This window comes from Eubacterium sp. AF17-7 (assembly GCF_003461285.1).
GTDB lineage: Bacteria > Bacillota > Clostridia > Lachnospirales > Lachnospiraceae > Eubacterium_U > Eubacterium_U album.
The window spans coordinates 1-57,671 of sequence record NZ_QTWU01000017.1; the positions used below are offsets into that span (position 1 = coordinate 1).

The following is a 57,671-nucleotide window of genomic DNA, read 5'->3' on the forward strand; positions in this document are numbered from 1 at the left end:
ATTGGTGGAGCAAGAGCCGGAGTTCTTGAAACAACATTCAGAACAGAAACAGAGACAGACTTATTCGGAGAACAGGCAGTACTTTGCGGTGGTGTTTGTGCATTAATGCAGGCAGGATTTGAAACATTATGCGAAGCAGGATATGATCCAAGAAACGCATACTTTGAATGTATCCATGAAATGAAGCTTATCGTAGACTTAATTTACCAGTCAGGATTTGCAGGAATGAGATATTCAATATCAAATACAGCAGAATATGGTGATTATGTAACAGGACCAAAGATTGTTACAGCAGAAACAAAGAAAGCAATGAAGAAAGTACTTAGCGACATTCAGGACGGAACATTCGCAAAAGAATTCTTACTTGATATGTCACCGGCAGGACGTCAGGTACACTTCAAGGCTATGAGAAAGTTAGCTTCAGAACATCCATCAGAAAAAGTTGGACAGGAAATCAGAAAACTTTACAGCTGGAATAATGAAGAAGACAAGTTAATCAATAACTAAGATTGATTTAGAATGTCGGACTGAATTGAGATTATATAATTACATAGAATTTGCTCGGGGCAGACAGCTGTCCCCTGACAGAGTCGCAATGACTCCATGATATATGTAACTGAGCGATGATTGTAAATTTTAAAATTTACGGTTGTCGCTCTTTTGTTATGCACAATGAGCCAAGTTTTTTCAGTTTTTTGCTGGCAAAAAAAACTGAAAAAATTTGGCGAATGTATAATCACTGAGAAGAAGCGAAGCGGATTCGAAGTGTTATACAAGGCGAAGCCGTGTGCATAACAAAAATACAAAAATCAAGCGGTATAGTTTCAGTTTTTTGCTGGCAAAAAAAACTGAAAAAATTTGGCGAATGTATAATCACTGAGAAGAAGCGAAGCGGATTCGAAGTGTTATACAAGGCGAAGCCGTGTGCATAACAAAAATACAAAAATCAAGCGGTATAGTTTCAGTTTTTTGCTGGCAAAAAAAACTGAAAAAATTTGGCGAATGTATAATCACTGAGAAGAAGCGAAGCGGATTCGAAGTGTTATACAAGGCGAAGCCGTGTGCATAACAAAAATACAAAAATCAAGCGGTATAGTTTCAGTTTTTTGCTGGCAAAAAAAACTGAAAAAATTTGGCGAATGTATAATCACTGAGAAGAAGCAAAGCGGATTCGAAGTGTTATACAAGGCGAAGCCGTGTGCATAACAAAAATACAAAAATCAAGCGGTATAGTTTCAGTTTTTTGCATGATTTTGTAATGATTAATTGCACAAAAAATGCGAAATTGTGATATAATTTATATATCAAATGAACGAGGAGGACGTGGCTTATGAAAAAGAATATTATTACAATTAGTAGAGAATTTGGTAGCGGCGGAAGAACAGTTGGAAGAAAACTTGCAGAGAGACTTAATATTCCTTTTTATGATGGGGAAATAATTGAAAAAGTACATGAAGAAACAGGATTTTCTCAGGATTTTATTAAGGAGCAGGGTGAACACTCACCAACTAAAAGTATTTTCTCATATGCATTTGTAGGAAGAGATGTGAACGGAATATCTATAAATGATTATGTATGGAATGCACAGAGAAAGATAATTTTGGACTTGGCAGAAAAAGGACCTTGTGTTATTGTCGGAAGATGTGCTGACTTTATTTTGAGGGACAGAGATGATTGCTTCAACGTATTTATTCATGCAGATGAAAAATTTAAAGCAGAACGTATTGTTAAGGAATATGGTGAGACAGATAAATCACCTGAGAAACGTTTAAGAGAAAAAGATAAAAAGCGTAAAATAAATTACAAATATTACACAGACCAGGATTGGGGCGTATGTGATAATTACGACATTTCTTTAAATACAGGAACACTCGGAATTGATAAGTGCGTAGATATTATCGAAGAACTTGTAAAATAATACTAAAAACTATTGACATTTGGCTCTAGTTAGTATAAACTAACTTGCAGTTAGGTAGAACTAACAAGCCATTATGTATAATTAGAACTGAGAAAGGCTTAATTTTCCCGATTAAGCCTTTTTCGTTAGTATTATTTAAAGGAAGTGATTAGAATGCCGTTTATAGTAGAAAATATCGGAACAATTGTTGTAGCTGTTATTTTAATAGCAATAGTAGCTCTTATAGTATGGTCGATGAGAAAAGACAAGAAAAATGGTAAAACCTGTAGCGGATGCAGTGGTTGTAGCGGATGTAGCGGTTGTAGCCATGGTGGACAGTAAAAAATATATTTCCTTATAAGAATAAAAAAACTCTCTTTTAAAAGCGAATAGGCGAAAATTAATCCTATGCTTAAAGGAGAGTTTTTGTTGTGTACTGTAATATTATAAGAACTTGTTTATGAAACTGATTTCCCAACCAGTTCTAAAAGGTATGGAATTTCTGCTTCAAAATTAACTCCGTATGTTACAGCATTTTTATCGTTATAAGTGTTTTCAATACATTTACAGGTGTAATCGGCGGCAATTTTTAATGAGTCTTCAATAGAAAAATCATTCATCAATGCACCGGTAACTGTGCTAGCAAAAACATCTCCGGTCCCATGGGATTTAATCGCAATTTCCTTGGTAGAATAACTGAAAAAAGTTTGACTTTCAGTATTGTATCCAATATATCCGAAACGATTAGGTTCAATATGTACACCTGTTATAACTGCAATTTTCGGACCTAGATTAGCAAGTTTAAGTAACATAGCTTTAATTTCATCTACAGAGGCGTCTTCCCCGGGATATGGAGTGTTAGTAATAAATGCGGCTTCTGATATATTCGGAAGAATAATATCTGCATCAGAGCAAAGAGTAGTCATTTTTTTAGCAAATGCCATGTCAAAGCCTGTGTATAACTTCCCATTATCAGCCATTGCCGGGTCTACAATGATATAACCATGCGGATTATTAAATGTTTTAAAATAATCAGAAACAATGTCAATTTGTTCAAGCGTTCCGATATATCCTGTGTAAATGGCATCAAATTTAAAACCTTCTTTAACCCATACATCTTTAATCGAAGGCATATCTTCAGTCAAATCCCTAAATGTGAAATTTGAAAAATTAGTATGCGTGGATAAGACCGCAGTAGGAACAATGGCAGTTTCCACGCCCATAGCAGAAATTATGGGTAAGGCAACAGTCAGAGAGCATTTCCCAATGCAAGAGATATCCTGTATAGTCATAATTCTTTTCATAGAATATTTTCCTCCGTTTACAAAAGCAATTTTCTACATTATAATCCACTTATGGTATTATTGAAAAGACCTAAATTTGTATTATTTAAAACACCAGATAGGGGAAAAGATGCTGACATATAATTTAAATGAAAGAGGAACGCTCACATTGTACGAATATTTGTACAAATGTATAAAGGATGACATAGTATCGGGAAAAATAAAAACAGATGAGAAGCTACCTTCAAAAAGAAATATGGCAAAAAATCATGATATAAGCGTAATAACCGTAGAAAATGCCTATGCACAGCTTTTAGTAGAAGGGTATATTCGCGCAGTTGAGAAAAAAGGATATTTTGCAAATGAGATTACAAATCAGATATCTGAAAATCAGGAAGTAACAGAAAATGTTAGTGAATACAAAATTAATAAGCCTGAGAAAGTAAAGTGGATAGTTGATTTTAATTCAAATCATGTAAGGTATGACAGTTTTCCGTTTGCTACATGGTCAAAAATAATGAGGCAGAAACTTTTAGATGAGGAAAACTCATTTCTTATGACACCATCAAGGAATGGAATATGGGAATTAAGAAGTGCGATAGCAAAGCATTTACGTGAGTTCAGAGGACTGACTGTATTGGCGAATCAGATAATTGTTGGTGCCGGAACAGAATATTTGTATGGACTTATAGTTCAGCTTTTAGGAAGAGATTCAGTAATTGCCACTGAAAATCCCGGATATCGAAAGATAAGCATGGTATATGAAAGCAATGGTGTAAGAACTATACATTTGCCTATGGATAATCAGGGAATAAGTATAGATGAATTAGAAAAAAGCGATGCAAATATAGTTCATATTTCACCAAACCATCATTTCCCTACAGGAAAGGTAATGCCTGCGGCAAGAAGACATCAGCTTTTAGAGTGGGCAAATATGGGAGAAAGATATATTATAGAAGATGACTATGACAGTGAGTTTCGATTTTCAGGAAAACCAATACCTACAATGGCAAGTATAGATAAAAATCAAAAAGTAATTTATATGAATACTTTTTCAAAGACACTTGCACCATCAATTAGAATCGCATATATGGTGTTGCCATTTGAATTAATGGATAAATATACAAAAAAATTAGATTTTTATTCGAGTACGGTTTCAAGCTTTGAACAATATACTCTGGCAGAATTTATAAAAGGTGGTTACTATGAGAGACATATTAACCGAATGAGAAATTATTATAAAGACAGCAGAAATAAAATTATTACGGCAATAAGAAATTCTTCGATATATCCACAGATTTCCATTGAAGAAGAAAACTCAGGACTTCATTTTATCTTGAGAATAAAAAAGAATATTGATGATGAAAACTTTAAAAAGTATTTAAAAGATAAACTTATTAACATTTCGTGCCTGACAGATTATTGTTATCAATATGATGATGAAGTTATTAATGAAAAATTTAGAAAAGAATTCAGCCATAAATTTATAATTAACTATTCAGAAGTAGAAGAAAGTAAAATGGTTGAAGCTCTTAAAATAATAGAACAGGCCTTAAAATTTACAGCAGAAAAAGATACGTAATAGTTTAAAAAACTCATAAATGTTCATACTGAAAATAGTATGGATATGTGAGGTTTTGTATGAAAGAGTTGCTACAAAATGAAAATATAAGAAAATGCATAAAATTATTTGCGGTTTCATTAGGCGTTATACTGGTGATAAAATATTTGCTGCCGCTGTTCTGGCCTTTTGTGTTAGCATATTTTTTAGGAGAGTTAGTGTGCAGACTATCAGATTTTTTGAATAGAAAATTGCAGTTTCATTATAAGGTAGCGGCAATATTTTCACTTGTAGTAATAGTAATTTTAATTTTTGTACTGCTAGCGTTAATTATAAACAAGTTATTAGGACAGGTACAAAATTTGGTCGTAAGCTGGCCTAAATTTCAAAATGATTTAGACTGTGGTATAAAAGAAATTTGCTGTAACACAGAAAAGCGATTAAGGATAAATAACGGACTTTTGTATCAGACAATGTGCGATGGAATGGATGAAGTATCAAAAGTAGCAAAGAAAAATGTGTTTGTTAAAATAATGTCAAACTCTAAATCCGTTGTGATTGTATCAGTGGAAATTATAGCAGCGATTATAGTTGCAGTAATGGCGGCATATTTTTATGTAGTGGAAAAAAGCGATATAAAAGAAAAAATAAAAGGGCTATTTTTCTATAATGAGCTTAGCAAAATAAAAAGTAAAATGTCTATAATATTCAGAGCATATATAAAAGCACAGTTAGTTATCATGCTTATAACAAGTACATTGTGCAGTATTGGATTTGCACTGATTAAAAATCCATATTTTTTAATACTTGGAATTGTAGTGGGACTGTTAGATGCACTTCCTTTGATTGGGCTTGGAATTATAATGATACCGTGGGCAGTTGGTTATTTTATAATTGGAAATGTAAGAAAAGGGCTTGTAATAGCTGTTGTTTATATAATATGCTATTTTGTAAGAGAAATTTTAGAACCTAAGCTTATAGGTGATAATGCAGGAATAGGACCTCTTACCAGCCTTGTATGTATATATATTGGATATGAAATATTTGGACTATTGGGAGTATTTTTAGGACCGATAGCTTATATGATAATACAACAAATGACAGAATGAAGGTGTATAAATGAAATATAAATGTAATAACGATATAAAAATGAATATTCCAAAAGATGTGGATTTTATAATAAAAAAATTGGAAGAAAACGGATATGAAGCATTTGCGGTAGGCGGATGTGTAAGAGATACAATACTTGGGAGAGAACCAAAAGATTGGGATATAACAACGTCAGCGCTTCCACAGAAAGTAAAAGAAATTTTTAGAAGAACTCTCGATACGGGATTACAGCATGGCACGGTAACTGTAATGTTAAAACATATAGGCTATGAGGTTACCACATACAGAATTGATGGGGAATATAAGGATAGTAGACATCCTGAGTCAGTTGAATTTACAACAAATCTGATTGAGGATTTAAAGCGAAGAGATTTCACAATAAATGCCATGGCGTATAATTCAAAATACGGAGTTGTGGATGCATTTGACGGAATAGGTGATTTGCAACGAAAGGTTATTAAATGTGTAAATGATCCTGAAGAAAGATTTACGGAAGATGCTTTAAGAATGCTTAGAGCAGTAAGATTTTCAGCACAGCTTGGATTTGAGATTGAGGAGAAAACTGAGAAAGCAATAAAAAAACTTGCACCGACTCTTGAAAAAATAAGTGCAGAGAGAATTTGTGCTGAATTAGAAAAACTTATTCTTTCAGATAATCCTGACAAATTAATTGAAGCATATAATTTAGGAATTACAAAGGTCGTATTGCCTGAGTTTGATGCAATGATGGAATGCAAACAGGATACTCCATATCATATGTACAATGTTGGAGAACATACAATCAAAGTAATGGAAAATGTTGAAAAAACAAGAGTTATGAGATTTGCAGCATTGCTTCATGATGTTGCGAAACCGGATGTACATACATTTGATACGAGAAGCCATTTTAAAGGACATGCTATAGCAGGCGTGGAAAAGGCAAATAAAATAATGCGTAGATTGAAAATGGATAACAAGACGATTGGACTGGTAAAAAGACTTGTTGCCTGCCACGATGATCGCCCTGTGGAGCATGGACGAAGTGAAGAAAAGGTAAGGAGAAGTGTGCATAAAATAGGAAAAGACATATATCCATTGTATTTACAACTTGTAAATGCAGATTTTGCAGGAAAAAGCGAATATGGACGTGAAAAAGGTTATGATGATTATTTATATGTTGTAGAAACATTTAACAAAATAGTAGATGAAGAACAGTGTACCTGTTCAGCAGAATTAAATATAACCGGAAAAGAAATGATAGAAATGGGTGTAAAGCCGGGACCAAAGATTGGAGATATATTTGACAGACTATTAGACATGGTATTAGAAAATCCTCAGTTAAATGAAAATGAAAAATTACGAGAATTAGTTTTAAAATTTAATGCATAAAAAGAAAAATTTTCCAGCTTCATATTCTGGATTTGCATTGCAACCGTCTTAGAATTTAATGTATAAAAATAGAGCGAATAAAGTTTTGACAACGAAAAAATTTGCTACAAAAAATTAAAATATCTTCTGAAGAATTTAATACTTAGGAATATCGCAACCAAAAATATCATAGTATAAAAAAGCTGAAACTATCTGAAACAAAAAGAAAAAGTCCCAGATAAACAGAATATGGTATTGAGAGGTGGCTGTATGAATGAAAAATCGTTAACTGTATTAGAGCAGTATGAAATTAATCTAAAGGAGATATTTAGAACAAAGGGAAATTATGGGTGTGTCACGGAAAAAGACATATATATTTTGCAGGAATATAATGATGGCGAAAAAAAGGGAGGAACCCATAATTTGATAGGTACGTATTTGGAGAAAAATGGGTTGTGCTGCGATTATCCTATTCCAAATAAGGAAGGCAAGTATGTGTCGGTCAGCATAGACGGATATACGTATATCTTAAAAAAATGGTTTAATGCCAGAGAGTGTGATATATCGCTAAAGACAGATATAATGAAATCTGTTAGTAATTTAGGAAAGTTCCATAGCATAACCGAAAATACCTACGATTTATGGAATGATGAATATAGTTTACATAATATTGATAATATAATAAACGTCTATGAAAGACATAATAGGGAAATAATAAAAGTAAGAAATTATATTAATAAAAGGAAAAATAAGTCTAAATTTGAGCTTGACCTTCAGGTGGAAATTGGCAAATATTACAGGCAGGGTGAGCAGGGAATATGGGAACTGAAAAATAGTTCATATGAGCAGTTATATAAAGAGGCTATAGCTAATAAATCAGTATGCCATGGAGTGTTTAATCATCACAGCGTTCTATTTGAAGATGGAAAAACGATTGTTATTAATATGAAAAAATTTGGATATGGATTGCAATTATATGACTTTTACGGATATTTAAGAAAGATAATGGAAAAAAATGAATGGGATGAAGAACTTGCATGGGAAGTCATGGATACATATTCTTTGCAGGTAAATCTGACCAAAGAAAAAATTCGTGTATTATGGAGTTTTTTTGTGTATCCGGAAAAGTTTTGGAAAATTATAAATTACTATTTTAATTCAAATAAAGCATGGAGTTCAGATAAAAATCAGGAGAAACTAAAACAATTTCAATTTCAGGAGGAAAAAAGACAGCAATTTATAGCACAACTTAAGAAAAAATGGGAATAAAAAATATTTTTTTATCTAAATTGTTATTTATTTTATGGTATCTTTGTATTATAATAAGTTCGAACTTTGTAGGAAGAGATTGAGGAAGTAGGAGGAGAAATCATGAGCTATAAAGATATATATAACGAATGGCTTAATAATCCATATTTTGATGAAGCTACGAAGGCAGAACTTCAGGCTATTAAAGATGACGAAAAGGAAATTGAAGACAGATTTTATATGGATTTAGAATTTGGTACTGCAGGGCTTAGGGGAGTTATTGGAGCCGGCACAAACCGAATGAATATTTATGTTGTCAGAAAGGCAACTCAGGGACTTGCAAATTACATCAATAAGATGGGACAGGGAAGCAAGGGAGTTGCAATTGCTTATGATTCAAGAAATATGTCACCTGAATTTGCAGATGAGGCAGCTTTATGTCTTTGTGCAAATGGAATCAAGGCTTACGTTTTTGAAAGTCTCAGACCAACACCTGAATTATCATTTGCAGTTAGATATTTAGGATGTACAGCAGGTATTAATGTGACAGCAAGCCATAATCCGGCAGAATATAACGGATATAAAGTTTACTGGGAAGATGGAGCACAGATTACACCACCTCATGACACAGGAATTATGAGTGAGGTTAAGGCAGTTGCGGATTATTCAGCATGTAAGACAATGGATAAAGAAAAGGCAATTGCTGATGGTTTATACATACAGATTGGTGCAAATGTAGATGATCCTTACATTGCAGAATTAAAGAAACAGGTAAAGAATCAGAAATGCATAGATGAAATGCAAAAAGATATCAAGATTGTTTATACACCACTCCACGGAACAGGAAATATTCCGGTAAGACGTGTGTTAAAAGAATTAGGATTTGAAAATGTATACGTAGTAAAAGAACAGGAATTACCTGATGGTAATTTCCCAACAGTAAGTTACCCTAACCCTGAAGCTGATGAATGCTTTGCGCTTGCAAAGAAAATCGGTGATGAAGTAGGAGCAGATTTACTTTTAGCTACAGACCCTGATGCAGACAGACTTGGAGTATATGTAAAAGGTGATAAACCAGGAGAATATCATGTACTTACAGGAAATATGTCAGGATGCTTATTAGCAGAATATGAACTTAGCCAGATGAAGGAAAATGGAACATTACCTGAAGATGGAGCTTTAATTAAGACTATTGTTACAACAAATCTTGCAAATGGAATTGCAAAATATTATGGAGTAAATCTTATCGAAGTACTTACAGGATTTAAGTACATCGGAGAACAGATTCTTAAATTTGAAACAACAGGAAAAGGACATTACTGTTTTGGATTTGAAGAAAGCTATGGTTGCTTAATCGGAACTCATGCAAGAGATAAAGACGCAGTAGTTGCATCAATGGCACTTTGCGAAGCAGCAGCTTATTATAAGTCAAAAGGAATGTCATTATGGGATAAGATGATTGAAATGTACGAAAGATATGGATATTGCATGGATGGAGTACAGTCATTAACATTAAAGGGTAAAGAAGGAATTGAAAAGATTCAGAATACTCTTGAAAAATTAAGAAAAGACGTTCCAACAGAATTTGACGGACTTAAGATTCTTTCAGCAAGAGATTACAGAGAAGATGTAATTAAAGATATGGTAACAGGAAAAACAACTAAGACAGGTTTACCTAAGTCAAACGTACTTTACTATGATTTAGAAGATGATGTATGGGTATGTATCCGTCCATCAGGAACAGAACCTAAGTTGAAATTCTATTACGGTGTAAAGGGTACAAGTTTTGAAGATGCACAGGAGAAACTTGATAAGCTAGGCAAATATTTACTCGATATGGTTAACTCAATGCTTTAAGCCGTAAATATAACTAATATTTATTTGTAAAGACTAATTTATGTTATAAAAATAAAAGCACTATAATATATTCTTAATAAGAATTATTGTGGTGCTTTTTTTATGGCAAAATGTAGAATGGTTTTAGCATTTACTGTTATTTTGGTGGGCATTTGCTTATGCTCCTGTAAAATAGAAAAAATAAGCAGCAAAAAAACGAAGGATGTTGAATACACAATTGTTCCTGAAAATGAAATACCACAGGAAGTAAAGAAAGTAATAGATGAAAAGAAAGGCTCGGAATTTAAATTGGCCTATACTGATCCTGAATACACATATATTCTTATAGGATATGGAAAGCAGGATTATCAGGGTTACTCAATTATTTTAAAGGAACTATATGAAACAACAAATTCAATATATGTACAAACTAAATTTAAAGGTCCTAAAGAATATTCAAATATACAATCAGAAACATTTCCGTACATAGTAATAAAAATAGAATCCACGAATAAAAATATAATATTCGCAGAATAAAAATAATGGGAGGGCATATGGAATTAGTTAAAAATAATGTATATTTGAGAAATAAGGCAGGGCAGGCTGCTAACAAAATGTATGTAAATGAAGAAGTGAATGTATCAGAGGTTTTTCCGGAAATTTACAATATTGTAAGGGAAAAAACAGAAATTCAATTGGATAAAGTTACACCCGAAACTGACCAGGTCATATTAAATGGATACATAAATTACAATATTTTGTATTATACAAATGATTCAGATATGGTGTATGGAATAGAGGGAGAAATTCCATTTGAGGAAACATTAAGAATTGGAAACACAGATGAAAATAGTATTGTTGATGTGAAAATGGAAGTTGATAGTTCAAATGTGAAACTATATAACTCTAGAAAATTTGCATTAAGGGCAGAAATTTTGATTTCAGCTGTGTCAGAAGGGCTTGAAAGCATAGAATTTCCGGATAAGATGGAAAACAGTAGAGGGATGGAAGTATTAAATGATACGGTAGAAACAATGTCCGTAGTTGCTGAACAAACTGAAAACATACGCATAAAAGAAAGCGTGTATATACCGGGAGTTAAGCCGGCAGCAGATAGAATAGTATGGAAAGAGTTGAAACTTAAAAATGTGACATCAAGAGTAAATGATGGAATGATAAATGTATCCGGTGAAATGTATGTGTTTATTATGTATTTGCCGGAGGAAGCAGATATGCCTAATCAGTGGATAGAAACAACCGTAGATTTTAAGGATAATTTGGAAATGAGTGAAGCTACAGAAGATTTAATTTCATTTATAAATGTGACGCTACAGGATGGAAAAATACATTTAAATGAAAATGAAGAGGGAGAAAATAGGGAACTTTCGATAGACGCAGTTTTGCAATTAGAGATAAAACTTTATAAGGAAAATAAAACTGAAATTTTAATGGATATATATTCACCAACTAAAAATGTACAGACAAAATTAAAAGACGTATGCTATAAAAAATTGCTTGTGAAGAATGCATCCAGAACAAAAACAGTAAAAAAAATTGAACTTGATCAGTCTAAAGGAAATGCTTTGCAGATTTGCAGCAGTACAGCAGATTTGAAAATAGACAATATTGAAATTGTTGATAACGGAATCGTGGCTAAAGGAAAAATGAAAGCATGTATAATGTACATTTCTTCAGATGACAAGAGACCTGTTTGTGCAAAAGAAGACAGCTGGGAATTTGAACACAGAATTGATGCAGACGGCATAAGTAAAGATGATTCATACTATGTTAAATGGCGCGTAGAACAGGTAAATACAAATATGGTAAACAGCAGTGAAATTGAAGTTAAAGCCGTAGTTGCACTTGAAGCTATCGTGTTCAAAAAATGTGATATGCAGGTTATAAATGAAGTTGAAGTAAAAGAGTATGATAGTGAAATGTTAAATGAAGTTCCGGATTTAGTTGGTTATATAGTTCAGAGAAATGATACTCTGTGGAATATTGCAAAATCTAATTTTACAACAATGACACAGATAATTAATGTAAACAAGTTGGAAAACTCCAGAATAAAAGAGGGAGAAAGACTTTTGCTTACGAAAACCTGTAATGAGTAAAAGTAGGATACTTTTGTTTACAAAAATCTTTAATGAATATATGGAGAATACTTTTGCCTAAGTAAACTTGTAATGAGTAAAAGAAATTAGTATACTGATATGGCGTAAGTAGAAGCGTATTTGATTGTTTGAAAGGTTAAGTACAGAATATGGATAAAATTGAATTAAAAGCTTATGGAAAAATAAACATAGGACTTGACGTTATAAGAAAAAGAGAAGATGGTTACCATGATTTGGATATGATTATGCAGACAGTAGGTGTGTATGATGATGTAATAATATCAAGGGAAGATGGCACGCAAACTTATGAAATAGAAGTAAGCACGGATGCAGATATTTTGCCAAATGATAAAGGAAACCTAGCTTTTATGGCTGCAAAAGTATTAATGGAAGCTTATGATATAAAATCAAAAGTTAAAATTCATATAAATAAGAGAATACCTATAGCAGGAGGAATGGCAGGAGGAAGTGCTGATTGTGCAGCTGTATTAAGAGGTGTAAATAAGTTATTTCAATTAGGGCTTACAGATGAACAGTTACAGGAATACGGTGTAAAGCTTGGAGCGGATGTGCCTTATTGCATAGTAGGTGGAACAAAAAGAGCGCAGGGCATAGGTGAAATATTGACAGATTTACCTACACCGCCAAAGTGTTATGTGATAATTGCAAAGCCGGACGCATTTGTTTCAACAAAATTTGTTTACAGCCATATACGCCCGGCGCAGATAGAAAATCATCCTGACATAGATGGAATAATCGAATCTATAAAAGCAGGTGATTTATACGGAATGTGTGAAAAGATTGCAAATGTAATGGAAGATGTAACAATTCCTGAATATCCAATTATTCAGAAGGTTAAGGATATTTTGAAATCAAATGGAGCGGTCAATGCGTTAATGAGTGGAAGTGGACCTACAGTCTTTGGTATATATGATGATGAAGAGAAAGCTAAACAATCAATGGATGCATTATCAGGAAAAGAGTTTGTGAGTCAGCTTTATCTTACAAAATTTATTTAAGCTTTATCTTACGGAATTTATTTAAATAATTTATTTAAAAACGTTAAATATTTGAAGCGGAAAACAGTGTTGTCTTCTGAAATATAACTATAATCTTCCTCGGAGATATTTTCTTTGATAATTTCTTTTGATGATTCGGGAAGAATACCGGAAGATGCATCAACAAAGCATAAAGGTGGATAAAGAACGCACCACCAGTTATGACCTTCTCCACTTCCTATATACATTGTATAAGAAAGATAAGTGCCGGAAGGAAATGACATATCACCGTATTTTTTAACCGGGAAATCATCTAAGCCAAATGAGGAAGATATAGCGTAATCATAGCCATTATTTTTTATGACAGTGTTAGCTATTTTCTTTAAATCTTTATCGTGAGAGGCAATGAATTGTTTGGCATCTTCTAAAGAAGTGAATTCAGAAGAATGCTGATTCATATAGCCAACAACATTGTCTTTGACTTTCAATTTTAAATTTTGGTCTGGAATGGTATCGCTATTTGCCTTAACATGGAAACGGATAACACAATTGCTAAGGTCATTTTGCACCTTAGATGATTTTGAATTATGCATAATTGCAAGAGCAAAAAAAGAAACAACAAATATAACAGAAACAAAAAATTTATTTATATGTAACATGTAAATACTCCTCTATAAAAAAATATATAACTATGTGCAAAGTAAAAAAATAAATAATTATGTGCCAAATAAAAAATAAATAACTATGTGCAAAGTAAAAAATAATTATGTGTAAAATAATTTAAATCTAAGTGGGGTTGCGGACTGTTAGAATAAACGATATATATTAATCCGCAATATAATTTATTGCAACAATATTATTTATATAGAGAGTTCCCAAAAAAGAAAAAAATATACATATTTGATAAATAAAGAACAAAAAATAGAAAGAGATAAATAAAAACTATGAATGAAGAAGTAATTATTTCAATAAAAGGATTAAGAGTTACCGAAGACACCGACGAAGATGTAGAGGTTATTACACCTGGAAAGTATTATCTTAAAAATGGAAAACATTATTTGCTTTATGATGAAATTGATGAAGAAAGTGGTAAGACAATTAAAAATATGATAAAGATAACTTCGGAATATGTAGAAGTTACAAAACGAGGAGGCATTAGTTCAAAATTATGCTTTCAGGAAGAAAAGTCTTATCAATCAATTTACAGTACGATGTTTGGTGAATTCCTTATGGAAACAAAAACAGATGCTGTGATGCTTGATGAATCAGATGAAGTTATTGAAGCAACAGTTAAATATGAATTGTTTATTAATGGAAGCAGTGTTTCAACAAATAATATAGTTATTAAAGTTGAAAATAAAGTAAAATAAAAATTTAGAAACTAATATAGAAAAGTGCTAGATTTTACTCATGATTTAAAAATCGAGAAAAGTGCTAGGTTTCGTCTATCCTTGAAAAACGAATAAAAAACAGATTATGTTGTCACAAGTTACAAAAGCAAATGATTAAATGTTGCTTTATGCAAACTGTATTATGACATCATAATCTGTTTTTTATTATAGTTGTTATTTCTTTTTCTTACCAAAGAGACCTTTTTTCTTAGGTGGTTCATATACAGGACCACGGATTCTCTTAAAGTTAGTGATGTAAATTCCGCTTACAGTAGCTTTGATTTCCTGCTTAGGAAGAATCTGGTCAAAAATCTTTCCGTCGCAAATAAGGTTCATAACCTTAGGACCGGCTTTTACTTTTACGATTGGAAGTTTAGCTCTTCTCATGTATTTAGGTGTCTGTTCAACAACGATACTTGGAAGTCCGGCTTCCTTTAATTTCAGTTTCTTTTTATCGATTACTAATAAATTAACTGTCTGAGCATTTGCTTCTAAAGTTTTCTGCTGTTCAGCCTGCTTCTTTTCCGCTTTTCTTCCTAAGAAATATAAAACAACGAAAGCAACAAGTAAAACGGCAATTATTACGATAAGTGTTATTGTAAGTGCCTTCATTACTTACCTCCTATATAAAATTCTTTCAATATTTTAGCATTTAAAACAAAAATTTACAACATAATATAAAAATATGTTGTAAATTAAAGAATCTATTTATTTTCATCAAGAAGTTTAGCTACACATTCCTGAACATGTGAAGTAAGTTCACGTTGTTCAGGTCTGCTTAAATCCTTTGTTTCAATTGGCTTTCCGAAAATGATTTTTACAGTTCCCGGTTTTATTTTTGGAAAATGTTCTTCAAAAATTGCCGCTGAATTAATAATTCCAACAGGAACGATAGGTTTTTTAGCTTTAATGGCCATTTTTAAACTACCCTCTTTAAAAGGAAGCATTTCGTTAGTTTTTGAACGTGTTCCTTCAGGACAGATGAACATTGAAACACCGTTTTGTAAATAGTCAGTACCTTTTTGAATTGTCTTTAAGCCTTTACGTGGATTTTCTCTGTCAAGAAAAAGACAGTTAACAAAGTACATAATCCAACTTAATAATGGAATTTTTTTCATTTCAGCTTTAGCAATGTAACCTGTAGGGCGTTTCATATATTGATATGTAGTAACAATGTCAAAGTAACTTTTGTGGTTTGATGCAAATAAAACAGAAGTATCATCGGGAATGTTTTCTAATCCTTTAACTTCGGTTTTAACACCGCTAATTTTCATTACAATCCAAAATCCAAATTGTACCCATTTTAAACAAATTACGCTTCTAAGATTCATGTTAAACTGCTGAATGATTAATTCAACCAACATAAATGGCAGAGAAACGATTAAATAAATTACCAAAAAGATGGCTAAAATAATAAGTCGCATCATATTATTTAGTATTCTCCTTATATCATTATTGCATTCGTATAATTGTAGTCGCAAATATATTTAGTTGGAATATTACAATTAAAAAAATGCCTTTTATTATTGTAAGTGGAAAGAATGAAAAAATCAATATACACTATATTTGATAATAAAACGAATATATTACGTGAAGTGAAAAACTGAAAGCCACTTTTAACAGATGAAGTGGATTTTAGGTTTACACAAATATACTAATAAGATAGAAAAGACAATATTAAAATAAGAAAAGAAAAAAGATTGATTTACAAAAAAAGCGTTGGAAAATATGCAATTTAAATATAAATAAGAATAAATAAGAGAAAAATGTATTAAAATAACAAATTTATTAGTAATAATATACATTGTAAAGACAGAAAAGTTGGCGAATATGTATAAAACACCCATAAAAACGGTTTTATTTATTGAATATTAAAATTGCGCGTGATATACTATGGTTAACTTGCGAAATAGTCATTTCGCACTATGAAATAGGAGGAGATTAAAATGAAGTTAGTAAAGAAATTTGCAGCAGCTGTAGCAGCAATGGCACTTACAGTTGCTATGACAACATCGTGTTTTGCCGCTAGCTGGGGAAGCTATTTCGGACAGAACGAAGGATGGTATGAAGGAGCATATGGTGAATTAAAGAGCTCAACAGATACAAGCTGGACAGCTAACATGGACGCTATCGGTTGGGGCGGATGCTGGGGAGGTCAGGTATTCCAGCAGAACCTTAAGATTAAAAAAGGCGATGAATATCAGCTTAAGTTTAATATGACATCAAGCAAGTGTGATAAATGGGTATTTATCAAAATCGCAACAAAGGATGATATTGCATACGGTGATTGGATTCAGTTAAAGGCTGGAAAAACAACAAAGTATGATGTTACTTTCAAGGCTAAAGTAGATGCTGATTCAATTTACTTTGGTATCGGTGGTGATTTTGGTGACAGAGCTGAGGGAACAGATCAAGCAAAGGGAGCTATTTACCAGTATTCAAAGACAAAACCAAATGATGGTGATGCTACATACGCTACAGAGCTTAAATGTACAGGTTACTCACTTGCAGCAACTAAGGCAGCAAGCACAGATACAGCATCAAATGATAATGCGTCAGCAGACAGCACAGATACAACAAGTGCTTCAACAGATACAGCAAGCACAAGCGTAACAGATTCAACAGATACTTCTGCAGTAGCAACAGGTGATTTCGCACCTATCGCTTGCGCAGGTGTTGCAATTGCAGCAGCTTCAGTAGTTGTTATCTTTTCAAAGAAGAGAAAAGAAGCTTAATTAAAAATTAATTGAATTTAATATTTAATAAAAAGATAGAGCAAAATTTGCAAATGCGGTTTTGCTCTATCTTTTTTTGTTATACACAATGAGCCGAATAAAAAAAGTTTGTTATACACATGACTGCGTCATGAATAACCACCTCAAATCCGCTGCGCTACTTTTCGGTGATTATATATTTGGCTCATTGTGTATAACAAACAATAATAAATAATAACAAACAATAAAAGGCTGAAAGTGGCATAAATAAAGGGTTTTACCACCAAATATCGCAAAAATACAACAAAAAATGTCTGTATATAGTAATTGTGAATGATTTAACAAAGAAATGAAACGGTTTTAAATAACAAAGTATACAAGTTTGGGAAAATGAGAAATAACAAAAATGTATAAAATATACAAGAATACGATTTGTAAAATCGTTTTTTTATGTTGATTTGTACATATATGTGTGCTAGAATATGAATTAGGAAATCACGATGTGAATTCTAATGTAGGTGAAATTTTTAAATTTTTTGAAGGAGGAAGTTATAATGAGAAAATTTAGCCGCAAAGCATTAGCTTTATCACTTTGCGTAGTTTTAGGAGCTACAGGTTTTACAGGTTGTGGCGATAAGAAAAATGGAGGCGGTTCTTCTAAGGGAGATAATACTGCAGACATGAGCACAGGCCTCAACAAAGATGCAGAAGGTGACATATCAATCATGGTATGGTCAGGTGATGGTCAGTATTATGAAGATATAGGACATATGGATTGGACAAAGGATGACATTAAAGCACAGAACGTTGCAGCAGTTTATGCAGTAGCTAAGAAGTTTAATGAAACATATCCTAATGTAAAGATTAACCTTTTTGCTAAATCAGGTGATCCTAACCAGGCCGGAACAAACACATGGGATCAGGAAATTGAAAACTTTAAAGTAGACCATGGTAAATATCCTGATATTTGGGCATCAACAGATGTTCCTAATGACATTAAGAAAGGTTTAGTTGCAGATTTATCAGTTTACAAAGATGAAAGTTCATACAAAGCATACAATGAATCACTTATGGCAACAATGAACTATTGGGGATTCCAGGGCGCATTGCCATCATACTCAATTCCTTGGGGTATTTGGGTTAATAAATCACTCGCAACAGAAAACAATATCGATGTTCCTGATATTGATTGGGATATTGATGAATATACAGATTTTATCAAGTCAGCAGATTGTGAAACATTCTGGGGCGACAAGAGCACTCCTGTACGTTTAATTGAAACAGGAACAGAAGATATTAATAAGAGCATCTTAGAGAATGGAACAGTTAATGTTAACTCAGATGCAGTTAAAGACTTGCTTACATATGTACCTGAATGGGCTGAAACAACAGTTGACGTTGCTGAAGGTGCAGGAAATCTTTCAGAAGAAATTGCTAAGGAATGTGGTCAGTACAGCTGGTATTACTTCTGTAACAATAGATTATTAACAGATTCAAATGATCCTTGGTATCTTGCTAGTGCAGCAGATCCTAATGCAAAGAGCACACTTGGTGTTGTACAGGCAGATGACTTTGATATTTATCCAAGACCATCTACAGAATATTGTGATAATACAGTAGGAACAGTAGTTGACCCAATCTGTGTACACAATTATGCGTTAGATGATAAGAATGCTGAATGGAGTGATTCAGAAAAACAACAGTTATTAGTTGCTTACACATTTGCAACATACTGGACTGGAAGCACAGAAGCTAAGCAGGCAATTGCAGATCAGGAATGGGTTCAGGGTACATCATATAAACCTGCTATGAACGATACATTCCCAGTAGTAACTGGAGATGCATATGATGAACAGATGGATATCTGGTATTCAATCGATTCACATGCAGTTTACAAAGATACAGAAAAATTCCCTGGATTTGCAGAAGTTGTTCGTTTATATAAAGAAGGACAGACATGGGATTACTCAGATAAGACAACTCCAGTATCAATTACAGAAAATGGTGAAAAACAGAGCTGTTTATATGAATGGGAAAACATGTGGGATGAAAATGTAGCAGGCGCATGGCAGACAGACCCTGACTGGGTTGACAATGTAAAATCTAGATTGGCTGACTGGAATACAGCTATGAATAAAGATTTAGAAGCAGCTACAGAACAGTTGAAGGAATCTTTAAAGGAATATTATGGATTCACAGATGCTGATTTTAAATAAAAGCTGATTGTTAACATCATTGCGGAACTACTCACTTGGGCAGTTCCGCTTTTGTAACAAGAAAGAAAGGACAACAATGAAAAAAAAGATTATTAGCGGATTGGTTGCTGTATGTGTCATTGTTGCAGCGATATTTGCATATAAGTTTGCGCTTGGCAACTCCGGTACATATGTTAAAGATCCAAGTGCTACTGAAGTACAAAAGGCGTTTGATACTTTAAACAATGCATATATAGAAGATGGCACACAACCAGAAAAGTATTACACAGATTTCATTGCTGACAGTTCTCTGAGTACAGGCGAAGGAAAACATATTGCATCAGTAAATGGTGGAATATCAACTGAAGAATATTATCAGCAGAACAAAAACAATGAAAATGTTTCTGAAGAAGTTAAAGAAAATAGTAATCCGATGAAAGAATTAGATTATCAGGATGTAGCTCAATATGACATTTCAGTTGAAAAGAGCGGATTGTACTATTTGTATTTGGATTACACTTCAGTAGGAAGCACAATGTCTAATTACACAGTAAGCGTTAAAATTGATGGTGAACAGAAGTATAATGAAATGAATACAATAAGTTTACCGCTTACATGGAAAGATAAAGATGTTGAAGTTGATAAAGATGGAGTTAAAACATTTCCGTTAGACAGTCACAATGATGAAATGGCTCCAAGCCAGGAAGTTGTTAAAGACTGGAATTTAGAATCTCCTCTTTATAATAATACATATACATCAACAACTCCTTTATGCTTCTATTTAGAAGAAGGCGTAAATACAATCGAAATCGAAAATGTTTCATCAGGCGGCTTGGCAGTTGGAGATTTAGTTGCTGCAGCTGCAGAAGATGACACAGATTCATACGAAGATTATGCTAAGAGTCATAGCAATGAAAAACATATCTCAGATGAAGATGTTCAGATTGACGCAGTATATTATGATACAAAAAATACAACAAGTGCTATTTATGGAACAAGCACAAATTCATCACTTACAAGATTTAACATCGATTATGAAAAATTAAATACATTAGGATGGTCAGAAGCAGGTGCAGAAGTTACATATAAGTTCAATGTAGCTAAGACAGGAAATTATAACTTGGCCTTCCATTATAAAAATGAAAAGAAAGAATTCAGTTCTTTTGAAACAATTAAAATAGATGGAAAAGTCCCATTTACTGAATTAGAAAATTATCAGTTTCCATATGTAGCATCAGGTTGGGACAACCTTACACTCGCTGATGAAGAAGGAACTCCTTATGAAATCTATTTAACAGAAGGTGAACATACAATTACGATTAAACAGGAAAACCAGCCTGTTATGGAAGCGTATAGAGATGCTTTACTTATTGAACAGCATTTGACAGATTTTGAACTTGAAATCACAAAGATTACAGGTACAAATATTGATAAAAACAGAAAATGGAAAATGACTAAATACATTCCTGAGATTAAGGATTATCTTGATGCGTACGAAACATTAATTCAGCATATAAGATTTTTGCTTCAGGATTATTCAGATGGTGGTAATGATGGTGCAGTTCTTACTTATTTAGATCAGGCGGAAGTTTTCATCAAGAATATTTCAAAATATCCGGATGAAATTGCTTTACATAAAACTGATTTAACCGGAGCTGAAAACTCAATATTAAAATCAATGAGTAACTTTACAACAGAAGTTGTAGCTAACAGCATTACACTTGATAGAATTTATGTTTATGGTGATAAGAGCCAGTTAGGAGCAAATAACTCTTCGGTTGGTGGATCACTCTGGGTTGGAATAAAGTCATTGATGAATACATTTACTTCATCTAAGTATTCTACAGATATTGAACAGGCAGGAGACGACGTACTTACGATTTGGTACAATGGTGCTATTACTCACGTAGATTTACTTCAGAAGATGGCTGATACACAGTTTACACCACAGACAGGAATTAAAGTTAAGATTGCAACAATGCCTGATGTAAATAAACTTACATTAGCTATTGCAGCTGATAAGACACCTGATATGGTATTAGGACTTGCTTCTTACGTGCCATTTGACTTATCAAGCCGTGGTGCTTTATATGATATGACACAGTTTGATGATTTCTGGTCAGTGTCAAAGAGATTCCCAACAGGAAGTTTTGTTTCATATGTATATAATGAAGGAGTTTATGCTATTCCTGAAAGAACAGATTTCAACGTTATTGCATATAGAACAGATATATTTGACAACTTAGGAATTCAGGTTCCTGATACATGGGATGACTTAATTGAAATATTACCTACACTTCAGAGATATGGTATGAATTTCTATCATAATATTTCTCTTGGTACAACAGGTTACAAGTGGTTCTATCAGACAGCTCCAATGATTCTTCAGAATGGCGGACAGCTTTACAAGCAGAATGAAGATGGAATTGTAACAACAGGTATTGATACAAAAGAATCAGTTAAAGGATTACAGGTATTAGGAGACTTATTTACAAAATACTCACTTGATACATCAGTACAGAACTTCTTTAATTCATTTAGATATTCTACATTGCCAATTGGTATTATTGGTATGGAAGATTACACATTGATTAACAATGGTGCACAGGAATTAGAAGGACAGTGGGATATTGCTCCATATATCGGAACAAAGAGAACTGATGAAAATGGAAATGAATATGTAGACAGAACATTCGTAGCAAATGGTTCAGGCGCTTCTATATTTAAATCGTCTAATAAGAAGGAACAGGCTTGGAAATTCCTTAAATGGTGGACAAGTCAGGATGTTCAGGTTGAATATACAAACACACTTCGTTCTACATACGGTAAGACATATTTCTGGCTTTCAGCAAATATTGAAGCTTTAAAAGCTAACCCAATGGATGAAGCTGATAAGCAGGTTATTTTAAATCAGATGAATTATGTAACTGATGTAACAAGAACACCGGGTCAGTACTTACTTGAAAGAACAATTTCAAATATATGGACAACAATGGTATTCGATGGAACAGCGGCACAGGTTGCAGTCGATGAAGCAAAGGTTGATGTAAACAGAGAAATTATTCGTAAGATGCAGGAACTTGGATACTACGATGAAGATGAAGTGATGGTTAAGAAATTCAAACTTCAGGGTTACGATTGGATTAAAGAAAATCAGGATGCGGCAGCACCGGAAAAGGAGGAGTAAAAGATGGCTAAAACAATAGCAGAGCGCAATCATAAAAAACACGCATCTGGCGAAGGATTTAAAATCTTTTTACTTTTCCTTCCATATGCACTTTTATTTATAACATTTATTTTACTTCCTATTATAATAGCTATGGGATTGTCATTTACATATTTTGATGTAATTAACGCTCCAAAGTTTGCGGGATTACATAACTATATAACATTGCTCACGGGTGATGAAGTATTTATGAAGTATGTATTACCTAATACTGTATTGTACGCTATTGTAGTAGGTATTGGAGGATATATATTATCTTTCTTAATGGCTTGGTTACTTGCTCAGGTAACACCAAGAATCAGAACAGTATATGCTTTGGCTATGTACACACCTTCAATGGTAGGTCAGGTTTTGATTACAGTAATTTGGAAGACAATCTTCTCTGGTGATCAGACGGGTTTAGCTAATGCATATTTGCAGAAATTTGGAATAATTGATCAGCCAATTCAATGGTTAATTTCATCAGATTACTTTATGCCGATTATGATTTTCGTATCATTATGGTCATCAATGGGTATTGGATTCTTATCAATGCTTTCAGGTATTTTAAATATCGATCAGGAATTATACGAAGCAGCTTATGTGGATGGTATAAAGAACAGAGCACAGGAAATCATTTACATTACAGTCCCATCAATGAAACCACAGATGTTATTCGGTGCGGTTATGGCGATTGTAAATGCGTTTAACATGGGATGGATTGGTGTTGCTTTAGCAGGTGCCAACCCAACACCGGATTATTCAGGACAGTTAATTGCTAACCATATTGATGATTATGCATTCTTACGTTATGAAATGGGTTATGCAGCTGCAATCTCAGTAGCATTACTTGCTTTAGTATGGATTTGTAGCCAGGTAGCAAATAAGTTGTTTACTGAAAAAGATGAATTTTAAAAGGGAGGAGAAATAGAATGGCAAATTTTCAAGGTAATAGAATTAACCCAACAAGATTTTCAACAGGGCAAATAAAATTCCACATTATTGCATTTCCATTGTCAATATTTATGATACTCCCTGTAATTTTTATAATATGTCAGGCGTTTAAGCCTTTAGGTGAATTGTTTAGATTCCCACCAACAATTTTTGTTCACAATCCAACATTGGATAACTTTAAGAATCTGTTTAACTTAGCAGGAGCTACAGGTATTCCAATGTCAAGATACTTTTTGAACTCACTTATTGTAACAGTTCTTACAGTAATCTTGAATGTAATTATTACAATAATGGCAGCATATGTATTCTCAAAAAAGAAATTTAAGATTAAAGGTGCTTTATGGGAAATCAACCAGGCAGCCCTTATGTTCGTAATGACAGCTGTTGCCATTCCAAGATTTATTATTATTGTTAAATTAGGAATTTACAATACATGGCTTGCACATATTTTGCCTTTGATTGCAATGCCGGTAGGTTTGTTCTTAGTTAAGCAGTTCGTTGATGGTATACCTGATGCTTTAATAGAAGCAGCCGTAGTTGATGGCGCAGGAGATATTACTATTTTAAGAAAAGTTATTATTCCATTAACAAGACCTGCTTTGGCTACATCTATTGTGCTTACATTCCAGGCAGTATGGAACAACGTAGAATCATCAAACAACTACATTACAAATGAAACATTGAGAACATTAAACTACTATGTAAACTCTATCAGTGTTAATAACGTAGTTGCAGCGGCTGGTATTTCAGCAGCAGCTTCGATGATATTGTTTGTACCTAACCTGATTATCTTTATCTGTATGCAGTCTCAGGTTATGAACACTATGAGCCATTCAGGTATTAAGTAAGGAGGACCGGAAGATGAAGAGAAATATGAAGAAACCATTAGTGTTTATAATGGCATTAATGATGATGATAATGACAGTTCTTCCGGTTAGTGCATCCCAGGCTACAAGTTATACATACACTTTGGATGATAACAATGAGCGTGTAAGAACACAGGATGCTTACTTGCCAGATAGAACAATTACTAATTTAGGATTGAAAAATCCTTCAGACATAATAATTGATGAAAACAATATTATGTACATCTGCGATACAGGAAATACAAGAATTGTAATATACGATTTAAATTCAGAGAAGGTTTTACATATAATCTCAGGTGATGATGATATTTACAAGGGAACAGATTTCAAAGGATTTACAACTCCTAAGGGTATATTCCGTACAGATGATGGAACACTTTATGTTGCTGATGGCGGAGAAAAAGCTGTTTTCAAATTTGATTCAAATTACAATTACTTGACAGCATTTGAAACTCCAACAGCTCCAATATTTGGTGACACAAACTACGAACCAAGTAAAGTGGCAGTTGATAAAGGTGGAAACATCTTTATCGTGTCAGAAGGTGTTAATACAGGTATAATTCAGTTGAGTTATACAGGTGAATTTCTTGGATATTTTACATCAAATAAAACAAGATTGACACCACAGCAGGCATTCTTGAAAGCTATTTATACAAAAGAGCAGGAAGAAAAATCTGCACTGTTAAACACAGCACCACCTACATTTTCTAATATTTATGTTGATGAGACAGGTACTGTTTATACAACAAGTATGGGAAAAGGTGATGACTTATTAAAGAAACATAGTACAAACGGTGGAAACATGTTCCAAAACGCTGTTGCGGCGCATGCAAGTTTGACAGATGTTTCAGTTGATGACAGAGGAATAATTTATGCAAGTGATACTACAGGATATATTACAGTTTACACAAAATCAGGAGAATTGATTTTTGATTTTGGCGCAAATGTAAAGAACCTTGATATTTCAGGTTTATTCTCATCACTTACAACAATTGCTACAGATAATAATTATAATATTTGGACAGCAGATGGAGATAAAGGATATTTACAGTCATTTATTCCAACAGATTATGCTAAGACAATTTATAAAGCCTTAGATGAATATGAAAATGGTGAATATGCAGCATCACTTGAAGACTGGTCAACAGTTCTTCGATTAAACCAGATGTCAGTACTTGCACACAATGGTGTAGGTAAAGCATATTACAATGCAGAAGAATATTCAGACGCAATGGAACATTTTGAAATTGCCGGAAACAGAAACGATTATTCAAATGCATTCTGGGAAGTTCGTAATGAAGTAATTCAGAACAATTTATGGTGGGTAATGCTTATCATCTTTATTCTTATTGTTGTAAAAGTATTGATTGTTTTAATTGACAGAAAGAAAGTATTAAAGAAGAAAAAGAGAGCCCTCGGTAAGAAGTTAAAAGAAGTGCCTGTAATTGGAGAGTTAGGATATGCATTTAAGATATGTAAACACCCAATTGACAGATATTATGATATCCGTGTAGGAAAGAATGGTTCAGTTATCGCTGCAAGTATTATATACATAGTATTCTTTATTGTTTATATGATTTATAAGACAAGCAAAGGATTTATTTATCAGTACACAGATATTGAAGATATGGATATCAGCGCAGTAGTAATCGGTTTCTTCGCAATCGTAATTTTATTTGTTATTTGTAACTATCTTGTTACATCAATTACAGATGGTGATGGAACATTTAAGCAGGTTTATATGATTCCTGCATATGGTGCAATTCCTGCTTTAATATCAATGATAGCAGTAATTGTTATGTCTTATGGTTTGACATATAATGAAGCATTCATTCTTACAGTAATCTTAATTGTTGGTATCGGCTGGTCATTAGTACTGGTATTCCAGGGATTATCAACTGTACATGATTACAGTTTTAAAGAAACAGTAGTAAGTTTGATTATTACATTTGTATTTATGCTCATTGCAGCAATCGTAGTACTTATCGTAATTATCATGTGGGAACAGTTATCAGGCTTCTTAATTACAATAGGAAAGGAGATTATAAGAAATGTTACAGGTAAATAAAAAAGTTATAAATAAAATAATATCAGCATCTCTCATAACAGTCCTTTCAGCAGGAGTTGCAGTAAATGGTTCCTATCTTAATACAAACAGAGATACAAGAAAGGCACCTGAAAGATCAAAGTCAGCAATGAGTGTTTCTTCAGCTTTTGAAAAAATATATGAGTCTGATAAGGTTGCATATTATTATAGAGAAGACAGAGATATATTTGCTATTGAAGATAAGGCAACAGGATATGTCTGGAAAACAGGTTTAGACGTTCCGTTTAAAAAGCAGGTTGAAGATGCTAAAGATGCAGTAAATGGTGAAGGCCATTATACAGTTGAAAGACTAGCAGAAAAATGGAAAATGACTAAAGTTCAGGTTAGAGAAATTGCCAATACTCCAATTGAAGAATCAATGAATGAACAGTACACTGGAATTGCTAATTCATTAATTTCAATTGAATGTTTCAAAGGAAGCGGAGAAAGTATGACAACAACTACATACGCTTCAGCATCATATGATGATAAAGATGGTGATTCATCACTTGAAGAAGTAAGTGGTTCTAATGGAAAACAGTGGAAATTAAATGCTGTATTTGATAAAGCTGAAATTGGTGTTGAAGTTATGATTACTTTAGGTGATGACGGAAGCATCAATTACAATATTCCTTACGATGGAATTTCAGGTAAGGGTATTAAGAAACTTTCATCAATATCAATTACTCCTTTCTTAGGAGCAAGTGGTGGTGTACAAACTGTATATAATGAAAAAGAAAAAGATTGGACAGACCTTCAAAAAAAATATTTAACACCTGGTTATGTATTTGTACCTGATGGAAGTGGAAGTTTAATCAGATTCGCAGAAAATACATCAAAGTTCAGTGATTACACAGGAGATGTTTATGGAAGTGATTTATCAAGTTATATGTATTACTACAGTGCACTTGATGATTCAGTTCCACTTGAAGATCCGGTAATGCCTGTATTTGGCGTTTCACAAGGTGATGGAACTCAGTCAGCGTTTGTTGCATATGCAGATAGTGGCGATGAATTTATGACAATTATTGCAACTCCATCATCTACGGACAAGAATAAAATCAGATATACATATGCATATCCTAAATTCTCTTACAATACAGAATTCTACCAGGTTACAAACCAGGCAGGTGATGCTTATCGTAAGACTCAGGATAAGGCAAATGAATTTGATATTGATATGACATACGATTTCCTTTACGGAGATGGAAGTAACGGCGAACTTGCAGCTGATTATACAGGAATGGCAAAAGCATACAGAGAACATCTTATCGAAGAAGGAATATTGACAGTTAAGGAAGATGAAGAGGGAGATATCCCAATGAGAATTGATTTCTTAATGTCAGATTCTAAAAAAGGTGTATTTGGAACACAGGAAGTTGCCGTAACAACAACAGATGATGTTAAGAAAATTTTAGATAAGTTAATTGGAGATGGAATAACAAATATTAATTCAGGTCTTATGGGATGGCAGAAAAATGGTGAAACATTAGCAAAACCAAGTGATTGGAAGTTCTCAAAGGACATTGGTAAAAAAGGCAAATTCAAAGATCTTATGAAAGAATTTAGCGACAAGGAAATTGATATTTCATTCTCAAGAGATTTCGTATCAATTAACAGTAAGATGATTAACTACTATGGAAATGCAGCTAAGCATTTAAATACTCAGTATTTAACAGTAGATAAATCAAAAGTATTGCCTGAAAACTCACCTGTAACTGACTTTAGTTTTGCATTACCTACAAAGTCAGCAAACTGGTTGACAAGTTTATACGAAAGAATTAGTGATTACAATAATTCAATAACAGTTAAAGGTATTTCAAATACATTATTAAGCTCACATAGCAGTACAGGACCTACAACAACTGTTACACAGGCAATTAACTTATATGAAAAAGCATTTGAAAAAATTAAGAAGAATGGGGCAACAGTTAATATGGATAGCCCAAATCAGTACTTATGGAAATATACAGACCGTTACTTACAGTCACCTGTAGGAACATCTCAGTATGTATATGAAACTGATTCAGTTCCTTTCTTACAGATGGTATTAAATGGAACAATGGAAGTATACGCACCATATTCAAACTTCTCATTCTATTCACAGGCTGACATGTTGAAGATGATTGATTATAATATTTCACCTTCATTCGTGTTAACACAGAAGCCTTCATACTTACTTGCATCAACAACATCGTGTGATTACTACTCAACAGAGTTCGATCAGTATGAAGATTTGATTAATACAATTTACACAACAGTAAATGATGTGTTATCAAAGGTTAAGGGATGCGAATGGATTGGAAGAAAAGTATTAGATGATGGTGTAATTGCTAATGAGTACACATCAAATGATGGAGAAAAGACAGTAATCATCAACTATACAGATGAAGAAGTAACAATAAACGGTGAATCAGTTCCTGCCCAGAGTGCAGCAGTAATTGAAGGAGGTGTAAATTAATGGCAGACGAAAATAAGATTGTAACACCTTCAGATATTGAAGAAGCAAAGACAGAAACAGTAGATACACAGACAACTGCTACAGTGGAAAACACTGTAGCAGAGAAAGATGAAAAAGTTGAAAGTGTTGTTACAGATGAAGAAATTGCATCTGTAGAAATAACTCAACCACAGAAAGCCCAAAGTTCAAGTCTTCGAGCTCAGATGAAAAGTCTTAGAGACGAAGAAGAGGAAGAAGCTAAAGAAAAAGAAGAAGAAAAATCTCAGCCGGAAGAAGAACCTGTCCGTGGTGATTCCATAATAGAAGAAAAACTGGCTAAGATTGAAAAAGAAGAAAAAATGAGCAAAGCAGAAGCCAGAGCAGAAAAGGCAGCATTAAAGGCTGCAGAAAAAGCTGCAAAGGAAGAAGCAAAAGCCGTAAATAAAAAAGAAACTAAACAAAAGAAAGTACAGCCAAAGGAAAAAGGCAAAAAGAAAATGCAGACATATCAGCATAGACAGAATAAATATGGATATGCTTTTATGGCACCTTGGATTGTAGGATTTTTACTTTTTACATTATTCCCGTTTGTTGCAACTATTTTCTTGAGTTTTATGAACGTTAAGAAAGCAGCAACAGGTTATGTACTTAAGTTTGCAGGAATTAATAACTATATAACAGCGTTTATTAAGAACTCAGATTTCTTACCAGCGTTACTTAGTTATTTGAAGATGATAATTCCATATACATTCATTGTAGTTGTATTATCATTTATCATTGCGTATCTTCTTAATAAGATTAAGACAGGTAAGGGATTACTTAGAACAATTTACTTCCTGCCCGTAATTATTATGTCAGGTCCTGTAATGTCACAGTTACTTGATGTACAGAATGCGGCAGCAGAAGCTACACAGAAAGTAAGTGGTGCAGTTGATGCGGCTGATCAGTACTCAAACATCTTCATTATGCAGATGATTCAGAGTTACTCAGCACCATTAGCAACAACACTTGCTCAGGTATTTGATCAGTTATCAATAATTTTATGGTTTACTGGTATCCCAATCGTTTTGTTTATTAACGGTTTGCAGAAAATTAATGTAAGTATTTATGAAGCAGCTAAGATTGACTCAGCTAATGCTTGGCAGATAATGTGGAAGATTACAATTCCAATGTTAAGACAGATTGGAATGATTATTACAATCTTCACAGTAATTCAGTTAGGTACTTACGAAGCTATCAACCCTGTATACACCTTGATTCTTGAACAGACCGGTGATACGGCGAGTGGTTTAGGATATGCAGCAACATATGCATGGATTTACAGTATAATCGTATTAATAATTGTAGGATTTGTTTTATTGTTATTTAAGGAAAGAAAGCCAAAAGACATTAAAGACAGAAAGAGACAGGAAAAGAAATTGGCTAAACTTGAAAAACAGCAGATGAAGAGATTAAAGAAACAAAACAGATATGCAAAGAAGGAGGCAAAGAAATATGGCAAGTAAAAATGATCAATCAGTTATTGATTTGACTAAAATGAATAAGTTTAGTTTTGCAAAATTAAAGAAATTAAAAGCTGTTCATGTTATTTCTAAAATTGCTATATATTTCCTTCTTATTTGTATAGGATTTGTATACTTAGAGCCGATATTTGAAATGATATCAAAATCAATCATGTCAGCTAAGGATTTGATTGATCCATCAATTACATGGATTGCAAAGCATTTTACATTAAGCAACTTTAAAGAAGCAGCAAATACTTTGGATGTAAGTCATTCATTGATTAACTCAATTTGGGTTTCAGCATTGTTTGCACTTGGTCAGACTATTGTTTCTGCTACAACAGGATTTGCTTTATCAAGATATTCATTTAAAGGTAAAGGATTATGGTTTGGAATGATAGTATTAGCATTTATCCTTCCGGTACCACTCCTTACAGTACCTAGAATTATCATGTTAGATTCATTAAATACTGCAATCGGTGTTAAATTAATAGGAACTATCATTCCACAGCTTTTAATGTCTATTTTAGGACAGGGAACATATTCAACAATTTTGATTTTGATTTTCTATAACTTCTTCAATATGATTCCAAAATCATTAGATGAAGCAGCTATGATTGATGGTGCTGGAGCATTAAAGGTATTCTATCATGTAGCAATCAGATTATCACTTTCAACAATTCTTGTAGTATTTATGTTCGCATTCGTATTTAACTGGAATGAAACATATTCAACAAGTACATTGATGCGTAATTCAATTGAGTTGGTACCAAATCAGTTAACATTATTTGATAACAATCTTACAACTAGCGATGTAGGTAGTGTAAATGAAGCAAGTAAGATGGCGGCAACATTAATTTCAATAGCTCCATTGTTATTGTTATATGCACTCGTACAGAGACAGTTTATTGAAGGTATTGAAAACGCAGGTATTACAGGAGAATAAAAATGAAACGAAAACTGACAGCAATATGTATGATATTCGCCACAGCTTTTGCTGTGGTGGCCTGCCAGTCTTCTGATAAAAGCCAAACAAATAATACGAAAGATAAAACAGAGACTCAGACAGTCAAAGAAAGAATAGCAAATAGTATTCCGGACAGATATGATGATTACGGTGAAACAAAACCGGCTGATTATTATGTAAAAGCGGATGGATTTGATTATGACTATAATAGTTTGAATTACAAACTTGTATGGTCAGATGAGTTTGATTACGAAGGACTCCCTGATGAAAGCAAATGGACTTACGATATAGGTAAAGGCCAGGGCGGTTGGGGAAATGGCGAACTGCAAAAATACACAGACAAAGGAAATGCCTGGGTAAAAGATGGTAAGCTTACAATCGAACTTAGAAAAGAACAGGATGAATTCGGGAAAGATATGTATACGTCAGCCCGAATTAAAACAAAAGGAAAAGCTGATTTCCGATATGGTAAATTTGAAATTAAAGCAAAATTACCTAAAGGAAAAGGAACATGGCCCGCGATATGGATGCTTCCATCAAGTACTACTGAATATGGTGGATGGCCTATGTCAGGAGAAATTGACATAATGGAACATGTTGGATATTTGCAAAATATTATTCATTCAAATGTGCATTGTCAAAAATACAATGGATTGGATGGCTCTAATAAAGGTTGGGCAAAAAAAGTCGAGGGTGTTAGCGAAGAATTTCATACATATGGATTCGAATGGCTCCCGGACAAATTAATATTTACCGTGGATGGTGAAACAATATTTACTTACGATCCCGATGAATATGTTGGAAATAGTAAAAATGTAACAAAAGATGAATGGCCTTTTGATAAGGAATTTCATCTTATAATGAATATAGCTTACGGCGGAAGCTGGGGTGGAAGTTCAGGAACAGATGATGAATGCCTTCCACAGCAGATGCAGGTAGATTATGTTCGTGTATATCAAAGCGACGTTATAAGCGCTTTGGCAGAAAAAGAAAAATAGGAGGCGCAAATGAAAGCAATGAAAAAAATCGCATCAGTTGTTTTATCATTATTAATGGTTGTTTCTATAATTGGTGTTATGCCAACTCAAACAGATGCAGCTATCAAGGTTTTGACAGGCAAAAAGACAACTATTTCAATAGGCGAATCATATGGTATCGCTACATTAGCAAAGGGAGTTAAATACTCTACAAGCAATAGCAAAGTTGCTTCAGTTAACAGCAAAGGTTCAGTAAAAGGTAAAAAAGCCGGTATTGCAAAAATTAAATTATCATCAAGTGCCGGAACAGCAACAGTTAAGGTTACTGTTACACCAACTAAGGTAAAAGGTGTTAAGGCTAGCATTGCTTCAAGTACAGAAACAGCTTCAAACGTTACTGTATCTTGGAAGAAAGTAAAAGGAGCAACAGGTTATTATATCTACAAATCAACAAATAAGAACAAGGGATTTAAGAAGGTTGCTACAGTAAAAAAAGGTAAAAAAACAAAAACTACAATTAAGAATGTAGCCGGTGGTGCAACATATTACTATAAAGTAAAAGCTTATGCTAAAGCAGGCAAAAAAGCAATTGCTAGTAGCGAATATTCAAATGTTGCAAGCGTAAAAACTTGGAAGTTGACTTGGTCAGATGAATTTAATGGAACAAGTTTAGACCTCAATTCATGGAAATATGAAACAGGAGCAAATGGATGGGGTAATGAAGAATTTCAGGATTATACAGAAGGAAAGAACATTAAATTTGAAAATGGTTGTTTAGTAATTATTCCTAGAATGGAATATGATTTAGTTGCTAAGAAACCTGTATATTGCTCATCAACAAGAATTAATACTAAAGGTAAAAGAGAATTTACTTATGGTAGAATGGAAATAAGAGCAAAGGCATCTAAAGCAAAAGGTACTTGGTCAGCAGGATGGATGCTTGGAGCAAACAATGATACAAAAACATGGCCATTATGTGGTGAAATTGATATTTTAGAAGCAATGAACGGTGGAGTTCCACAGACAATCCATTGCCCATATTTTAATAACCAGTCAACATCTCATGGAAATAAGAATTATGACACAGGTCTTACACAGGCTACTGCAGCAGCAGATTTCCATACATATACAGCAGAATGGAATGAAAATTCAATCACATTCATGGTAGATGGAAGAGTAGTTGGTGTATATGATCCTTCAAAATTCAGTGCAAGTATTTTCAATGAAGCTTGGGTATTTGATCATTCATTCTTCTTCATTCTTAACTGTGCAATCGGTGGTAACGCTGCAGGAACAGTTACAACAAATGGATGGACATTAACAGGAACAAATGGAAATATTCAGACATATGAAGACTACTATTATGTTGACTATGTAAGAGTATATCAGTAAGATAAAATTGACTGTCACCCGTTAAGTGGCGGGTGACAGATATAATAAAACCTTAGGAGGGAATAACATGGTTACAATTAAAGATGTTGCTAGAGAAGCAGGAGTTGCAATATCTACGGTTTCTAATGTATTTAACAATGCTGACATCGTAAGTGAAGATACAAAACAGAAAGTATTAGAGGCGGTTGAAAAATTGCATTATATCCCTAATATGAATGCAAAGTTATTAAAATCTAATAGAAAGAATACAATAGGATTATTTGTAACAAGTTTACAGGGAGATTTCTATAAGGTTTTAACACAGGCAATTCATTTGCAATGCAAATTAAACGATTACTTATTAAACATATATGTAAGTAATGACAACTCACCGGATGAAATATATCGTATGATAATTGCATCAGGCGTAGCAGGAGCAATAATTTATCATGAAGATTTAACAGGCGATTATGTAAAGCGAATTGCAACAGTTAATATTCCAATGGTATTTATTGATAGAAATTGTAAGGGAAAAAATATTTCAGGAGTATTTGTAGATGACAAATTAGGAGCATCTATGGCAGTTGACCATTTGATTAAACTTGGTCATAAGAGAATCGGTTACATGCATGGTAACGAAAGCGGTGACGATGAACATCGTTATGCCGGATATGCGGAGATGATGGAAAAGAACAATCTCCCAATCGATAAGGAATTAGAAGTCAGAGGATATTATGAGGAATCACTTGCGTACAGTGAAATGAGATCACTGTTATCAAAAGGAATTGATATCCCGGATGCTATGTTCTGTGCAAATGATGAAATGGCATGGGGCGTTATTCAGGCATTTCAGGATATCGGTGTGAGAGTACCTGAAGATGTAAGTGTTATCGGATATGATGACAGTACAATTAGTCCTTATTATGGAGTACCTCTTACAACAGTACACAGCCCAATTGCAGAAATGGGTAGTGTAAGCGCAAATGAGCTTTTCAGATTGCTCAAATCAGATGATGATAAGAATGGAACAGTAACTAAATTATCACCAAAAATGGTTTATAGAAGCTCATGTGGTAGAGCAAAAGAAAGATAAAAAAGAAAATTATTAGCGTAAGCATAAAGATAAATATAATGATAAAAAAAGGAGTAATAAAATGAGTAACTACAGACTTGAAGGTAAGACTTTTGTTATAGATGATTATGATAGAATGCCGGCTTTTTCAAGCTTTTTGCCAGGTCTTGCAGGTGTTAAAGGAATTCCAATGTGGACATTCTACACTAACAGAGGACAGGGAATGAATAGTTTTGGTATTGGCAACAAGGGAAATGCCATTATGGAATTTAACTCAGCTAATACAGCATTTGAAAACACACAGGTAAAAGGTTTTAGAACATTCTTAAAAATTGATGGACAGTACTATGAACCATTTTTCCAGTATGAAGATGATGCAAAACGTTCAATCAGAATGAATAAAAACAGTTTCAAGATTATTGAAAATAATACTAAATATGGTATTGAGGTTACAGTAAATTACTATGTACTTCCAAATGAAAGTATCGGAGCTCTTGTAAGACAGGTTTCTGTTAAGAATACAGGAGATAAGGCTAAGAACATCGAAATCGTAGATGGTCTTCCAAAGATTATTACATACGGAATTGCAAATGGTGAATTTAAGGAAATGTCTAACTTATTTAAAAGCTGGGCAGACATTAAGAACCTTGAAAACAAAGTTCCATATTATACACTTAGAGCTTCAACAAAGGATTCAGCTGAAGTATCAGACGTTGAAGGTGGTTACTACTATTTAACAATTAAGGATAATGAATTACAGGACGTAATCTATGATGTAGATACAGTGTATGGTTATGACTTATCTCTTATGAAACCTGTTAATTTTGTAGAAGGTGGAATTGATAAAGTATTAGCAAAGAAACAGTGTTTTGCTAATAAAGTACCTTGTGGATTTACTCCATTTAAGGCAGAAATTAAAGCCGGGGAAGACTTCTCATTCTCAACAATGATTGGTTTTGCAGGTTCAGTTGAACAGATTAATGCTAAACTTGCAGATTTCACAGTACCTGGTTATTTAGATAAGAAATTTGAAGAAGCAGAAGAATTAGCAGATAGCTTCACTTCAGATATTAAGACAAAGACAGCAGCCGGAATATTTGACCAGTATGTAGAACAGTGTTACTTAGATAACTTCTTAAGAGGTGGATATCCATATGTATTAAACAAAGATGGAAATAAGTCAGTAATTCACTTGTTCAGTAGAAAACATGGTGACCCTGAAAGAGATTACAACTTTTTCTCAATCGCTGCTGAATATTATTCACAGGGTAATGGTAACTTCAGAGATGTATCTCAGAACAGAAGAAATGATGTATTCTTCAAGAAGGACGTTGGTGACTTCAATGTTAAGACATTCTTTAGTCTTATTCAGGCAGATGGATACAATCCACTTGAAGTAAGACCAAGTCTTTTCAATGTAATTGAAGGAAAAGAAGATGAAGTTCAGGCTTATGTTGAAGAATCAATTAACGGTGATGCTACAGCAATTAAGGAAATTGTTGCAGGTAAATTTACACCGGGACAGATTTCAAACACAATTGCAAAACTTCAGTTAGAACTTAAGATTGATGATGGAGAATTCATTGCAAATATTTTAAATAACTGTAATCAGAACATTGAAGCAGGATTTGCTGAAGGTTATTGGAGTGATCACTGGGATTACAATATGGATTTAGTAGACAACTACTTAAGCATTTTCCCAGATAAGATTGATGAGTTCTTATTCGAAGACAAAACATATAAATTCTATGACAGTGTAGCAACAGTTGTACCACGTGATGAAAAATACGTAATTAACAACAAAGGTGCTGTACGTCAGTATGGTATGGAAGTTGAAGATGAAGAAAAACTTGCAAGACCTGGATTTAATAAATGGGCTACAAATTGGTTACAGACAAAAGACCAGAAGCCATATATGACAACATTATCAGTTAAGATGATTATTTTAGCACTTAGCAAATTCGCTCAGCTTGATGTTGACGGAATGGGTGTTGAAATGGAAGGTGGAAAACCGGGATGGAATGATGCCATGAACGGACTTCCTGGATTATTTGGTTCAGGTACACCTGAAACATTTGAATTAAAGAGACTTGTAAACTTCATCATTGACAATTTCGAAGGCGAAGGCAAAATCGTAATGCCTGCTGAAATTGCTAAGTATTTAAGAGATGTTAAGGCTACATTAGATAAGGCAAATGCAGGCGAACTTAACGATTTTGAATATTGGGATGCAGTTGCAACAATCAGAGAAAATTATAGAGAAACAATTAAACTTTACTTTAGTGGAGAAGAAACAGCTCTTGCTAAATCAGAAATAGTTGAAATCTTCAAAGCATTTGAAGCTAAGATTGAAAAAGGCATTGCAAAAGCAGTTGAAATTGGTGAAGGCGTAGTTCCTACATACTTTACACATGAAGTAACTGACTTTGAACCAGTTGTAGATGCTGATGGAAATCCTGTAATGAGTCATTATGGATTACAGAAAGCTAAAGTTAAAGGCTTTAAGGCAGTTCCACTTCCAGCCTTCCTTGAAGGACCTGCAAGAATGATGGGATATGTTGATACAGACACAGCACGTGAAATGTTTAATAATGTTAAAAAGACAGATATTTACGATAGCAAACTTGGAATGTATAAGACATCAGCTTCAATCGAAGAATGCTCAATGGAAAATGGACGTTGCCGTGCATTTACACCAGGATGGCAGGAAAGAGAAAATGTATTCCTTCATATGGAATATAAATATATGTTGGCAATGATTAAAGCGGGATTATATGATGAATTCTACGAAACAGTAACAAGAGCGTTAGTTCCATTCTTAGATCCAAATATGTATGGAAGAAGTATTCTTGAAAATTCATCATTTATCGCATCAAGTGCAAATCCAAATGAAGACATTCACGGAAGAGGTTTTGTTGCAAGACTTTCAGGTTCTACAACAGAAATGATTTCAATGTGGATTGAAATGTTTACAGGTGGAAAAGTATTTACATATGAAAATGGAGAATTAGTACTTAACTTCACACCAAAGCTTGCAAAATGGTTATTTGATGAAGGAAAGGCTACATTCAGATTATTATCAACTTGTGATGTAACATATGTAAACAACACAGGAAAAGATACATATGGTGCTGATGCAGCAGTAGTTGATAAAGTAGAAATAGACGGAAAAGTAGTTTCTACTGAAAATAAGATTACAGGCGAATTAGCAGAAGCTGTACGTGATGGAAAAGTAGACAAGATTACTGTTTATTTTAAATAGATGCTAAATGAATAGGCGGAGATCCAGGAGGGTGTCCGCCTTTTGTGTGAATAGTGATTGCAAAAAACGCAAATTTTTATAAAAAATTAACAGTTTACACACTTATAAAGACATACAAAGGATACGGGCTGTGGTTTTTGCGAACGCTTACTTGAGTATATTAGAAAGAGGAGAAGAAATGGGAAGTCTTAAATATATAGATAAAAAAGGTACATTTACACTGGACAATCCTGATTTAACAAGTTATATGTATTTTCCACTTGCAAATGAAGCAGGAATGATGAGTGCAATTACTCCTGATTTAGGTGGTGACATTAAGTTAGATCAGAATACATTTTTGTTAGAGCCTGTAAGTAGTGAAAATTTACATAATAACAAATCAAGCAGAAATTTCTGGGTTTATGTTGAAGGAAAAGGAGCATGGTCTGTTACAGGTAGATCTGCAATGCAACAGGCACAGTTGTTTACAGATAAAAAAGATGATGTGAAATTAACTGCAGGTATTATGTGGCATGAAATAGAAAGAAAATCAGATGAATTTGGATTGTCAGCTAAAATTACATCATTTGTACCTTCTACTGATGATAAAGTAGAACTTACTAAGATTGTAATTACTAACAATACAGAGGGAGAAGTAGAATTTACACCTACAGTAGCAATACCTATGTATGCACGTTCTGCGTCAAACATTCGTGACCATAGACACGTTACATCATTATTACATAGAACATACACAATAAAAGACGGTGTAGTAATTAATCCTACATTAACATTTGACGAAAGAGGTCATAACCTTAATAAAGTTTATTATGCGGCATTAGCTAAAATGACAGGATTTGAGAAAATGGTTAATCCTGAAAGTTTCTGCCCTGTTACAGAAGAATTTATAGGAGATGGTGGAAATTTTGAAAATCCATATTATGTGATGAAAAACATGCCATTACCATACAAGGCAGGAGAAGAAGTTGACGGTTACGAAACTGTAGCAGCAATGCAGTTTGAAAAAGTAACATTAATGCCAAAACAGTCAAGAACTTTCGTAGTAGCTTTAGGTTACGGCGAATCAATGAATGATATAAATGAACTAAGTAAAAAGTATTTATCTGTGGAAGAATTTGATAAATATTTAGAGGAAACAAAGGAATTCTGGCAGAAAAAAATAAATGTAAGTTATAGTTCAGCAGACAAGGAATTTGACAATTGGATGCATTGGGTAAACTTCCAACCGATGCTAAGAAGAATTTATGGATGTTCATTCTTACCACACCATGATTATGGAAAAGGTGGAAGAGGATGGAGAGATTTATGGCAGGATTGCCTTGCACTCTTAATTATGGAACCGGCTAAAGTTCGTGGCATGTTAATTGATAATTTTGGTGGAGTCAGATTAGATGGAACAAATGCAACAATTATCGGTTCTAAGCAGGGCGAATTTATTGCTGATAGAAATAATATCACAAGAGTATGGATGGATCATGGCGCATGGCCATATCTGACAACGGAGTTATACATTGAACAAAGTGGTGATATAGAATTTTTAACAGAGAAAAATGCATATTTTAAGGATCCGCAGGTTTGCCGTGGTGAACAGAAAGACTTAGAGTGGAATGATGCACAGGGAAATAAGCAGTTAACAAATGATGGAGAAGTATATGAAGGAACAGTACTTGAACATATGCTTATGCAACATTTGACATCTTTCTATGATGTAGGTGAACATAATCATATTAGACTTAGAGGGGCTGACTGGAACGATGGTCTTGATATGGCTGATGAGAGAGGCGAAAGTGTAGCATTTACAGCACTTTATGGTGGAAATCTTGGAAATATGGCAAAACTTATAAAGAGTTATGCTGACATGACAGGAAATGAAACTGTCGAATTAGCTAAAGAAATGCTTTTATTATTAAATGTTGATCCAACAGTTTATGATAGTATAGACGAAAAACATGAAGTGTTATACAGCTACTGTGAACAGGTAAAGCATAGTGTAAGTGGTGAAAAAGTAAATGTAAAATGTACAGAGCTTTGTACAATACTTAATAGAATGTCACAGTGGATAGCAGAGCATATCAGAAATACAGAATGGATTAAGAGTAAAGATGGTTACTCATGGTTTAATGGTTACTATGACAATCATGGAAATGCTGTCGATGGTGATTTTGAATCCGGTGTAAGAATGATGATTACAGCTCAGGTGTTTACAATTATGGCAGGAACAGCAACTAAAGAACAGATAAAAGACATTACTGCAGCAGCAGATAAATATCTTTATGATGAAAAAGTTGGTGGATATAGATTGAACACTGATTTTAAAGAAGTAAAAACTGATCTTGGAAGACTTTTTGGATTCGCATATGGTCATAAAGAAAATGGAGCAGTATTCTGTCACATGGCAACAATGTATGCAAATGCATTATATCAGAGAGGATTTGCAAAAGAAGGATATCAGGTTATAAATACTCTGTTTAAACATTGTAATGACTATAAAGTAAGTGGAATATATCCGGGAGTACCTGAATATATCAGTCAGCGTGGAAGAGGAATGTACCATTACCTTACAGGGGCTGCAAGCTGGATGCTTCTTACAGTTTTAAATGAAATGTATGGAGTAAAAGGTGAAATCGGAGCGCTTAAATTTAAACCAAAGCTTTTAGCTAAACAGTTTGAAAATGGAGAAGCTTCAGTAAGTTGTATGTTTAGAGGTACAAATATACATGTAACTTATAAGAATGGCATGTGTAAAGACGCAGGCGATTATAAAGTTGCAGCTATTTATATTGACGGACAAAGATACGGCGAAACAGATACGATTGCAAAAGAAGATGTAGACAAATTTGGTGATAAGGCTGATATTGTGGTTGTATTACAATAGAAAGTTTATATTTTTTTGATTTGAATATTAAAACTGAAGTAAATTTAAAGATTAAAGCATAGCGGGGAATCTATGGGTTCTCCGCTATATTGATAAAATGCTAACAGAGACATACGGAGATGATAATAAAGCAATGCTAATTTCCACTATTGTTTTTGTAAAATAAAATCAGGAAGTTGAAAGGAAAAGAGAAAATGTTTGAATGGGGAAGAGCAATATGCTATTCAGGGTACAGAGAAAATCAAAGTCCATTAAATGAAACATATCCAACATATGATGAGATAAAGGAAGATTTACGAATAATTGAAAGCGAAGGATTTAAATACATAAGAATGTATTCGCCGGTTATTTATGCAGAAATGACATGTCAGGTTATTAGAGATTGCGGAATGCGAATCAAGGTAATGCTCGGACCTGAACTGATTTCAGAAGTTAATAATCCGGGATGCTCATGGGTCAAAGAAGTCTATACTGATGAAGAATTAGCTAAAAGGGCAGAATTTAATGACAGACGAATTGATAATCTTATAAGAATTGCAAATGAAAATAGTGACATAATAAACGCAGTTTCTATAGGAAATGAAAATACTCCTGAGTGGGGAGCTAATAATGTTCCGGTAGAAAGATTAATATCTTTTGCAAAAAGATTAAAAGCAGAAACAAATTTGCCTGTAACATTTAATGAAGGTGCATTTGAATGGGTAAAACTTCAGGAACTTGCCAAATATCTTGATATTATAAGCGTACATTCATACCCTCTTTGGTATGGAAATACAGTAGAAGAAGCATTGGCAGTTAACAAAGAATGGTATAAGAAGATATGTGATTTATATCCTGATAAGCCTGTTATCTTTTCAGAGGTAGGCTGGGCGACTGATTGTGCTGATTTTTCTCAGATGAAGGAAGGTCAGGCAAATGAAGAAAATCAGAAGAGATATTATGAAGAATTCTGGGATTGGTCAGACAAAGAAAAAATAATATCTTATATGTTTGAAGCTTTTGATGAACCTTGGAAAGGTGGCAACAGGCCAAATGAAGCAGAGAAGAACTGGGGAATATTCAGAGTGGACAGAACACCAAAGTTAGTAATGCAAAAATAAAAAATAAATTAAAATCTCTCTTACTGAAAAGCAGTTAGAGAGATTTTTAATTTAAAGGAAATTTTGCACATTTATAGTGATGCCGGAGTTTATTTTATAAAAATATTTTTATAAATAATATTTTTTAATCAATATAATTAGAAATGTTGTAGTATTATTTGAAAATGAAATGTAAATATAAAATTATTTCAATAGTTTTTTACAAAAAATAAAACAAATAAAGGTAAATTAACCGTGCAATTATGCTAATTTAATCGCAAAAAACATAATATTATTGGTTGTAATGCACAAAATAATGTGTTAGAATTATGGATGTAATAAAAAGGTTTTTATAACCAGAATATTGAAAGGAGAATAAAATGAAATTTAATAAGATTTCAAGAAAGGTATTGGCATATGCGTGTGCAACAGCAATGGTATTTTCAAGCGTATCTGCTTATCAGGTGTTGCAGGTAAGTGCATATGAAGAGAGTGATTACACAACTATAGGTGACGACAAGACTGTAACTGTAGGTGATTGGACTTTATATGCAGGTAAATGGGGATCAAATACAGGAGAAATGGCTTATGCAGGAAGTACAGTTGACGACTTAAGCTTAAAGGTTATTTCATCAGATGGTAACTCAGGCTGTTGGAAATTACAGGCTAAGCACACTGTTACAGGATTAACAAAAGATACTACATATGATTTAAAATTAAAAGTTAAAGCATCTCAGGCAGGAACTCTTTATGAAAAAATTGAGACACCTGAAGTAATAAAGACAGGTATTGAAATTAAAGAAGGTGAAAATGAAGTTACAGTTCAGTTTAAAGCAACTTCAGAATCAACAGGAATGGTACTTGAATTGAGCGGAATTCCATCTGGAACAGTACTTGATTTTGGAGGAATTACATGTACAGAAGCAACAGAAATTGAAACAACGACAGAGCAGCAGGCAGATGCAGAAGGATACTATTCATCAGCAAAGGGTAAGTGGACAACATCATTGCCATGGCAGGTATTTACTGTTGGCAGCATGAAATATAAAGGAACAGCAACTAAGAATGCTGTAACAGCTGACTTTAAATTTTTAGAAGCAGGCGGTGGAGACTGGAATACACAGGCAAGAGTTCCTGCAGATAAACAGGTATTTGGACCATTAGAAGCAAGTGGAGATGGAGTAAATTATAAGGTTAAAGTTGCTTATACTTCTACAGCTACATTTGGAGCTAACCTTCAGTTAAACGGAGCAAATAATGATGTTACATTTGAAGAAGGAACACATGAATTGAATTTAGATTATGTTTCAAAGGCAGATTATCCTGTAATCTTTATGAATTTAGGAAATGCTGTAGCTAATTCACAGTTGACATTTACTATGACATTTACAAAGGATGGAGAGACAGAACCAACAACAGAAAGTACAGAAACAACAACAGAAGCAGTTGAAACAACAACAGAAGCAGCTGAAACAACAACAGAAAGTACAGAAACAACAACAGAAGCAGCTGAAACAACAACAGAAAGTACAGAGACAACAACAGAAGCAGTTGAAACAACAACAGAAGCAGCTGAAACAACAACAGAAAAGCAGGAACCTGTTGAAATAACAATGGATCAGGAATTCAATGCAGATGGAGATCGTGAATTAGGCGGATATACAATTTATGTTGGTCAGTCATGGAATGGTTCAACAGCAGTTGCAGGTGTAGATGCAGAAGACGCAGATCACATCAAAGTTCAGCAGAAGACAAGTAACTGGGGTCAGGCATGGGGCTTACAGGTTAAGAAAGAATTTAGCGGACTTGTACCGGGAGCAAAATACTCAATCTCATGGAAGATAAATGCAGAATCAAATGACGGAAAAGTTTTAGTAACAAATAATGAAGCACAGATTGCATTAGTAGGTGGAGAACAGGTATTAACCGGAGAATTTACAGCAACAGAATCTGGAACAGGAGAATTCGTAGTAGGAATGGGCTGGGTAGGTTTAACAAATCCAATCGAATTCTTTGCACCTGAAATTACAAAAATTTCAGACCCTGAAACAACAACAGAAAATACAGAAACAACAACAGAAGCTCCTGAGACAACAAAGGCTCAGGAAGAAACAACTACAAAGTCAGCTGAAACAACAACTGCAAAAACAGCAACAACTGCAAAAACAGCAACAACTACAACAGTAGCACCAACAACAACAGCTCCTGCTACAACAGTAGCACCAGCAAAAGTAACAGTTAAGAAAGTTGCTATTAAGAAAGCTACAAAGAAGAAATCAGCAAAGAAAGCTTCAATTGTACTTAAGAAAGTAAGTGGAGTAGCAGGATATCAGGTTAAGGTATCAACAAGCAAGAAATTTGCTAAGAAGACAACAGTTACAGTTAATGCAAAGAGCGTAAAAGTAACAGTTAAGAAATTAAAAGCTAACAAGACATATTACGTAAAAGCAAGAGCTTACAAGAAAGTAAGTGGAAGCAAAGTATATGGTAAATGGAGTAAAGTAATAAAAATAGCTAACAAGTAATTTAATACAACCAAACTAATTTAGGAGAGTAGTTTTTACTACTCTCCTTTTTTTTGAACTATTTTTATTTGTGAAAAAAGTAAATAAAATGGCTTAAAATAGTCATAAAATGTTCAGTACTTGTGTATTTTGCACAATAAAATAACAAATATAAGAAAATTAAATATGTTGTGCAATGTGCACAATAAAAATGTTTTTTAAACTGTGATATTGTTGAAATGTGCACATAATTATGATAAAATTTAAAACAACATTGGGGCACATAATAAATGTGTAGCACATTATGAAGGGAGACAATAAAATGAAAATTAGGAAAGGAATTAAGTTAGCCTGCTCATATGGTCTTGTGGCAGCAATGGTTGTTACAAGCGCTACAGGCTATCAGGTAAAGAATGTTAGTGCGGCAGATCAATATGGAATTGCTTTATTGGATGGAGAAGTAGCTGTTCCTGAAGGATATACCTTACTTAATGAAGGATGGAATCCATTGGGAGAGAATTTAATCTACAAAGTTGGAGACAAGAATGATGTAGATGGTTCAGAATGGAATCTGTATTCAGGCAATTCATGGTCAGGAGTTTCAGCAGCAGCTAAAGATGGAGCTGATGGACAGAAAACAGTATCTGTATATGTTATAAATACTGCAGCCCAGGCTTGGGGACTACAGCTTGAAAAGGTTTTTGGTAATTTAGAAGGTGGAAAGTTCTATAAATATAATATTAAGTATACAGTTGATGGAACAGAAAATTCATGGGAAGAAACGACAATAGCTGATGAAAACGGACAGATTAAGGTTACTAAAGATCTTAGTGGCGTAGTTAAGGCGGGACAGACATTTACTGTAACAGATGTTACTGTTGAAGAGGCAACGGTTAGTGATGAAGTAAGATGGCTTACAACAGATAGAAACCTTGCATATCAGAAATCATCATCAGTAAGTAATTATAAAGAAGGTAACAATGATTCAACAACACTTACAGATGGTATTTGGGATAAGTGGAATGGTAATTATGTTGGTGTTAAAACACCGGGATATTTTGAAGTAGATTTAGGACAATCATATGCAGCTTCAAGTATTGATGAAGTAGTAGTATGGTTTAGAAATGGTCAGGCAGAATTATATCCGGCAAACGGATTCGATATTCAGTTCGGGGATACAACATTTAAGACGGTTGCATCTGTAACAGAATACCCGGCAGGAGCATCTACAGACCAGAAAGATGGCTCTCAGTACATGGTCGCTAAGGTACTTGACAAAGATAGCCTTAAGGGAAATGTTAGAAAAGTAAGAATAAATGTAAATCAGGCAGTTAACTGGGGAACACAGATTACAGAAATTGCTGTATTCTCAGAAAATCCACAGGGACCTGTAGAAATGGAAAAGGCATCTGCTCCTGCAGGAGTTACAGCAACATCTGATGCATACAATTCTATTACATATTCTGTTGAAGCAGCAGAAGGTCAGGTTGAAGCAGGATATAAATATATGGTATATGCAGGTGACAAGGTAATTGGTGATAATGTTGAAGCCGGAAAGTCATACACAGCAACAGGTGTTGATGCAGGTGAATATACAATTACAGCAAGAGCCGTATGTGATGATATGGATGTTTCAGATGTGATTGAAGCAACAGAAACAGTAAAAGTTACAGATATCTCTGAATTAGTTACAGGAGCAAATAATATTGCAAACACTAATAATAATCCTGAAGCTAAGATAATAGACATTTCATCATATTACAATGACGGATATACACTTGAAAATGCAGGCGTTGCAATTGATGGAAACATTGCAAGTGGTGAAGATAGTGGCGCTGCAATTAGAACAGCTGCAGGAGAAGAAGCAAGTGTTGTACTTGATTTAGGAGATGCGTATCTTCCATCACAGTTTGAAAAATTAATATTAGGATATTCTAATCCAAGAACATATGCAGCAGATACTAAGGTTGAACTTTCATTAGATGGTGAAAACTATACAACTGTAGCAGAAAATAATGGTTATTCATGTAAGAAAGACAATGCAGGAACAGCTGACTTAAATATTATTAATTTAGATAAATTAAGTGATTACACAGAAGCAGGAGTAAGATACGTTAAGATTTCTGTTTCAGGCGGTAGCAACGGATGGGGTTATGTAATTAATGAAATCGGTGTAGGCTTAAATGTAACAGTTGATGATGCTAAGGTTTATACAACAAAGACAGCTGTAGATGCACCTGTAATTGAAAGTAAATCATATACTGGCGAAGCAGTTGTAGCTGATATTGAAGATACAGATGTATACAAAGTAACAAAGAATGATGGTGGAATTGATGTAGGAGCATATGATGTTGAGCTTACATTAAAGGATGCTGATAATTTCTACTGGAGCGATGATAACAAAGCTAAGGCAACAACAAAGACAGTTAAATTTGAAATCGTTAAAGCAGACAGAAATGCACCTGAAGGAATAGAAACAGTTGCATCAACATTAGAAGAAAATGCTGATGGTAAAATTACAGGTGTTACAGATGAAATGGAATACAGAGCTGAAGGCGATGAAGAATACACAGCAGTTACAGGAACAGAAATTGCTAATGTAAAAGCAGGAAAGTATTTTGTAAGATATGCTAACAGCAAGAATTACAATACATCTGAAGATGCAGAAGTAGAAGTTGGAACAGGTAGAAAGTTAAATGTTACATTAACAAATGGAACAGGATATACATTAACAACAGAAGATGAAGCAAGTGTTGTATACGGAACAGAGTATACAGTTAAGCTTGAATTAGCAGCAGGATATACAAAGGATAGTAAGCCGGTTGTTAAAGCTAATGGTGTAGAAGTAGTTGTAGCAGAAGATGGAACATACAAGATTGAAATTAAGAAAGATACAGAAATTACAGTAGAAGGTGTAATTGCAGATATTCCTGAAACAACAGCAGCACCTACAACAGCAGCACCTACAACAGCAGCACCTATAACTACAACAACAGCTCCTGCAACAAAAGTAGCTCCTGCAAGTGTTACAGTTAAGAAAGTTGCTATTAAGAAAGCTACAAAGAAGAAATCAGCAAAGAAAGCTTCAATTGAACTTAAGAAGGTAAATGGAGCAGCAGGATATCAGGTTAAGGTATCAACAAGCAAGAAATTTGATAAGAAGACAACAGTTACAGTTAATGCTAAGAGCGTTAAAGTAACAGTTAAGAAATTAAAAGCTAACAAGACATATTACGTAAAAGCAAGAGCTTACAAGAAAGTAAGTGGAAGCAAAGTATATGGCAAGTGGAGCAAAGTTGTTAAAGTTAAAAACAATTAATTTCTAAATATTTCATTAAACTATAAAGCTATCGGCAGAGTTTCTGTCGGTAGCTTTATTAATTGTATGGAATCATAAGGAAAAAATATGTTAAAATGAAGTCATTGAAAAAAGAAACTTGATAAAGTAGGAGGAGTTATGACTTTAACACAGTTAAGATATGCAATAACAGTTGCTAATTCAGACTCAATGAATGAAGCGGCTAGAAATCTGTTCATATCACAGCCTAGTCTTTCTGCGGCTATTAAAGAATTAGAAGAAGAAGCCGGAATAGAAATATTTAGAAGAACTAATAGAGGAATATCTGTTACTCCGGAGGGAGAGGAATTCATAGGATACGCCAGACAGGTAGTTGAACAATACAATTTAATAGAAAATAAGTATATTGATAAAAAAGAATCAAAGAAAAAATTCAGTGTATCAATGCAACATTACACATTTGCAGTAAGTGCATTTGTGGAAATGGTAAAGCAGTTTGGTATGGATGAATACGAGTTTGAAGTTCATGAAACGAAAACTTATGATGTAATTGAAGATGTAAAAAATTTCAAAAGTGAAATCGGTATTTTATATATAAATGATTTTAATAAAAAAGTGTTAACTAAGCTTTTTAAGGAATCAGGTGTTGAATTTCATGAAATATTAAAGTGTCATATATATGCATATTTGTGGAAAAATCATCCATTGGCAAATAAAAAAGAGGTTACGCTTGAAGAACTTGAAGAATATCCATGCTTATCATTTGACCAGGGAAAAAATAATTCGTTTTATTTTGCAGAAGAAGTATTAAGTACTTATAGTTATAAAAGGCTTATTAAGGCGAATGACAGAGCAACATTTCTTAATCTTATGGTTGGGCTTAATGGATATACATTATGCTCAGGAATTATCTGCGAGGAATTAAATGGAGAAGAGTATTGTGCGGTAAAGTTAAAGTCGGATGAAATAATGACTATAGGCTATATCGTAAGAAAAGGAGTAACGGTAAGTCCTTTGGGAAGGAAATATTTGGAAGAAATAAGTAAATTTAAAGATAAAGCATTAGAATAACATGATTAAATACAGCTTGCTATAGACAAAACCTATAACAAGCTGTATTTTTTTCGATTAGCACAATTTCTACTAAGGTGCTATACTTTGAAAACATAAGGAATAAAACAATTGAAACAAAGAAAATTAAGTCACAATATATAATAACTTAATAAAGTTAAAAAAGTACATAGAAAGTGCTAATTTAATTATATTAATAAAACAAGTTGATTAGATACAGAAAAATGTATATATGCTGATTAGATTGAAAATGGAAATGAGGTGAGGGCATGTCAGAAATATTAATTCAAAATGTAAGTAAAACATATTCTACAAAAGATGGAAATGTTCAGGCTTTGAAAAATGTAAATTTATCAATAGAGCAGGGAGATATATATGGAATCATTGGTATGTCCGGTGCAGGAAAAAGTACATTAGTAAGATGTATTAATTATTTGGAAGAACCAACAGAGGGAAAAATTTTTATTAAAGGAAAAGAACTTGGTAGTTTTTCTAAGAAAGAACTTAGAAAGCAAAGAGAAGATATCGGAATGATATTTCAACATTTTAATTTGCTTATGCAAAAGAGTGTTCTTGAAAATATATGCTTTCCACTTTATATACATGGGAAGAAAAAGACAGAGGCTAGAAAAAGAGCAAAAGAATTACTTGAAATTGTAGGACTTAGTGATAAGGCAAAAGCATATCCGGCTCAGCTTTCAGGAGGACAAAAACAGAGAGTTGCAATTGCAAGAGCATTGGCATCAAATCCTAAAATTCTTCTTTGTGATGAAGCAACAAGTGCTTTAGATCCGCAGACAACAGCGTCAATACTCGATTTGCTTAAAGAGATAAATCAGAAATTTGGAATAACGATTGTAATTATTACACATCAGATGTCAGTAGTCAGAGAGATTTGTTCGCATGTAGCAATTATGAAGTCAGGGGAAGTTGTTGAGGATGGAAAAGTATCAGAAATATTTACACACCCTAAATCAGATGTAGCGAGAGAACTTATTAGCAGAGATTTGGGAAATGATATTGAAAATACAGGAAAGGTGGCAGCAAAAATCAGCAAAGGGAAGAATGTAAGAATTGTATTTTCAGAAAATTCATCATTTGAACCTGTAATTGCAAATATGATTTTACAATTTAATGAACCGGTAAATATTCTCAAAGCCAATACTAAAAATGTTGGTGGAGTTGCTAAAGGAGAAATGATATTAGGATTTCAGGAAGATAGCAATAATGTAGAAAAGATGAAAGAATATTTGATAGAAAGAGGTTTAGAGATAGAGGAGGTGGACAATTATGTGGAGTAGTGAAGTAAACAATATGATTTTGAATGGAATATTGGAAACGCTTTATATGACATTGTTGTCTACAACCGTTGGATATTTATTTGGACTGCCGATGGGGGTGTTGTTAGCAGTATTTGACAAAGATGGGCTTAAACCAAATAGAGCTGCATATAAAGTGATAGACATAATAGCAAATATTGTAAGAAGCATTCCTTTTCTTATTTTGTTAATTTTAGTAATTCCATTAACAAAATTAATTGTGGGACAGAGTTATGGCTCGTCGGCAACAGTTGTACCGTTGGTAGTAGCAGCAATCCCATTTATAGCACGAATGGTTGAATCTTCATTAAAGGAAGTAGATTATGGAGTTATAGAAGCGGCAAGAGCTATGGGAGCAAATGATTTTACAATAGTTGTTAAGGTAATGATTTTAGAATCAAGGACATCCCTTATAACAGGAGCAACAATTGCAATAGGTACAATTCTTGGTTACTCAGCGATGGCAGGAACTGTCGGAGGCGGAGGCCTTGGTGATATTGCAATTCGATATGGATATTACAGATATGATTCAGCAATAATGATTGTAACAGTTGTGTTATTAGTAGTTCTTGTGCAGGTGTTTCAGTCAGTAGGAATGGTAGTTGCATCAAGACTTGATAAAAGAAAATAGACAAAAATATAAAATAAAAAACTAATTAGTAAAAATAAATTAATAACTTAAACAATTTTGCAAAATTAATTAATATAAACAAATTTTAAATAACAAATAGTTAATAACTTTTAAGTTTGAGAATAGGAGGAAAAATATATGAGAAAGAAAATTTTAGCAGTAGTATTAACAGGAATTTTAGCAGTAGGAGCATTAACAGGATGCGGAGCAAAGAGTGATAGTAAAGATTCAGCAAAGGCAAGTGATGATAAAAAGATAACAGTTGCAGCTTCAGCAACACCTCACGCAGAGATTCTAGAAGAGGCAAAGTATTTGCTTGAAAAGAAGGGTTACACATTAGAGGTAAAAGTATTTGATGATTATGTTCAGCCAAATAACGTAGTAGAAAGTGGAGAATTTGATGCAAACTATTTTCAGCATATTCCTTATTTAGAGCAGTTCAATGAAGAAAAAGGAACACATCTTGCAATTGCAGGAAAGATTCATTATGAACCATTTGGAATTTATCCGGGAACAAAAAAAGATTTAAAGGATATTGCTAAAGGCGATAAAATTGCAGTACCTAATGACACAACAAATGAAGCAAGAGCACTTTTATTATTACAGGATAATGGCATAATTAAATTAAAAGATGGAGCAGGCATAAAAGCTACAGTAAACGATATTGTTGAAAATCCGTATGATGTTGAAATTGTAGAATTAGAAGCAGCACAGGTACCAAGAGTTGTAGATGAAACAGCATTTGTAGTATTAAACGGAAATTATGCACTTGAGGCAAATTACACAGTAAGCAAAGATGCATTAGCTTATGAAAAATCAGACTCAGAAGCAGCTAAAACTTATGTAAATGTAATAGCCGTAAAAGAAGGAAATGAAGATAGCGAAAAGATTAAAGCATTGGTTGATGTTTTGAAATCAGATGAAATCAAGCAGTTTATTGAAGAAAAATATCAGGGCGCTGTTATTGCATACGATGGGGAATAATCATATAATATTAGAATGATATGGTGTCATATGAAGATATAATCAGAAATTTAGAGTTATACTTTTAATAAAATAAAGTAGGTAGAGGATTAGATATTGATTTGTTTAATAATTAAATCCTTTACCTATTTTTGTTTTGAAAAGAATGAAATGAAATCATAAAGAAGTAATTATAAAATGAATTACAGGAAGCCATGAAGCTCTACAGAATAGGAAAAAACAAGTTTTGTAGGGCAAATAAGTATAAAAATAACAAGTGAACCCACAAATTAATATATCTACAATATACAAACCAACATATGTCCATATATTAGTTTACAAATCACAATCTACAACCATAAAACCAACCATCCAACATCCAACCATCCAACATCCAACCATCCAAATCAAATTTCGTTGAATATTATAGCGATAAATGTTAGAATAAAAAATAATTATGTGGAAGAAGAGAGGTATTAATAATGATTTCAAAAATCGCATGGAAAAAAGTTATGGCGGTAATTTGTTCAACTGCATTAGTTGGAACAGTAATGTGTGGATTTGGACATAAGGTTACATATGCAGAGGGAACTACATCTGAAGTTAATGGAGACCAGGGGACACTTCCTTGGGAGGCAGAATTTTATGCAGGTGAGACTGAAAACAATGGAGATGAAGGAACATTCCCATGGAATGATGAATTCACAACAACTGCACCTGAGACGACAACTGTAGATGTTACAACAAAAGGAAATGGCGATAATTGGGGAGAAGATATTTTTACAACATCGCATCAGGAGACAACTACAACAAAGGCGCCTGAGATAACTACAACAACGAAGGCACCTGAGACGACAACAACAAAAGCACCAGAGACGACAACAAAGGCACAGGAAACAACAACAAAAGCACCTGAGACGACAACAACAAAAGCACCTGAAACAACAACAGTACCAGAGACGACAACAACAAAAGCACCTGAAACAACAACAAAGGCGCCTGAGACAAGTACAACAACGAAGGCACCTGAGACAACTACAACAAAGGCGCCTGAGACAACTACAACAAAGGCGCTTGAGACAACTACAACAAAAAAAACACCGGGAATAACTACAAATCAGAACGAAACAACAACACAGAATGCAACAACAAATAATAACTCAAATGCACAGCCAACAAGTGTAGGTGGAACTTCTGCAATTTCTACAGCAACAGCAACAGAGACTACGATTGGTGGAGCAAATGTATATACAGTAAATAATCAGACAGCACCTGTAATCAAAAAAGCAATTAAGAAAAAATCAGCAAAAAAAGCAACAGTTAAACTTAAAAAAGTTGCGGGAGTAAATGGTTATCAGGTAAAGGTTTCTTTAAACAAAAAATTTAAAAAGAAAACAACTGTTACAATAAACACAAAAAAGGCAAAGGCAGTTGTTAAAAAATTGAAAGCCGGTAAGAAGTATTTTGTTAAGGCAAGAACATATGTGATTGTAGATGGAAAGAAAGTATATGGAAAATGGAGTAAGGTAAAGAAAGTTAAGAATATATAATCAGACTTTTAAGTGGTGAAAGACATGAGTAATATTAGTAAAAAAACATATGTATGGGTTTTATTGGCTATGGCAGTGATAATGGGAAGCGGATTGTTGTATTCTGCAAATGCAAGAGCCGGGGAAATAGTTAAAACAGAAAAGAATGGTGATGAAGGAACTTTCCCATGGCAGAACGAATTTACAACAACAGCACTTAATTATGAATCAGATACACAGAAAGAAACAGAAAAGACAACACAAAAAGTAACGACACAGCAAAAAGAAGAAACTAATGTAACAACAGTTGTTATATCTGATGAGAAATGTGTTAATGCAACTATTAAAAGAGCCAAAATTAAAAAAATAAAAAAGAAAGCATTAAATAAAATATCGATTAAGCTTAAAGTCTTAAAGAGTGTTAATGGATATCAGATAAAAATATCAACATCAAAGAAATTTAAGGCGAAAGCAACAAGAACTTTAAATATAAATAAAATTAATTTTACAATTAAAAACATAAAAAATAAAAAAATTTATTATGTAAAAGTTCGAGGATATAGAAAAGAAAATGGTGTAAATCTTTATGGAAAATGGTCCAAAATAAAGAAAGTAAAATAAAGAAATAAAACAAAATAATAATAAAAAGGTTCAATGAATTGTATAGCTTACGAAAAGTTAGATTTTTAAGTCTGACTTTTGAGAGACTAAACAAAATTTCAATGAACCTTTTTTATTTAAAAATGACAAACTCGTTTAGGCAGTGTCGTATTAGAAAACGAAAAGCAACATAGCAACGAGCCAACTCATAGATGCTGCGCATCTATTTCGTTTAGGCAGTCGCCATATTCTAAAACAAAACCCCTCTGGTTTGTAAGCAAGCTTACACCAGAGGGCTATACTTTAGTAGGACGATAAATAATGCGTTTCTAAATTGGAAATAGGCTATCAAAATCGGTCTTGGAACTTCAAAAAAATATTTTGATTTTCTTGAAAAACAGTTCCGCTTTGTACCCCTATTTTCTCCTATTAGCAGAGGGAGTAATCCCTGTAATGCTAAATCGGATTACATAAGGAAAGGAGGATAAGAGAATGTCAAGGAGTTCAAAGATTACAGCACTCTATGAGCGTTTGTCGAGAGATGATGATCTTAATGGTGAGTCAAATTCAATCACCAATCAAAAGCAATACTTGGAAGATTACGCCCGAAGAAATGGTTTTACGAATATCCGTCATTTTACTGACGATGGTTTTTCGGGTGTAAATTTCAATCGTCCGAGTTTTCAGGAGTTGATTAAGGAAGTAGAAGCAGGAAATGTCGCAACGATTATTGTTAAGGATATGAGCCGATTAGGGCGAAACTATCTGCAAGTCGGTTTTTATACGGAAGTTCTGTTCCCACAGAAAGATGTCCGTTTCCTTGCGATAAATAACAGTATCGACAGCAATAATGCTTCTGACAATGACTTTGCCCCATTTTTGAATATAATGAACGAATGGTACGCAAAAGACACAAGCAATAAAATCAAGGCTGTGTTTGACGCCCGTATGAAAGACGGAAAGCGTTGTAGCGGTTCAATTCCCTATGGATATAACCGATTAGCAACCGACAAACAAACGCTTGTCGTTGACCCTGTGGCTTCTGCGGTGGTAAAGCGTATCTTTTTGCTTGCCAACGAGGGCAAAAGTCCGAGAGCAATCGCTGAATTGCTTACCGAAGAAAAGGTTTTAATTCCGGCTGCACACGCAAAGGAATATCACCCCGAACAGTATAACGGAACAAAGTTTTCAGACCCGTATCTTTGGGGAATGTCAACCATAAGAGCGATTTTAAGCAGACAGGAATATCTCGGTCATACTGTTTTGCGTAAATCGGTCAGCACCAATTTCAAACTGCACAAAAGAAAGAATACCGATGAAGATGAACAGTATGTATTTTATAATACGCACGAGCCTATCATCTCGCAGGAACTTTGGGACAGCGTTCAGAAGCGAAAGAAACGAGCGAACAGGACAGCGGCAAGAGGAACGCATAGCAACCGTTTAAGCGGTTATCTGTACTGTGCGGATTGTGGCAGAAGAATGACCCTGCAAACGCATTACAGTAAAAAAGACCGTTCGGTGCAGTATTCTTACCGTTGCGGCGGATATGCAAGCAAAGTAAACTCCTGCTCTGCCCATTCAATTAGTGCTGATAATGTTGAAGCCTTGATATTATCGGCTGTCAAACGATTATCAAGATTTGTTCTGAATGACGAAGAAGCCTTTGCAAAGGAACTTCAAGCACTTTGGAATGAAAAGCAGACAGAAAAGCCAAAGCACAATAAATCGGAATTGCACCGTTTTCAGAAGCGATACGATGAATTGTCTAAACTTATTCGTGGCTTGTATGAAAATCTTGTTTCGGGATTACTGCCCGAAAGACAGTATAAGCAACTGATGAAGCAGTACGATGACGAACAGGCTGAGCTGGAAACGAAGATTGAGGAAATGGAAAAGGAACTTACCGAAGAAAAAGTAAATGCTGTTGATATTAAGCATTTCATTTCTTTAATTCGCAAGTGCAAAGAGCCGACAGAAATTTCCGATTTGATGTTTGCTGAACTCATTGACAAGATTGTGGTTTATGAAGCAGAGGGTGTGGGAAAAGCAAGGACACAAAAGGTTGATATTTACTTCAACTATGTCGGGCAGGTCGATATTGCCTATACAGAAGAAGAACTTGCTGAAATAAAGGCACAGGAAGAACAGATTGAGATGGAACGCTTGGCAAAACAGCGTGAGCGTGAAAAAGCCTACCGAGAGAAGCGAAAGGCGAAAAAACTCGCTGAAAACGGTGGAGAAATCGTCAAGACAAAGATATGTCCTCACTGTCAAAAAGAGTTTGTGCCTACAAGTAACCGACAGATATTCTGTTCAAAAGATTGTTGCTATCAGGCAAGGCAGGACAAGACAAAAGCCGACAGAGAAGCTGAAAAAGGAAATCATTATTATCGTCAGCGTGTCTGTGCTGTGTGTGGCAGTACCTACTGGCCTACACACAGTCAGCAGAAATTCTGTTCCGAAGAATGTCAAAAGATAAACCATAACGAGAAGTCTTTGGAATTTTATCACAAGAAGCAGAAGGAGAAATCAGAATGCAAAGATTTATTACAGACGAAAGAACTGGTATCCAGTACGAACTCATCGGAGATTATTACTATCCCTGCTTGACGATAGAAAACGAAGAACCGCCTACGCTCACAAAATACGGAAGAATGAGGGAAAGATATTTGAGGGAGCATAGGAAAGTCTTATATTGCAATCTGCTTACAAGCGGAAAGTTATATGAACACCTTGCTGAAATTGATACTTCGGCGTGTAATATGGCGGAGTATCTGATAAAGGAAATGGCAAGAAAACAAGGTGTGACGGAACAACTGAAAGCGGAGGATATGATGAGATGGGTCGGATTGATGAATAATATCCGAGCCTGTGCAGATGAGATTGTATTGAACGATATTGTGTATTCCTAATAGCATACCAGCCGAAAAGGAACTGCTGTCTTTACTGATGGCAGTTTTCTTTTTCGGGAAGTATTCAAGAAGTCATTAAGTCGTGAGTGTAATGGAAGTGGTTAAATTGAAAGTTCATAAAGATGGTATGATGTGTTAAAATGAGAGTGATGAATTGTAATTTTCCGCATTGAATATTAAGAGACTTGTAGGTGTAAGCCTTTTGCTGTTTTATTATATTCTTTCAAAAAATGAAAGCTAATCTTTGAATAAATATTTTTTGAATTTAAGTGACGCTTGACACATTTTTCCCGTTTATTAGGGTGAAAGGCCTTAATACAAGGGAAAGGAGGAGAAGCCTATGGATGATAAGCAGATATTAGATTTATATTGGGAGCGCTCCGAAGCTGCTATATCCGAAACTTCAAAAAAATACGGAAAGTATTGCAGATACATAGCCTTTAATATTCTTCACAATGACGAAGATAGCGAGGAATGTGTAAATGATACTT

41 protein-coding genes and 1 pseudogene (1 of these 42 running past the window's edge) are annotated in these 57,671 nt (G+C 33.9%); 38 read left to right on the top strand and 4 right to left on the bottom strand.

Features of this window, described 5'->3' with window-relative positions:
* The 3 genes and pseudogenes from DWW96_RS12085 to DWW96_RS12095 form a co-directional block, all read left to right on the top strand.
* Positions 1-507 (top strand): annotated as a pseudogene (locus DWW96_RS12085) (ketol-acid reductoisomerase); the annotation flags it as partial.
* 823 nt (positions 508-1,330) lie between these two features.
* Positions 1,331-1,918 carry a cytidylate kinase-like family protein gene (locus tag DWW96_RS12090; RefSeq protein ID WP_022088792.1) on the top strand — a complete coding sequence of 196 codons (588 nt, stop codon included), beginning with the start codon at positions 1,331-1,333 and terminating at the stop codon, positions 1,916-1,918.
* Positions 1,919-2,071: 153 nt separating this feature from the next.
* Positions 2,072-2,239, top strand: a complete 168-nt coding sequence (locus DWW96_RS12095; RefSeq protein ID WP_117910598.1) for a FeoB-associated Cys-rich membrane protein — start codon at positions 2,072-2,074, stop codon at positions 2,237-2,239.
* A gap of 116 nt (positions 2,240-2,355) precedes the next feature.
* On the opposite strand, the gene DWW96_RS12100 is transcribed toward DWW96_RS12095, so the two are convergent.
* The gene (locus tag DWW96_RS12100; protein ID WP_117910599.1) at positions 2,356-3,201 is read right to left on the bottom strand and encodes a pyridoxamine kinase; all 846 of its coding nucleotides are present in this window, start codon (positions 3,199-3,201) and stop codon (positions 2,356-2,358) included.
* Positions 3,202-3,310: 109 nt separating this feature from the next.
* On the opposite strand from DWW96_RS12100, the gene DWW96_RS12105 reads away from it, so the two are divergent.
* From DWW96_RS12105 to ispE, 8 genes are all read left to right on the top strand, one after another.
* Entirely contained in the window at positions 3,311-4,762 is a 1,452-nt protein-coding gene (locus tag DWW96_RS12105; RefSeq protein ID WP_117910600.1) for a PLP-dependent aminotransferase family protein, read from the top strand.
* A gap of 59 nt (positions 4,763-4,821) precedes the next feature.
* Positions 4,822-5,850, top strand: coding sequence for an AI-2E family transporter (locus tag DWW96_RS12110; protein WP_117910601.1), 1,029 nt, complete (start codon positions 4,822-4,824; stop codon positions 5,848-5,850).
* A gap of 10 nt (positions 5,851-5,860) precedes the next feature.
* Positions 5,861-7,219, top strand: a complete 1,359-nt coding sequence (locus DWW96_RS12115; RefSeq protein WP_022088797.1) for a CCA tRNA nucleotidyltransferase — start codon at positions 5,861-5,863, stop codon at positions 7,217-7,219.
* A 249-nt stretch (positions 7,220-7,468) separates the two neighbouring features.
* A complete protein-coding gene (locus DWW96_RS12120; protein WP_022088798.1) occupies positions 7,469-8,467 on the top strand; it encodes a spore coat protein CotS family in 999 nt (332 codons plus the stop codon).
* Between the two features lie 102 nt (positions 8,468-8,569).
* Positions 8,570-10,303, top strand: a complete 1,734-nt coding sequence (locus DWW96_RS12125; protein ID WP_022088799.1) for a phospho-sugar mutase — start codon at positions 8,570-8,572, stop codon at positions 10,301-10,303.
* Between the two features lie 102 nt (positions 10,304-10,405).
* A complete protein-coding gene (locus tag DWW96_RS12130; RefSeq protein ID WP_117910602.1) occupies positions 10,406-10,819 on the top strand; it encodes a protease complex subunit PrcB family protein in 414 nt (137 codons plus the stop codon).
* Between the two features lie 17 nt (positions 10,820-10,836).
* Positions 10,837-12,396 carry an SPOCS domain-containing protein gene (locus DWW96_RS12135; RefSeq protein ID WP_022088801.1) on the top strand — a complete coding sequence of 520 codons (1,560 nt, stop codon included), beginning with the start codon at positions 10,837-10,839 and terminating at the stop codon, positions 12,394-12,396.
* Between the two features lie 149 nt (positions 12,397-12,545).
* Positions 12,546-13,415 carry a 4-(cytidine 5'-diphospho)-2-C-methyl-D-erythritol kinase gene (gene ispE, locus DWW96_RS12140; protein ID WP_022088802.1) on the top strand — a complete coding sequence of 290 codons (870 nt, stop codon included), beginning with the start codon at positions 12,546-12,548 and terminating at the stop codon, positions 13,413-13,415.
* Positions 13,416-13,432: 17 nt separating this feature from the next.
* On the opposite strand, the gene spoIIR is transcribed toward ispE, so the two are convergent.
* On the bottom strand, positions 13,433-14,053 hold the full coding sequence (gene spoIIR, locus DWW96_RS12145) for a stage II sporulation protein R (RefSeq protein WP_022088803.1): 621 nt from the start codon (positions 14,051-14,053) through the stop codon (positions 13,433-13,435).
* 285 nt (positions 14,054-14,338) lie between these two features.
* Between spoIIR and DWW96_RS12150 the strand changes: the two genes are divergently transcribed.
* Positions 14,339-14,764, top strand: coding sequence for a DUF1934 domain-containing protein (locus tag DWW96_RS12150; protein ID WP_022088804.1), 426 nt, complete (start codon positions 14,339-14,341; stop codon positions 14,762-14,764).
* Between the two features lie 195 nt (positions 14,765-14,959).
* Here DWW96_RS12150 and DWW96_RS12155 read toward each other — a convergent pair whose 3' ends face one another.
* Complete coding sequence (locus DWW96_RS12155) at positions 14,960-15,397, bottom strand: hypothetical protein (protein WP_022088805.1); 438 nt, start codon at positions 15,395-15,397, stop codon at positions 14,960-14,962.
* Positions 15,398-15,489: 92 nt separating this feature from the next.
* Positions 15,490-16,212, bottom strand: coding sequence for a lysophospholipid acyltransferase family protein (locus DWW96_RS12160; protein ID WP_117910604.1), 723 nt, complete (start codon positions 16,210-16,212; stop codon positions 15,490-15,492).
* Positions 16,213-16,731: 519 nt separating this feature from the next.
* Here DWW96_RS12160 and DWW96_RS12165 point away from each other — a divergent pair.
* The 26 genes from DWW96_RS12165 to DWW96_RS12290 form a co-directional block, all read left to right on the top strand.
* Positions 16,732-17,520, top strand: a complete 789-nt coding sequence (locus tag DWW96_RS12165; RefSeq protein ID WP_022088807.1) for a hypothetical protein — start codon at positions 16,732-16,734, stop codon at positions 17,518-17,520.
* Positions 17,521-18,053: 533 nt separating this feature from the next.
* Positions 18,054-19,715 carry a hypothetical protein gene (locus DWW96_RS12170; protein ID WP_117910605.1) on the top strand — a complete coding sequence of 554 codons (1,662 nt, stop codon included), beginning with the start codon at positions 18,054-18,056 and terminating at the stop codon, positions 19,713-19,715.
* A 76-nt stretch (positions 19,716-19,791) separates the two neighbouring features.
* Positions 19,792-22,881: an extracellular solute-binding protein gene (locus tag DWW96_RS12175; protein WP_117910606.1), complete on the top strand. Its 3,090-nt coding sequence runs from the start codon at positions 19,792-19,794 to the stop codon at positions 22,879-22,881.
* Positions 22,882-22,884: 3 nt separating this feature from the next.
* Positions 22,885-23,814, top strand: coding sequence for a sugar ABC transporter permease (locus DWW96_RS12180; RefSeq protein WP_022088810.1), 930 nt, complete (start codon positions 22,885-22,887; stop codon positions 23,812-23,814).
* Positions 23,815-23,831: 17 nt separating this feature from the next.
* Entirely contained in the window at positions 23,832-24,701 is an 870-nt protein-coding gene (locus DWW96_RS12185) for a carbohydrate ABC transporter permease (protein ID WP_022088811.1), read from the top strand.
* A gap of 13 nt (positions 24,702-24,714) precedes the next feature.
* A complete protein-coding gene (locus tag DWW96_RS12190) occupies positions 24,715-26,787 on the top strand; it encodes a YIP1 family protein (RefSeq protein ID WP_022088812.1) in 2,073 nt (690 codons plus the stop codon).
* A complete protein-coding gene (locus DWW96_RS12195) occupies positions 26,771-29,266 on the top strand; it encodes a DUF5696 domain-containing protein (RefSeq protein ID WP_117910607.1) in 2,496 nt (831 codons plus the stop codon). Before DWW96_RS12190 ends, DWW96_RS12195 begins: the two co-directional genes overlap by 17 nt.
* Entirely contained in the window at positions 29,266-30,750 is a 1,485-nt protein-coding gene (locus DWW96_RS12200) for a sugar ABC transporter permease (protein ID WP_022088814.1), read from the top strand. The genes DWW96_RS12195 and DWW96_RS12200 overlap by 1 nt, the downstream gene beginning before the upstream one ends.
* Positions 30,740-31,693: a carbohydrate ABC transporter permease gene (locus DWW96_RS12205; protein WP_022088815.1), complete on the top strand. Its 954-nt coding sequence runs from the start codon at positions 30,740-30,742 to the stop codon at positions 31,691-31,693. Before DWW96_RS12200 ends, DWW96_RS12205 begins: the two co-directional genes overlap by 11 nt.
* A 2-nt stretch (positions 31,694-31,695) precedes the next feature.
* Complete coding sequence (locus tag DWW96_RS12210; protein WP_199522696.1) at positions 31,696-32,712, top strand: glycoside hydrolase family 16 protein; 1,017 nt, start codon at positions 31,696-31,698, stop codon at positions 32,710-32,712.
* A 9-nt stretch (positions 32,713-32,721) separates the two neighbouring features.
* Entirely contained in the window at positions 32,722-34,083 is a 1,362-nt protein-coding gene (locus DWW96_RS12215) for a family 16 glycosylhydrolase (protein WP_022088817.1), read from the top strand.
* A 67-nt stretch (positions 34,084-34,150) separates the two neighbouring features.
* Positions 34,151-35,155: a LacI family DNA-binding transcriptional regulator gene (locus tag DWW96_RS12220; RefSeq protein WP_022088818.1), complete on the top strand. Its 1,005-nt coding sequence runs from the start codon at positions 34,151-34,153 to the stop codon at positions 35,153-35,155.
* Positions 35,156-35,216: 61 nt separating this feature from the next.
* Positions 35,217-38,396: a cellobiose phosphorylase gene (locus DWW96_RS12225; RefSeq protein ID WP_117910608.1), complete on the top strand. Its 3,180-nt coding sequence runs from the start codon at positions 35,217-35,219 to the stop codon at positions 38,394-38,396.
* Between the two features lie 178 nt (positions 38,397-38,574).
* Entirely contained in the window at positions 38,575-41,271 is a 2,697-nt protein-coding gene (locus tag DWW96_RS12230) for a cellobiose phosphorylase (RefSeq protein ID WP_117910609.1), read from the top strand.
* A 194-nt stretch (positions 41,272-41,465) separates the two neighbouring features.
* On the top strand, positions 41,466-42,371 hold the full coding sequence (locus DWW96_RS12235; protein WP_117910610.1) for a glycosyl hydrolase family 17 protein: 906 nt from the start codon (positions 41,466-41,468) through the stop codon (positions 42,369-42,371).
* Between the two features lie 359 nt (positions 42,372-42,730).
* Positions 42,731-44,875: a hypothetical protein gene (locus DWW96_RS12240; protein WP_117910611.1), complete on the top strand. Its 2,145-nt coding sequence runs from the start codon at positions 42,731-42,733 to the stop codon at positions 44,873-44,875.
* Positions 44,876-45,176: 301 nt separating this feature from the next.
* Positions 45,177-48,173: a discoidin domain-containing protein gene (locus DWW96_RS12245; protein ID WP_117910612.1), complete on the top strand. Its 2,997-nt coding sequence runs from the start codon at positions 45,177-45,179 to the stop codon at positions 48,171-48,173.
* A 138-nt stretch (positions 48,174-48,311) separates the two neighbouring features.
* Positions 48,312-49,223, top strand: coding sequence for a LysR family transcriptional regulator (locus DWW96_RS12250; protein WP_117910613.1), 912 nt, complete (start codon positions 48,312-48,314; stop codon positions 49,221-49,223).
* A 269-nt stretch (positions 49,224-49,492) separates the two neighbouring features.
* Positions 49,493-50,524 (top strand): ATP-binding cassette domain-containing protein, encoded by a 1,032-nt coding sequence (locus tag DWW96_RS12255; RefSeq protein ID WP_022088256.1) that lies wholly within the window; start codon positions 49,493-49,495, stop codon positions 50,522-50,524.
* On the top strand, positions 50,514-51,173 hold the full coding sequence (locus DWW96_RS12260) for a methionine ABC transporter permease (protein ID WP_117910614.1): 660 nt from the start codon (positions 50,514-50,516) through the stop codon (positions 51,171-51,173). The genes DWW96_RS12255 and DWW96_RS12260 overlap by 11 nt, the downstream gene beginning before the upstream one ends.
* 138 nt (positions 51,174-51,311) lie before the next feature.
* Positions 51,312-52,157 carry a MetQ/NlpA family ABC transporter substrate-binding protein gene (locus tag DWW96_RS12265; protein WP_117910615.1) on the top strand — a complete coding sequence of 282 codons (846 nt, stop codon included), beginning with the start codon at positions 51,312-51,314 and terminating at the stop codon, positions 52,155-52,157.
* A gap of 461 nt (positions 52,158-52,618) precedes the next feature.
* Complete coding sequence (locus DWW96_RS12270; protein WP_117910616.1) at positions 52,619-53,686, top strand: hypothetical protein; 1,068 nt, start codon at positions 52,619-52,621, stop codon at positions 53,684-53,686.
* A gap of 24 nt (positions 53,687-53,710) precedes the next feature.
* Positions 53,711-54,286, top strand: coding sequence for a hypothetical protein (locus tag DWW96_RS12275; RefSeq protein ID WP_117910617.1), 576 nt, complete (start codon positions 53,711-53,713; stop codon positions 54,284-54,286).
* A 471-nt stretch (positions 54,287-54,757) separates the two neighbouring features.
* Positions 54,758-56,878, top strand: coding sequence for a recombinase family protein (locus DWW96_RS12280; RefSeq protein ID WP_117599152.1), 2,121 nt, complete (start codon positions 54,758-54,760; stop codon positions 56,876-56,878).
* Positions 56,875-57,180: a TnpV protein gene (locus DWW96_RS12285; RefSeq protein ID WP_347496384.1), complete on the top strand. Its 306-nt coding sequence runs from the start codon at positions 56,875-56,877 to the stop codon at positions 57,178-57,180. The genes DWW96_RS12280 and DWW96_RS12285 overlap by 4 nt, the downstream gene beginning before the upstream one ends.
* Before the next feature lie 340 nt (positions 57,181-57,520).
* Positions 57,521-57,671 carry the 5' portion of a sigma-70 family RNA polymerase sigma factor gene (locus DWW96_RS12290; protein WP_071428839.1) on the top strand. The gene runs 410 nt beyond the window's last position, so only the first 151 of its 561 coding nucleotides appear in the window; it begins with the start codon at positions 57,521-57,523; its stop codon lies beyond the right edge, outside the window.

Excerpts from the sequence above, each read along its gene's own strand:
- DWW96_RS12110 (WP_117910601.1), top strand. The coding sequence starts at position 4,822 with ATGAAAGAGTTGCTACAAAATGAAAATATAAGAAAATGCATAAAATTA.
- DWW96_RS12175 (WP_117910606.1), top strand. The coding sequence starts at position 19,792 with ATGAAAAAAAAGATTATTAGCGGATTGGTTGCTGTATGTGTCATTGTT.
- spoIIR (WP_022088803.1), bottom strand. The coding sequence starts at position 14,053 with ATGTTACATATAAATAAATTTTTTGTTTCTGTTATATTTGTTGTTTCT.
- DWW96_RS12230 (WP_117910609.1), top strand. The coding sequence starts at position 38,575 with ATGGGAAGTCTTAAATATATAGATAAAAAAGGTACATTTACACTGGAC.
- DWW96_RS12195 (WP_117910607.1), top strand. The coding sequence starts at position 26,771 with ATGTTACAGGTAAATAAAAAAGTTATAAATAAAATAATATCAGCATCT.
- DWW96_RS12190 (WP_022088812.1), top strand. The coding sequence starts at position 24,715 with ATGAAGAGAAATATGAAGAAACCATTAGTGTTTATAATGGCATTAATG.
- DWW96_RS12135 (WP_022088801.1), top strand. The coding sequence starts at position 10,837 with ATGGAATTAGTTAAAAATAATGTATATTTGAGAAATAAGGCAGGGCAG.
- DWW96_RS12155 (WP_022088805.1), bottom strand. The coding sequence starts at position 15,397 with ATGAAGGCACTTACAATAACACTTATCGTAATAATTGCCGTTTTACTT.
- DWW96_RS12090 (WP_022088792.1), top strand. The coding sequence starts at position 1,331 with ATGAAAAAGAATATTATTACAATTAGTAGAGAATTTGGTAGCGGCGGA.
- DWW96_RS12100 (WP_117910599.1), bottom strand. The coding sequence starts at position 3,201 with ATGAAAAGAATTATGACTATACAGGATATCTCTTGCATTGGGAAATGC.
- DWW96_RS12180 (WP_022088810.1), top strand. The coding sequence starts at position 22,885 with ATGGCTAAAACAATAGCAGAGCGCAATCATAAAAAACACGCATCTGGC.
- DWW96_RS12185 (WP_022088811.1), top strand. The coding sequence starts at position 23,832 with ATGGCAAATTTTCAAGGTAATAGAATTAACCCAACAAGATTTTCAACA.
- DWW96_RS12105 (WP_117910600.1), top strand. The coding sequence starts at position 3,311 with ATGCTGACATATAATTTAAATGAAAGAGGAACGCTCACATTGTACGAA.
- DWW96_RS12205 (WP_022088815.1), top strand. The coding sequence starts at position 30,740 with ATGGCAAGTAAAAATGATCAATCAGTTATTGATTTGACTAAAATGAAT.
- DWW96_RS12220 (WP_022088818.1), top strand. The coding sequence starts at position 34,151 with ATGGTTACAATTAAAGATGTTGCTAGAGAAGCAGGAGTTGCAATATCT.
- DWW96_RS12265 (WP_117910615.1), top strand. The coding sequence starts at position 51,312 with ATGAGAAAGAAAATTTTAGCAGTAGTATTAACAGGAATTTTAGCAGTA.
- DWW96_RS12125 (WP_022088799.1), top strand. The coding sequence starts at position 8,570 with ATGAGCTATAAAGATATATATAACGAATGGCTTAATAATCCATATTTT.
- DWW96_RS12160 (WP_117910604.1), bottom strand. The coding sequence starts at position 16,212 with ATGATGCGACTTATTATTTTAGCCATCTTTTTGGTAATTTATTTAATC.
- DWW96_RS12130 (WP_117910602.1), top strand. The coding sequence starts at position 10,406 with ATGGCAAAATGTAGAATGGTTTTAGCATTTACTGTTATTTTGGTGGGC.
- DWW96_RS12255 (WP_022088256.1), top strand. The coding sequence starts at position 49,493 with ATGTCAGAAATATTAATTCAAAATGTAAGTAAAACATATTCTACAAAA.
- DWW96_RS12240 (WP_117910611.1), top strand. The coding sequence starts at position 42,731 with ATGAAATTTAATAAGATTTCAAGAAAGGTATTGGCATATGCGTGTGCA.
- DWW96_RS12275 (WP_117910617.1), top strand. The coding sequence starts at position 53,711 with ATGAGTAATATTAGTAAAAAAACATATGTATGGGTTTTATTGGCTATG.
- DWW96_RS12250 (WP_117910613.1), top strand. The coding sequence starts at position 48,312 with ATGACTTTAACACAGTTAAGATATGCAATAACAGTTGCTAATTCAGAC.
- DWW96_RS12200 (WP_022088814.1), top strand. The coding sequence starts at position 29,266 with ATGGCAGACGAAAATAAGATTGTAACACCTTCAGATATTGAAGAAGCA.
- DWW96_RS12225 (WP_117910608.1), top strand. The coding sequence starts at position 35,217 with ATGAGTAACTACAGACTTGAAGGTAAGACTTTTGTTATAGATGATTAT.
- DWW96_RS12115 (WP_022088797.1), top strand. The coding sequence starts at position 5,861 with ATGAAATATAAATGTAATAACGATATAAAAATGAATATTCCAAAAGAT.
- DWW96_RS12215 (WP_022088817.1), top strand. The coding sequence starts at position 32,722 with ATGAAAGCAATGAAAAAAATCGCATCAGTTGTTTTATCATTATTAATG.
- DWW96_RS12150 (WP_022088804.1), top strand. The coding sequence starts at position 14,339 with ATGAATGAAGAAGTAATTATTTCAATAAAAGGATTAAGAGTTACCGAA.
- DWW96_RS12210 (WP_199522696.1), top strand. The coding sequence starts at position 31,696 with ATGAAACGAAAACTGACAGCAATATGTATGATATTCGCCACAGCTTTT.
- DWW96_RS12120 (WP_022088798.1), top strand. The coding sequence starts at position 7,469 with ATGAATGAAAAATCGTTAACTGTATTAGAGCAGTATGAAATTAATCTA.
- DWW96_RS12165 (WP_022088807.1), top strand. The coding sequence starts at position 16,732 with ATGAAGTTAGTAAAGAAATTTGCAGCAGCTGTAGCAGCAATGGCACTT.
- DWW96_RS12245 (WP_117910612.1), top strand. The coding sequence starts at position 45,177 with ATGAAAATTAGGAAAGGAATTAAGTTAGCCTGCTCATATGGTCTTGTG.
- ispE (WP_022088802.1), top strand. The coding sequence starts at position 12,546 with ATGGATAAAATTGAATTAAAAGCTTATGGAAAAATAAACATAGGACTT.
- DWW96_RS12280 (WP_117599152.1), top strand. The coding sequence starts at position 54,758 with ATGTCAAGGAGTTCAAAGATTACAGCACTCTATGAGCGTTTGTCGAGA.
- DWW96_RS12235 (WP_117910610.1), top strand. The coding sequence starts at position 41,466 with ATGTTTGAATGGGGAAGAGCAATATGCTATTCAGGGTACAGAGAAAAT.
- DWW96_RS12095 (WP_117910598.1), top strand. The coding sequence starts at position 2,072 with ATGCCGTTTATAGTAGAAAATATCGGAACAATTGTTGTAGCTGTTATT.
- DWW96_RS12260 (WP_117910614.1), top strand. The coding sequence starts at position 50,514 with ATGTGGAGTAGTGAAGTAAACAATATGATTTTGAATGGAATATTGGAA.
- DWW96_RS12170 (WP_117910605.1), top strand. The coding sequence starts at position 18,054 with ATGAGAAAATTTAGCCGCAAAGCATTAGCTTTATCACTTTGCGTAGTT.
- DWW96_RS12270 (WP_117910616.1), top strand. The coding sequence starts at position 52,619 with ATGATTTCAAAAATCGCATGGAAAAAAGTTATGGCGGTAATTTGTTCA.